At 62.6% G+C, this 47611-nt stretch carries 49 protein-coding genes and 1 pseudogene; 31 read left to right on the plus strand and 19 right to left on the minus strand.

Annotated features, from left to right (window positions below):
• Positions 1–54: 54 nt before the first annotated feature.
• Genes AC07YV_RS23915 through AC07YV_RS23945 form a run of 7 tightly spaced genes read right to left on the minus strand, consistent with a single transcriptional unit; the run spans position 55 to position 5779 of the window.
• On the minus strand, positions 55–795 hold the full coding sequence (locus AC07YV_RS23915; RefSeq protein ID WP_102701672.1) for an SDR family NAD(P)-dependent oxidoreductase: 741 nt from the start codon (positions 793–795) through the stop codon (positions 55–57).
• A gap of 10 nt (positions 796–805) precedes the next feature.
• Positions 806–1306 (minus strand): aromatic-ring-hydroxylating dioxygenase subunit beta, encoded by a 501-nt coding sequence (locus tag AC07YV_RS23920; RefSeq protein ID WP_102701673.1) that lies wholly within the window; start codon positions 1304–1306, stop codon positions 806–808.
• Positions 1303–2586 (minus strand): aromatic ring-hydroxylating oxygenase subunit alpha, encoded by a 1284-nt coding sequence (locus AC07YV_RS23925; protein WP_102701674.1) that lies wholly within the window; start codon positions 2584–2586, stop codon positions 1303–1305. The genes AC07YV_RS23920 and AC07YV_RS23925 overlap by 4 nt, the downstream gene beginning before the upstream one ends.
• A 23-nt stretch (positions 2587–2609) precedes the next feature.
• Positions 2610–3734: an amidase gene (locus AC07YV_RS23930; protein WP_102701675.1), complete on the minus strand. Its 1125-nt coding sequence runs from the start codon at positions 3732–3734 to the stop codon at positions 2610–2612.
• Positions 3731–4216: a nuclear transport factor 2 family protein gene (locus AC07YV_RS23935; RefSeq protein ID WP_102701676.1), complete on the minus strand. Its 486-nt coding sequence runs from the start codon at positions 4214–4216 to the stop codon at positions 3731–3733. Before AC07YV_RS23935 ends, AC07YV_RS23930 begins: the two co-directional genes overlap by 4 nt.
• A 3-nt stretch (positions 4217–4219) precedes the next feature.
• Positions 4220–4591, minus strand: coding sequence for a hypothetical protein (locus tag AC07YV_RS23940; protein WP_007978123.1), 372 nt, complete (start codon positions 4589–4591; stop codon positions 4220–4222).
• 30 nt (positions 4592–4621) lie between these two features.
• Positions 4622–5779, minus strand: a complete 1158-nt coding sequence (locus AC07YV_RS23945; RefSeq protein ID WP_102701677.1) for an acyl-CoA dehydrogenase family protein — start codon at positions 5777–5779, stop codon at positions 4622–4624.
• Positions 5780–5848: 69 nt separating this feature from the next.
• On the opposite strand from AC07YV_RS23945, the pseudogene AC07YV_RS23950 reads away from it, so the two are divergent.
• The 9 genes and pseudogenes from AC07YV_RS23950 to AC07YV_RS23990 all read left to right on the plus strand — a co-directional run.
• Positions 5849–5926: pseudogene (locus AC07YV_RS23950) on the plus strand (outer membrane lipoprotein carrier protein LolA); the annotation flags it as partial.
• Between the two features lie 187 nt (positions 5927–6113).
• A complete protein-coding gene (locus AC07YV_RS23955; RefSeq protein ID WP_102701678.1) occupies positions 6114–7586 on the plus strand; it encodes a sensor histidine kinase in 1473 nt (490 codons plus the stop codon).
• Between the two features lie 352 nt (positions 7587–7938).
• Positions 7939–9087, plus strand: a complete 1149-nt coding sequence (locus tag AC07YV_RS23960) for an amine dehydrogenase large subunit (protein ID WP_095968170.1) — start codon at positions 7939–7941, stop codon at positions 9085–9087.
• 11 nt (positions 9088–9098) lie between these two features.
• On the plus strand, positions 9099–9638 hold the full coding sequence (locus AC07YV_RS23965) for a MauE/DoxX family redox-associated membrane protein (protein WP_102701679.1): 540 nt from the start codon (positions 9099–9101) through the stop codon (positions 9636–9638).
• Between the two features lie 5 nt (positions 9639–9643).
• Entirely contained in the window at positions 9644–10264 is a 621-nt protein-coding gene (gene mauD, locus AC07YV_RS23970; RefSeq protein WP_085728207.1) for a methylamine dehydrogenase accessory protein MauD, read from the plus strand.
• 18 nt (positions 10265–10282) lie between these two features.
• Positions 10283–10804 (plus strand): methylamine dehydrogenase light chain, encoded by a 522-nt coding sequence (locus AC07YV_RS23975; protein ID WP_007978110.1) that lies wholly within the window; start codon positions 10283–10285, stop codon positions 10802–10804.
• A gap of 224 nt (positions 10805–11028) precedes the next feature.
• On the plus strand, positions 11029–11580 hold the full coding sequence (locus AC07YV_RS23980; RefSeq protein ID WP_102701680.1) for a cytochrome C: 552 nt from the start codon (positions 11029–11031) through the stop codon (positions 11578–11580).
• 51 nt (positions 11581–11631) lie between these two features.
• A complete protein-coding gene (locus tag AC07YV_RS23985; protein WP_008002604.1) occupies positions 11632–11844 on the plus strand; it encodes a DUF4287 domain-containing protein in 213 nt (70 codons plus the stop codon).
• A 14-nt stretch (positions 11845–11858) separates the two neighbouring features.
• Positions 11859–12530, plus strand: coding sequence for a class I SAM-dependent methyltransferase (locus AC07YV_RS23990; protein ID WP_102701681.1), 672 nt, complete (start codon positions 11859–11861; stop codon positions 12528–12530).
• A 497-nt stretch (positions 12531–13027) separates the two neighbouring features.
• Here AC07YV_RS23990 and metE read toward each other — a convergent pair whose 3' ends face one another.
• The 3 genes from metE to AC07YV_RS24005 all read right to left on the minus strand — a co-directional run bounded on the left by metE (position 13028) and on the right by AC07YV_RS24005 (position 18309).
• A complete protein-coding gene (gene metE, locus AC07YV_RS23995) occupies positions 13028–15316 on the minus strand; it encodes a 5-methyltetrahydropteroyltriglutamate--homocysteine S-methyltransferase (protein ID WP_102701682.1) in 2289 nt (762 codons plus the stop codon).
• A gap of 136 nt (positions 15317–15452) precedes the next feature.
• A complete protein-coding gene (locus AC07YV_RS24000; protein ID WP_102701683.1) occupies positions 15453–15824 on the minus strand; it encodes a nuclear transport factor 2 family protein in 372 nt (123 codons plus the stop codon).
• Positions 15825–16080: 256 nt separating this feature from the next.
• Entirely contained in the window at positions 16081–18309 is a 2229-nt protein-coding gene (locus AC07YV_RS24005) for a TonB-dependent hemoglobin/transferrin/lactoferrin family receptor (protein ID WP_102701685.1), read from the minus strand.
• Between the two features lie 244 nt (positions 18310–18553).
• On the opposite strand from AC07YV_RS24005, the gene AC07YV_RS24010 reads away from it, so the two are divergent.
• From AC07YV_RS24010 to AC07YV_RS24045, 8 genes are all read left to right on the plus strand, one after another.
• Positions 18554–19366 (plus strand): energy transducer TonB, encoded by an 813-nt coding sequence (locus AC07YV_RS24010; RefSeq protein WP_102701686.1) that lies wholly within the window; start codon positions 18554–18556, stop codon positions 19364–19366.
• 17 nt (positions 19367–19383) lie between these two features.
• Entirely contained in the window at positions 19384–20454 is a 1071-nt protein-coding gene (locus AC07YV_RS24015; protein WP_102701687.1) for a hemin-degrading factor, read from the plus strand.
• Between the two features lie 12 nt (positions 20455–20466).
• Entirely contained in the window at positions 20467–21351 is an 885-nt protein-coding gene (locus AC07YV_RS24020) for a heme/hemin ABC transporter substrate-binding protein (RefSeq protein WP_102701688.1), read from the plus strand.
• A 50-nt stretch (positions 21352–21401) separates the two neighbouring features.
• On the plus strand, positions 21402–22385 hold the full coding sequence (locus tag AC07YV_RS24025) for a FecCD family ABC transporter permease (RefSeq protein ID WP_173900848.1): 984 nt from the start codon (positions 21402–21404) through the stop codon (positions 22383–22385).
• Complete coding sequence (locus AC07YV_RS24030; protein ID WP_102701690.1) at positions 22385–23152, plus strand: heme ABC transporter ATP-binding protein; 768 nt, start codon at positions 22385–22387, stop codon at positions 23150–23152. Before AC07YV_RS24025 ends, AC07YV_RS24030 begins: the two co-directional genes overlap by 1 nt.
• A gap of 56 nt (positions 23153–23208) precedes the next feature.
• On the plus strand, positions 23209–24093 hold the full coding sequence (locus AC07YV_RS24035; protein ID WP_102701691.1) for a ChaN family lipoprotein: 885 nt from the start codon (positions 23209–23211) through the stop codon (positions 24091–24093).
• A gap of 316 nt (positions 24094–24409) precedes the next feature.
• Positions 24410–25015: an SCO family protein gene (locus AC07YV_RS24040; RefSeq protein WP_102701692.1), complete on the plus strand. Its 606-nt coding sequence runs from the start codon at positions 24410–24412 to the stop codon at positions 25013–25015.
• A gap of 1 nt (position 25016) precedes the next feature.
• Positions 25017–25526 carry a copper chaperone PCu(A)C gene (locus AC07YV_RS24045; RefSeq protein WP_102701693.1) on the plus strand — a complete coding sequence of 170 codons (510 nt, stop codon included), beginning with the start codon at positions 25017–25019 and terminating at the stop codon, positions 25524–25526.
• A 262-nt stretch (positions 25527–25788) separates the two neighbouring features.
• On the opposite strand, the gene AC07YV_RS24050 is transcribed toward AC07YV_RS24045, so the two are convergent.
• Complete coding sequence (locus AC07YV_RS24050; RefSeq protein ID WP_095968188.1) at positions 25789–26205, minus strand: organic hydroperoxide resistance protein; 417 nt, start codon at positions 26203–26205, stop codon at positions 25789–25791.
• A gap of 123 nt (positions 26206–26328) precedes the next feature.
• Positions 26329–26658, minus strand: a complete 330-nt coding sequence (locus AC07YV_RS24055; protein ID WP_102701694.1) for a hypothetical protein — start codon at positions 26656–26658, stop codon at positions 26329–26331.
• 183 nt (positions 26659–26841) lie between these two features.
• Between AC07YV_RS24055 and potE the strand changes: the two genes are divergently transcribed.
• The 7 genes from potE (at position 26842) to AC07YV_RS24090 (ending at position 35525) form a co-directional block, all read left to right on the plus strand.
• Positions 26842–28251: a putrescine-ornithine antiporter gene (potE, locus tag AC07YV_RS24060; RefSeq protein WP_102701695.1), complete on the plus strand. Its 1410-nt coding sequence runs from the start codon at positions 26842–26844 to the stop codon at positions 28249–28251.
• Entirely contained in the window at positions 28248–30533 is a 2286-nt protein-coding gene (locus AC07YV_RS24065) for an Orn/Lys/Arg family decarboxylase (RefSeq protein WP_102701696.1), read from the plus strand. Before potE ends, AC07YV_RS24065 begins: the two co-directional genes overlap by 4 nt.
• A gap of 182 nt (positions 30534–30715) precedes the next feature.
• Positions 30716–31117: a hypothetical protein gene (locus AC07YV_RS24070; protein WP_015094584.1), complete on the plus strand. Its 402-nt coding sequence runs from the start codon at positions 30716–30718 to the stop codon at positions 31115–31117.
• Positions 31117–31656 carry an HD domain-containing protein gene (locus AC07YV_RS24075; protein ID WP_102701697.1) on the plus strand — a complete coding sequence of 180 codons (540 nt, stop codon included), beginning with the start codon at positions 31117–31119 and terminating at the stop codon, positions 31654–31656. Before AC07YV_RS24070 ends, AC07YV_RS24075 begins: the two co-directional genes overlap by 1 nt.
• A gap of 192 nt (positions 31657–31848) precedes the next feature.
• Complete coding sequence (locus AC07YV_RS24080; RefSeq protein ID WP_102701698.1) at positions 31849–33462, plus strand: arylsulfatase; 1614 nt, start codon at positions 31849–31851, stop codon at positions 33460–33462.
• A 69-nt stretch (positions 33463–33531) separates the two neighbouring features.
• Complete coding sequence (locus tag AC07YV_RS24085) at positions 33532–34800, plus strand: OmpP1/FadL family transporter (protein WP_102701699.1); 1269 nt, start codon at positions 33532–33534, stop codon at positions 34798–34800.
• A 50-nt stretch (positions 34801–34850) separates the two neighbouring features.
• Positions 34851–35525, plus strand: a complete 675-nt coding sequence (locus AC07YV_RS24090) for a DUF3313 domain-containing protein (protein ID WP_102701700.1) — start codon at positions 34851–34853, stop codon at positions 35523–35525.
• 147 nt (positions 35526–35672) lie between these two features.
• Here the strand turns inward: AC07YV_RS24090 and ligD are convergent, their stop codons facing one another.
• Both ligD and AC07YV_RS24100 read right to left on the minus strand, forming a co-directional pair.
• Positions 35673–37685 (minus strand): DNA ligase D, encoded by a 2013-nt coding sequence (gene ligD / locus AC07YV_RS24095; protein WP_102701701.1) that lies wholly within the window; start codon positions 37683–37685, stop codon positions 35673–35675.
• 302 nt (positions 37686–37987) lie between these two features.
• Positions 37988–38716, minus strand: a complete 729-nt coding sequence (locus tag AC07YV_RS24100; RefSeq protein ID WP_102701705.1) for a tellurite resistance TerB family protein — start codon at positions 38714–38716, stop codon at positions 37988–37990.
• 258 nt (positions 38717–38974) lie between these two features.
• On the opposite strand from AC07YV_RS24100, the gene pcsA reads away from it, so the two are divergent.
• Entirely contained in the window at positions 38975–39697 is a 723-nt protein-coding gene (pcsA, locus tag AC07YV_RS24105) for a phosphatidylcholine synthase (protein ID WP_102701706.1), read from the plus strand.
• 2 nt (positions 39698–39699) lie between these two features.
• Positions 39700–40086 (plus strand): DUF488 domain-containing protein, encoded by a 387-nt coding sequence (locus tag AC07YV_RS24110; protein WP_102701707.1) that lies wholly within the window; start codon positions 39700–39702, stop codon positions 40084–40086.
• Positions 40087–40208: 122 nt separating this feature from the next.
• On the opposite strand, the gene AC07YV_RS24115 is transcribed toward AC07YV_RS24110, so the two are convergent.
• Together AC07YV_RS24115 and AC07YV_RS24120 are read right to left on the minus strand one after the other, a co-directional pair.
• Positions 40209–41021, minus strand: a complete 813-nt coding sequence (locus AC07YV_RS24115) for a class I SAM-dependent methyltransferase (protein WP_102701708.1) — start codon at positions 41019–41021, stop codon at positions 40209–40211.
• Between the two features lie 44 nt (positions 41022–41065).
• On the minus strand, positions 41066–41335 hold the full coding sequence (locus AC07YV_RS24120; RefSeq protein ID WP_102701709.1) for a DUF4242 domain-containing protein: 270 nt from the start codon (positions 41333–41335) through the stop codon (positions 41066–41068).
• A gap of 177 nt (positions 41336–41512) precedes the next feature.
• On the opposite strand from AC07YV_RS24120, the gene AC07YV_RS24125 reads away from it, so the two are divergent.
• Both AC07YV_RS24125 and AC07YV_RS24130 read left to right on the plus strand, forming a co-directional pair.
• Positions 41513–42490 carry an AraC family transcriptional regulator gene (locus tag AC07YV_RS24125; RefSeq protein WP_102701710.1) on the plus strand — a complete coding sequence of 326 codons (978 nt, stop codon included), beginning with the start codon at positions 41513–41515 and terminating at the stop codon, positions 42488–42490.
• A 76-nt stretch (positions 42491–42566) separates the two neighbouring features.
• The gene (locus AC07YV_RS24130; protein WP_102701711.1) at positions 42567–43028 is read left to right on the plus strand and encodes a GNAT family N-acetyltransferase; all 462 of its coding nucleotides are present in this window, start codon (positions 42567–42569) and stop codon (positions 43026–43028) included.
• A 17-nt stretch (positions 43029–43045) separates the two neighbouring features.
• Here AC07YV_RS24130 and AC07YV_RS24135 read toward each other — a convergent pair whose 3' ends face one another.
• From AC07YV_RS24135 to AC07YV_RS24145, 3 genes are all read right to left on the minus strand, one after another.
• The gene (locus AC07YV_RS24135) at positions 43046–44263 is read right to left on the minus strand and encodes a cytochrome c biogenesis protein DipZ (protein WP_102701712.1); all 1218 of its coding nucleotides are present in this window, start codon (positions 44261–44263) and stop codon (positions 43046–43048) included.
• A gap of 145 nt (positions 44264–44408) precedes the next feature.
• The gene (locus tag AC07YV_RS24140; RefSeq protein ID WP_095968207.1) at positions 44409–44663 is read right to left on the minus strand and encodes a hypothetical protein; all 255 of its coding nucleotides are present in this window, start codon (positions 44661–44663) and stop codon (positions 44409–44411) included.
• Between the two features lie 48 nt (positions 44664–44711).
• The gene (locus tag AC07YV_RS24145; protein ID WP_102701713.1) at positions 44712–44975 is read right to left on the minus strand and encodes a DUF2790 domain-containing protein; all 264 of its coding nucleotides are present in this window, start codon (positions 44973–44975) and stop codon (positions 44712–44714) included.
• Positions 44976–45281: 306 nt separating this feature from the next.
• Here AC07YV_RS24145 and AC07YV_RS24150 point away from each other — a divergent pair, with 306 nt between their 5' ends.
• From AC07YV_RS24150 to AC07YV_RS24160, 3 genes are all read left to right on the plus strand, one after another.
• Complete coding sequence (locus AC07YV_RS24150) at positions 45282–46022, plus strand: response regulator (protein ID WP_102701714.1); 741 nt, start codon at positions 45282–45284, stop codon at positions 46020–46022.
• Positions 46019–47329 carry an ATP-binding protein gene (locus AC07YV_RS24155; protein ID WP_102701715.1) on the plus strand — a complete coding sequence of 437 codons (1311 nt, stop codon included), beginning with the start codon at positions 46019–46021 and terminating at the stop codon, positions 47327–47329. Before AC07YV_RS24150 ends, AC07YV_RS24155 begins: the two co-directional genes overlap by 4 nt.
• Before the next feature lie 73 nt (positions 47330–47402).
• Positions 47403–47611: hypothetical protein (locus AC07YV_RS24160; protein WP_494990359.1), on the plus strand; the 209-nt coding region annotated here is incomplete at its 3' end.

Consider the following 47611-nt stretch of genomic DNA (forward strand, 5'->3'; position numbering starts at 1 on the left):
AATCAAGATCAAAAGATCGCAGCCTGCGGCAGCTCCTACAGGGGGGTGTGCTGTTTAGCGCATGAACAAGCCGCCGTTGATGTCCCAGCACGCGCCCGTTACGGAGGCGGCGTTGTCGGCGATCAGCAGCAACACGCTGTCGGCGATGAACGCTGGATCACCGAGGGTGCCGGCCGGGATCATTTTCAGGATCTGCTCCAGACGCTCCGGCGCCACGGTTTCGCGCACCACCGGCAAGTCCAGCGGACCCGGCGAAATACTGTTGACCGTCACCCCTTGCGACGCCAGTTCACGGGCGAAAACCTTGGTCAGGGTCGCCACGCCGCCCTTGGCCGCCGCGTAGTGCGCGCCGGTGGCAGTACCGCCGTTCTGCCCGGCCAGGGACGCGATGTTGACGATGCGCCCGAAGCCACGCTCGGCAAAGTGCGCGCCGAACACCTGGCAGGCCACGAAGGTGCCGCGCAGGTTGATCGCCATCGACTCGTCGAACTCTTCTGGCGTGATGTCCATCAGCGCCGCGACTTTCGACACACCGGCGTTGTTCACCAGAATGTCGGTGCCGCCCCACTGCCCGACGAGCAGGTCGCGGGCACGCTGGAAGTCGGCCTTGCTGCGCACATCCAGCTCGATGGCCATGGCGCTGGCGCCGCTGCCATCGAGTTGCAACGCCAGTTGCTGCACGCCATCGAGGCGCACATCCGCCAGGGCGACGCGATAACCTGCCGCATGCAGACGGCGGGCGATGCACTCGCCCAGCCCGCGCGAGGCACCCGTTACGAGGGCTACTCGACTCATGATGGTGCCCTCACAAAAGGAAGCCGAGCGCGCTCAGGCTGTCGGTTGAGTTGATCAGGCGCACCACCTTGCGTTCCAGGGTCGGTACGCCGTCGGTGAAGCGGATGCGGTGGTTCAGCTCGGCCACGAATGGCGTGTGCACGCCGCGCTTGTAGGCGTACAGCAGCTGCGCGGAATTCACTTCGACGATGTCACCGGCCGCTTCCACCAGACGGAAACGCGAGACGGTGCGAATGGTTTTCGCCGCGTCCACCGCCGACGGCGAGAAGCCGGCGCTCAGGCGTTCGATGCGCAGGGCACGCATGCGCGCATCGTCGTAGGCGTAGTTGAGGGTCGCTTCGAAATCCTCGGTGTCCGGGTCGATCGGCACGATGTACTTGCCGCTGTCGCTCCACAGGGTCGCCCATTCGGCATAGTGCTTGTGGTCGAGCAGTTCGGCTTCGCGCCAGATGAATTCGATGGCCTGGGCCAAGGGGCCGGAAAAACCATTCAGGGTGTCGTGATTGCTCATTGGCTCATCATCCTTTTCCACATGTCGTAGGCACCGCGCATGCCGCCTTCGTCGGTGGCGTGGCTGACCTTGTCGCCGTTTTCAGCGGTGATTTCGCGGTTCAGGCCGCGGTTGACCAGGATCGGCGCGTCGACGCCGGCATACGAGCCGCGCTGTACGCGGTCCCAGGCTTCGGCATCGTCAGGGCTGCCGAAACCGAACGGCCCCTGGAAGTGTTCGTGGATGCGCATGCGCTCGCGGTTGGCGATTTCCGGGCCGCCGTCCATGCCGAGGGCCACGTGACGGATCTCGGTTTCGGTGACCGACACCGGACGCAGCACGCGGAAGAACGACATCGACATCGCCACGTTGGGGAACAGGTTCAGGTTGAAACCGGCGCCGTGCAGCGAACGTACGATGCGACGGACCTGATCGGCCGGCAGGGTTTTCGACAGCTCTTCGGTGACGTGGGCGAAGCGCTCCTGCAACTGTTCGGTGCCGTCGTCGTGATCCAGGTCGACGTGCTCCGGCACCATCACCATCACGCTATGGCCGTTGCCCAGGGAGTGGGTCACGGCTTGTTCGTCGGTCATGAACGAGAGCATTTCCGAGGTTTCTTCGTCCACCGACGACATGAACGACTTGTGCACGATCGGGAAGTGATAACCGTCGGTGGTGTTTTCCAGCTGGATCTTCCAGTTGCCCTTGAAACTGAACTTGTGTTCGCCCTGGGTCTTGATCGGGTAGCCGGCGCCCTGCTTCATGAACAGGTCCATCCAGTGTCTGGCACCGCCGAGGAAGTCTTCCAGCGGTTCGATTTCGTCGTTGTAGCTGGCGAAGACCATGCCGGCGTAGCTTTCGACGCGCAGGCTGGTCAGCGGCAGCTCGGACTTCTCCAGAATGCCTTCGTAGCCGTCCGGATACGGCAGCGCCCGCAGCTTGCCGTCCAGGCCATAGGACCAGCTGTGGTACGGGCAGGTGAAACCGGTGGCGTTGCCCTTGTGCTTCTCGCACACGGTGGCGCCGCGGTGGCGGCAACGGTTTTCCAGCACGTTGATGGTGTTCTTCTTGTCGCGTACGACGATCACCGGGCGACGGCCGATGGTGGCGGTCTTGAAGTCGCCTGAGTTGCGCACCTCGCTTTCGTGGGCCACCCACACCCAGGTGCGGTAGAAGATCTTTTCCAGCTCGGCTTCGAACAGCGCCGGGTCGTTGTACAGCGAGACGTCGACGCGGTCGTGACTGACCAGGTCTTCGGGGCTTTTCGACGTTGCGATCAGCCGGTATTCATGAGTGCTCATGCGGTTCTCCTCATGGCTTCTTTTCAGATTTGGGTTGTAGAGGCTTGAAGTTGCGCACCAAAGGCGCAGACCAGTTCGTCCTGACCTTTGCGGCCGACGATTTGCAGGCCGACTTTCAATCCGCCGCAATCGAGCTCCACCGGCACCGTCAGCGCCGGGTGGCCGCTGAGGTTGAAAGGCCGCACCAGCGGGGTCATGCCAGCCACGGCCTTGCTGCCGGCGCGGGCTTCGCTGAGGGTTGGTGGCAAAGTCGGCAGCGTGGGCAACAGCAACACGGCAAAGTCTTCCAGCGCCGCATCCACCTGTTGCGTGAAGCGCGTGCGCACGGCTTCGGCCTGGGCCAGTTCTTCACGGGTGGTGCGGCTGGCCGCCAACAGACGTGTCTCGACATCGGCACCGATCAGGCCTTTGCCGGTGAGATGACCGAACGCGGCCCAGTTTTCAAAATTGATCACGGTCAGGCCGGCGGCGAACGCGGCTTCGAATTCGCTCAATTGCAGATGGCTGCGACGCCATCCGGCACGGTCGGACGCGGCACCGAGACTGGCTTGCAGATGCGCGTCACAGGCCACGTCGAGGAAGCCGACTTTCGCGCCGTCTGCGGGCAGTCCCTGCACGTCAAAGCCTGGGCAAATCACCTGCATGGCGGCGATCAGGTCGTCCATGCTTTTGGCGAACGGCCCGACGCAATCGAGGCTGGATTCCAGTGGATGGGCACCGATGCGGCTGACACGGCCATAGGTCGGCTTGAGCCCGGCGATACCGCAGCACGCCGCCGGCACCCGCACCGAACCTCCGGTGTCGGTGCCGAGGGCGATGTCTGCCAGGCCGGCGGCGACTGCCGAGGCCGAGCCGCTGGAGGAACCGCCCGGCACCCGGTCCGGCGCCTGCGGGTTCACCGGTGTGCCGGTCCAGTCGTTGATGCCGGTGACGCCGAAGGCCAGTTCATGCAGGTTGGTCTTGCCGACGATCTGCCAGCCGGCATCGAGGATCGCGTCGACCACTTCGGCGTTTTTCGTTGCAGCGGGTGCATCGGCGAAGGCACGGCTGCCCGAGCGGGTCGGGTGGCCGGCGATGTCGATGGAGTCCTTGATGGCCACGCGCTTGCCGTTGCCACCGAGGAGGAATTCGCTGATGAAAGTACTCATGTGCCCGCTCCCAAAGTGAAGAGCTCCGTGTTGAACAGCCGTTGCGTACGGAAATGCGCGATCAGCCAAGTGCCGTCGACGTAGCGGAAATCGATGTTCAGGCGCGTGCCGAACAGCTCGTTGCGGCCATCGGCGTAGGTGGAAATCTGCTGCATGATCCACTGCCCCTGCGCCCGATCACCGTCGACCACGATCGACTCGCTGGTGAGGTAATGCAGGTTCAGCTTGAAGTGGTCGGACGGCGGCAGGTAACCGCCGACAAACGCGGCCACGGCATCACGCCCACGGTGCTCACCGAAGGTCTGCGCGGTCTGGCTGCCGACGCCTTCCCAGACCGCGTCTTCGGTGAACAACCGGGCCAGATCGCTGACATGGGTGACAGCCCGCGGCACATCGCACAGGTCCATGTAGTGCGCCATCAGGCGGCGCACCGCGCTTTCCCCTTCGAGCGTCTGAAGACGCTGCAGCAAGGCCTCGTTCATGGCTTACACCCTGGCCGCGTCAGGGATGGTCAGCGGGCGACCGATGCGCGCTTCGACCTTGGCGTAGCGCCACAGGCTGTACTCGCCGACCGGCGTGGTGCGGAACAGGTTGCAGGCGTCGATCACCGACTGGTGGCAGTCGACGTCGGCCATGATGTACACGGTCCAGGGCGAGGTGGTGGACGGGCCGACCATCAAACGGTCGTCGTCCATGGCACCGAGCACGGTGATGCCGGGCATGGCGCCGAGGGAGCCCATCATCTGGCTGAAGCCTTTCCACACGCTCAGGCCTTCACCGGTGGGCAGGTCGAAAAAGTTCTGGGTGATGCCGATGCAGAAGACGACGCGCAACGGTTCCTGGGTAGCTTGGGACATGGTGTTGATCCTTGAAAAAGTAATGAAAAATCAGATGTAGCCCGGGAACGGCGGCACGCCGAGGAACACCGAGCCGGCGCCGTCGTACAGCCCTTCGCTGAGGAAGGCGTGCTGGGTCACCACCATCGAGTCACGCAGGTAGCGTTGCAGCGGATGACGCAGGTAAATCGCGGTGGTCCCGGCCAGGCTGTAGGCGCTCTGCACCACTTCGACACCCGCCTGGGAGACATGGATCGCCGACAGGCGCAGCAGGCTGGTCTGCTCCGGCGTGACCGGGTTGCCGGCCAGGATCGAGTTCCACACCTGTTCAGTGGCGTTGTAGAAGAACCCCCGTGCGGCCATCAGCTTGGCTTCGGCCTTGGCGATCTCGATGCGCACGTAAGCGCGGTCGGCCATTTTCGGCGCACCGGTAATGCCGCCGGCGCCGGCCATGCGACTGATTTCGTCCAGCGCTGCACGGGCCAGGCCGAGGTTGACCACCGCCAGCACTTGCGCGGCGTAGGCGATCGACGGGTAGCGAAACAGCGGTTCGTCGATGGTTGCAGCCCCGCCACGGATGAAGGTCCAGCGGTCCTCGACGAATTTGTCGGTGACACGCAGGTCATGGCTGCCGGTACCCTTGAGGCCGACCACATCCCAGTTCTCGACGATCTCGACCTGGCTGGCCGGGAACACCGCCGTGCGCGGTTTGCCACCCGCCCCACTGGCGCCGATGCCGACACCCAGCAGGTCCGCGCCTTTGCTGCCGCTGGCGAACTTCCAGGTGCCGTTGACCTGCCAGCCGCCTTCCACCGCCTCGGCTGGCTGCAACGGGAACAACCCGCCGGCGAACACCAGGTCCGGGCTCTCGGCGTAGATTTCAGCCAGGGTTTCCGGCGGCAAGGCCGCCAGGTAGACACCGGCGCTGCCGAAGCTGGCGACCCAGCCCGCCGAGCCGTCGGCTTCGGAGATGCGTTCGATCATGTGCAGGAACAACGCCGGTGCCAGGGCGTCGCCGCCGTAGCATTTCGGCGTGGCGGCGCGGTAGATGCCCACCTGCTTGAAGCGCTCGATCATGTCCCGAGGCACGTGGGAGCCGGCGTCGAATTCCTCGCGGCGTTGGCGAACCTCATCCAGCACCTGCTCAAATAGCTGACTCTCGACCATTGGCACGACCGGGCCGGACACAGGGTCTTGTTGCCGCAGCATGGGCTAGTTCTCCGTTTTGATTATTGTTAGAGGGCTCCACCGCTCCTTGTAGGAGCGAGCTTGCTCGCGATGGTCGTCAACGATGACGCTGGAAACCTGGCACCCCGTGGCGCTCTCAGGTTCATCGCGAGCAAGCTCGCTCCTACAAGGGTCGGGTCGTTGCCCTTGCATTGGAGTCCAGTGTAAAAACCGCATCCGCCCGCCACTATTGGTGCGTGCAGCCCCCTCGCTAAAGAAAACCCCTAGGTCCACGCCGGTTACCTCTGAGCGCATCGCGCTGTGCGAGCAGGTATAAAACGCCATACTGCAAATCTCTGCCGCCAGGGGCCGTGCGATGTACCTGCCAAAACCGAACGACTTTTTTGCCCTGATCGAAGCCATGCCGCTGTGCATCATTCTTCATGACGCGCACACCAAGGAGATTCTCTGGGCCAACGCCGCTGCCCTGGCGGCGCTGGGCTTTACCCTGGAGGAACTGACGCCGCTCAAGGCCCCGGACATGACCCGCGATGCGCCGAAGTACCGGCGTTCGGTCGGCTTGCGCTGGCTCGAAGGCGCCGCGCGCACCGGGCAGCGCGCCATCGAGTGGTGCTATCGCTCCAAGCAAGGGGTGGAGATTCTTTCCGAGGCGGTGGCGACCCTGGTGCACCTGGACGGTCGCGATGTGTTGATGGTGCAGTTCCGCGACATCTCCAAAGAGGACAAGGTCAAGCGCGACCTCAAACGTTTCGAAAGCCGGCTCAAGGCCTTCATGCAGGACCTGGCCGAAGGCGTGGCGGTGCTCGGCCCCGAGGGTGACATCCGTTTTATCAGCGACTCCGGCGCGCACCTGCTCAACAGCGAAGTGCACCAGCTGATGGGCAAGAACTTCCTGGCCTGGTGCGACGACGCATCCAGCCAGCGCCTGCTGCAACAATTTGCCCATGAAACGCCGGAACACGCGCCGTTCAACGTGCATTACAAGGTGCAGCGCCGGGATGGCGAGTGGCGCTGGCATGACGCGACCTGCCGCTACATCGAGATCGAGGATGATCTGGTCGGCCATCTGCTGCTGTTCCGCGACGTCACCGAGCAGGTCCAGGCCGAGGAGGCGCGGCGGGTCAGCGAGCAGAAGCTCGAGTACCTGGCGCGCTACAACGCCATGGGTGAAATGGCCGTGGCCATCGCCCACGAACTGAGCCAACCCTTGGCCGCCACCCGCAACTTCATCGAAGGCACGATGATTCGCCTGGGCAACGCCGGCGAAACCGATCAGGACGTCGCCTGGGGTTTGCAAAACGCGGTACGGCAAATCGAGCATGCCTCGGTGATCATCAAGAGCGTGCGCGATTACGTGGTCAAGCTGGAGCAATCGGAAGAGCGGGTCGACCTTAATGAGCTGCTGCGCGAAACCCGCTACTTCATCAGCCTGCGGGCCGATCCGAGCCGGGTGCGCGTGGAAATCATCGCCTCGCCCGAACCGCTGATGGTGAGTTGCGAGAAGGTGCTGATCGGCCAGGTGATCCTCAACCTGGCCTTCAACGCCATCGAAGAAATGGCCGACCTGCCCGCCGAACGCCGCGTGTTGCGTATCCAGGCCAGCCGCGACAACGAGGTGGCGCTGGTGCGCATCGAAGACTGCGGCCGTGGCATCCAGGCCCAGGCGCAGGAGAAGCTGTTCGACGGCTTTTTCTCCTCCAAGGTCAGCGGCAACGGCATTGGCCTGGCGCTGTGCAAGAACATCATCGGCCGCCACCGGGGCGATATCTGGGCGCAAAACCTGACGCCGTGCGGCGCGGTCTTCAGCTTTTCCCTTCCACTCGCCTGACCAGCACAACTCCTCTGGTCTGACATACACAAACCCTGTGGCCTTACACAAACCCTGTGGCGAGGGGGCTTGCCCCCGTTGGGTCGCGAAGCGGCCCCAGCATTTTCCAGTCACACCGTGCCAGCAGGTTTTGCGGCTGCTTCGCAACCGAACGGGGGCAAGCCCCCTCGCCACAATGATTTCACTGGCAATTTCAGCGCGCATGAAGAGGGTTTCACGACACTGGCACAGACACACAAACACTTGGCAGGCAGGGCAATTCTCCTGATCGCGGGGCACGGCAGAATCAAAGGGTAAAAATCTGCCAAAGCACCCGCGATCCGCGTTACCAACAATTCAGGAAGTTCCCCTTATGCGAACAAACAGGATCTCCGTACAGTCAGCGCTTGGCCTGAGCCTGCTTGTACTCGGTTTAAACAGTGCCCGCGCGGACCTGCCCGCCGGTACGATTGGCCAGACCGTTCTGGCGTTTCCACCCGAAGCTCACCGCGCGTTTGTCATCGACGTCGAGTTCGACAGTTTCGTCGCCGGCCGCGTGACCGTGGTCGACCCGGACCAGAAGCGCATCCTCGGCATGGTGCCGACCGGTTTTGCCGCGCCGTCGACCCTCAGCCATGACAAGAAGACCCTCTACAGTGCGGACATCTGGTATTCGCGCGGCACCCGCGGTACCCGTACCGATGTGCTGACCGCGTGGGACAGTTCGACCCTGTCGCCGGCCTGGGAAGTGCTGATCCCGAACAAGCGCGCCGAATCGCTGACCCAGCGTTATGCGCTCAAGCCGAGTGGCGACGACAAGTTCGTCTATGTCTACAACTTCACGCCGTCGACCTCGGTCACTGTGGTCGATACCCAGGCCAAGGCCGTTGCCACGGAAATCGCCATTCCCGGTTGCGTGCTCAACTACCCGATCGGCAACCGCCGCTTCGCCTCGCTGTGCGGCGACGGCAGCCTGCAAGTGGTGACCCTCAACGATCAGGGCCAGGAAACTGCGCGCAGCCGCACGCCGTTCTTTGATCCGAACGCGGAAAAACTGGTGGAGCGCGCGGTCAACGTCGGCGACACCTACTACTTCACCACCACGACCGGCACCGTGCGCCCGGTGGATTTCGCAGGTAGCGCGCCGAAGATCCTGCCGTCCTGGTCGCTGGTTACCGACGAAGAAAAGAAGGCCGGTTGGGCACCGGGTGGCTGGCAGTTGATGGCCGTGGCACCGAAGCTGGACCGCCTGTATGTGCTGATGCACGACGCCCACGAAGCCATGAAGTGGGAAGACCCGAGCCCGCTGATCTGGGCGTTCGACCTCAAGACCCACAAGAAAGTAGCGACCCTGGAAGCCCCGGTTCCGGTGTGGAGCATGCAGGCCACCGGTGACGACAAGCCGCTGTTGCTCGGCACCGATGTGGAAGGCGGTTTGCAGATTTTCGATCTGAAGACCAACAAGCTCACCGGCAGCATGCCGAAAGTCGCGAAGACCGCGACTCAGGTCCTGAGCTACTGAGAGGTTCGGCCATGCACACAGATCCGATCTTCATCATTGCCAGCGCCATCGCCATCGCGGTGTTGCTGGCCAGCGCCGCCACCCACAAGTTGCGCACGCCGGCCCGCTTCGCCCGGCAACTGGCGGACTACCAACTGCTGCCCCAGGCGCTGGTGCGCCCGACGGCACGGCTGGTGCCGCTGCTGGAACTGGCCATCGCCTTTGCCCTGCTGATGCCGGTCAGCCGAGGTTACGCCGCGGTGAGCGCCGCCAGCCTGTTGGCACTGTACGCCGCCGCCATCGGCATCAACCTGTGGCGCGGTCGCGCGGACATCGACTGCGGTTGCGCCGGTCCCGACCAGGCACAACCGCTGCGCCCGGTCCTGCTGGCGCGCAACAGCGCACTGGTGCTGCTTGCACTGGTGGCCAGCGTGGCGCCGGTGGCCCGCGACCTCAACCTGTTCGATGGCTTCGTGACCCTGGCCGCCGCCGCGGTCGCGTTGCTCATCTACGCCGCGGCCGATGGCTTGCTGGCGAACTCCCCTCTTCTGCTCAAATTGATTGGTAGGTAATCGAAATGGAAGGCTTGATTGTTTCCAACGTTCTGCTCTGGGTGCTGCTGGTGGCCGTGGCGTTTGTCGTCATGGGCCTGGTGCGGCAGATTGGCGTGCTGCACGGGCGTCTGGCCCCGGCCGGCGCGCTGATGGTCGACAAAGGCGTGGCGGTCAATGAACCCGCGCCGCAAATCACTGCCAGCGATCGTCACGGTCGCCCGGTGAACTTCGGTTATGCCGGTGAAAAATCGCAATTGCTGTTCTTCCTCTCGCCGACATGCCCGATCTGCAAGTCGCTGCTGCCGGCGATCAAATCCATCGCCAAGGAACAAGCGGGCAGCCTGGATGTGGTGTTCGTCAGCGATGGCGACATGGACGCCCAGCAAGCGCTGATCCGTGAACACAAACTCGAAGACGCCACCTACGTGGTCGGCCCGGAAGTGGGCATGACCTACCAGATCGGCAAGCTGCCGTACGCCGCGCTGATCGACAAGGCCGGCACCCTGCGCGCCAAGGGCCTGGTCAACTCCCGCGAGCACCTGGACAGCCTGTTCGAAGTCGAGCACCTCAAGCACGCCACGCTGCAGCAGTACCTCAATGCCCAACCCCACACTCACGACCACAGCCACGGCCATAGCCACTGATAAGGCAGGGAGACGTTTATGAAACTGCTGGATCTGTTGTTCGAGCGCTCGACCCGCCGTGTGGCCGACACCACCTCGCGCCGCAAATTGCTGTCGCGCATGGGCTCGCTGATGGTGGCCGGTGCCGCCCTGCCCTTGCTGCTGCCGCTGGACCGTACCAGCAAGGCCCTGGCCGCGGAGCCGGCGCAGGCTGGCGACCCGGGTGATCCAAACAGCTGCGACTACTGGCGCTACTGCTCCATCGACGGCTTTCTGTGCAGCTGCTGCGGCGGTTCGGTGACCTCCTGCCCGCCAGGCACCGAAGCCTCGCAAGTGACCTGGATCGGCACCTGCCGCAACCCGGCCGATGGCAAGGACTACATCATTTCCTACAACGACTGCTGCGGTAAGCAAAGCTGCGCCCAGTGCGCCTGTACCCGTAACGACAGTGAAGAACCGGCTTACCGCCCGTTCAACAACAACGATGTGAACTGGTGCCTGGCCGCCAAGTCGCACATCTACCACTGCACCGTTTCGGTGATCCGCGGCGTCGCCGTCTAAACGCGCACTTTCCGCCGGTTGCTCGCGCAATCGGCGGTTTTTTTCTGTGGCTGCTTTTCATTTTTTTACTGCTTTGTCTGTGTACCTGTAGGAGCGAGCCTGCTCGCGAAGACCGTCAACGATAACGCGGGCTATCTGGTTCAACGCGGCGCCCTTGAGTTCTTCGCGAGCAAGCTCGCTCCTACATGAAGGTGCCAAACCGGTCATCAGCGGAGGTCTGTTTTATGCGTAGGTTGATATTGCTCGGACTCGTCTGCGCCCTGAGCGCCCCGGTCGCGTTCGCCCGGGCTATTCCCGACCCGGCGCAGGGCCATGCGCCGGGCAACGAAGAGGTGCAAAAACCGATTGCCCAGGCCGGGTACGGCGTCGGCGTCAACTATCAGTTGCAATGCGCCGGTTGCCACCTGGGCGACGGCACGGGTTCCGCCGCCAATGACACGCCACGGATGAAAGGCTTTGTCGGCAACTTCCTGAAGGTACCGGGCGGCCGCGAATTCCTCGTGCGGGTGCCGGGCATGTCGCAGTCGGCGCTGAACAACGCGCAACTGGCGGACTTGCTCAACTGGCTGATGCGTAAAGACGGCATGGCGGGCGAAAGCCTGCCGGCCGACTATCAGCCTTACACCGCCGAAGAAGTCGCGGCGCTGCGCGCCCAGACCATGCTCAACCTGCCCGGCACCCGCAGCGAGTTGATCAAGGCCATGCGCGTCCGGGGCATCGCCATCGATGACGGGATGACTGCTGGAACGATGGACTCGCCGACGGCAAATCAGTAACGTAGCCGGTGCTGCTTTCGAATCCACAAAAGCGAAAAGGGAGTTTGCATCGTGACCGAAGAGACAAAACCCAAAGGACCGGCTTCGTACTTCCCGTCAATCGAGAAGAAGTATGGGCAGCCGATCAGCCATTGGCTGGACCTGCTTAAAACCCTCAGCGACAAGAAACACATGGAAATGGTGGCCTGGCTCAAGACCGAACACGGCATGGGGCATGGCCACGCCAACGCGTTGGTTGCCTATCATTTGGCAACGGCCACCTAGCGCCGGACAACGCCATGCCCGCCCCCGAATCCACCCTCCTCGACAGCTGGCACCACAATGCCCGGGCCTGGATCGACGCCATCCGCACGGGCACCATCGAAAGCCGTCTGAAGGTCACCGACCAGGCCATTCTGCTGGCGGTGCTGGGGCGCCAGCCCGAGCGGGTGCTCGACCTGGGTTGCGGCGAAGGCTGGCTGTTGCGTGCACTGACGGACCGGGCCATCGAGGCGGTCGGTGTGGATGGCGATGCGACGCTGGTGGAAGCGGCGCGGGCGGCGGGTGCTGCACCGGTGCATCTGGCGAGCTATGAACAGCTGGCAGCGGCAGCCGTCGACATCGGCCGCGACTACAACCTGATCTGCGCCAACTTCGCCCTGCTGCATCAGGACATCATCCCCCTGCTCGGCGCCATGAACAGCCTGCTCGCCCCTGGCGGCGCGCTGGTGATCCAGACGCTGCACCCGTGGGCCGTTGCGGCGGGCGACTATCAGGATGGCTGGCGGGAGGAGACCTTTGCCGGGTTCAAGGGCCAGTGGCAGCCCATGCCGTGGTACTTCCGCACCCTGTCCAGTTGGCTCAACGCGCTGGACATGGCGGGTTTTGTACTGGCCGGCTTGCAAGAACCGCAGCACCCGCAAAGCCCTGTGCCGCAGTCGTTGCTGTTGGTGGCCGAGCCGCGGTTGTAGGAGCAAAGAGGCCGGCACATTCGACATCAATGTTGCCTGACACTCCGTCATCGCGAGCAAGCTCGCTCCCACAGGTTAAGGGGCTGTACGCAAAATCTGCGAACTAACCAGGTCACTGTGGGAGCGAGCTTGCTCGCGATTGCGGTCTGGCAGTCACTACACCGGTGTCTGTCATGCCGCCTTCGCGAGCAGGCTCGCTCCCACAGGTTCAGCGGTTGAGCGCAAAATCTGCGAATTAACCAAATCATTGTGGGAGCGGGCTTGCCCGCGAAGAGGCCGGCACATTCGACATCGATGTCGCCTGACAGTCCGTCATCGCGAGCAAGCTCGCTCCCACAGGTTCAGCGGTTGAGCGCAAAATCTGCGAACTAACCAGGTCACTGTGGGAGCGAGCTTGCTCGCGATTGCGGTCTGGCAGTCACTACTCCGGTGTCTGTCATGCCGCCTTCGCGAGCAGGCTCGCTCCCACAGGGTTCAGTGGTAGATCCAGCAAAGCGTCAGGCCCATTCTTTACGCAACTGACGCGCAGCGTTGACCATGTGCACCAGCGCCGCTTCGGTTTCCGGCCAGCCGCGGGTTTTCAGGCCGCAGTCCGGGTTGACCCACAGGCGGTCGGCGGGAATGCGCCTGGCGGCCTTGCGCAGCAGGTTGGCCATTTCCGAGGCGTCCGGCACCCGTGGCGAGTGGATGTCGTACACGCCGGGGCCGATGTCGTTCGGGTAGGCGAAGGCTTCGAACGCGTCCAGCAACTCCATGTCCGAGCGTGAGGTTTCGATGGTGATCACGTCGGCATCCATGGCGGCGATGGACTCGATCACATCGTTGAACTCGCTGTAGCACATGTGGGTGTGGATCTGGGTTTCGTCACGCACACCCGAGGCGCACAGGCGGAACACTTCGGTCGCCCAGTCCAGGTAGTGCTGCCACTGCGCCTGGCGCAACGGCAAGCCTTCGCGGAACGCGGCTTCGTCGATCTGCACGATCCTGATCCCGGCGGCTTCCAGGTCCACCACTTCGTCGCGAATGGCCAGGGCCAGCTGACGAGCCTGTACTTCACGGGTCACGTCTTCACGGGGGAACGACCACATCAGCATGGTCACGGGACCGGTCAACATGCCCTTCATCACTTTGTCGGTGAGGCCTTGGGCGTAGCGGATCCACTCCACGGTCATGGCTTTCGGGCGGCTCAGGTCGCCGAAGATCACCGCCGGTTTCACGCAGCGCGAACCGTAGCTCTGCACCCAGCCAAAACGCGTGAACACATAGCCGTCGAGTTGCTCGGCGAAGTATTCGACCATGTCGTTGCGCTCGGCTTCACCGTGAACCAGCACATCCAGGCCCAGGCATTCCTGCACTTGCACGGCGTGGCGAATCTCGCTGTGCATGGCTTCGGTGTATTCGGCTTCGGTCAGCTTGCCTTGCTTGAACGACTGGCGCGCCAGACGGATCGACGCGGTTTGCGGGAACGAACCAATGGTGGTGGTCGGGAACAGTGGCAGGTTCAGGCCGGCGCGTTGCCTGGCAATACGCTGGGCAAACGGCGATTGACGCTGGCTGTCCCTGGCGCTGATCGCGGCCACACGGGCCTGAACAGCCGGTTTGTGGATGCGTGGCGATGCAGCACGGGCCGCCTGAACGGCGCGGCTTTGGCTCAGCGCATCGAGCACGTTCGGCGCCTCGGGCTCGTTGACCGCCTGAGCCAGCAGCGCGACTTCTTCACACTTCTGCACGGCAAACGCCAGCCAGCTTTTCAGCTCGGTATCGAGTTGCTCTTCGCGGCCCAGATCAACCGGGCTGTGCAACAGCGAGCAGGACGGCGCGACCCACAGGCGATCGCCCAGGCGTTCGTGAGCGTGCTGCAGGGTGGCCAGGGCGTTTTCCAGATCGCAGCGCCAGACGTTACGGCCGTTGACCACACCCAGCGACAGCACTTTATAGGCTGGCAGGCGGTCGAGAATGGTCGGGTACTGTTCAGGTGCACGCACCAGATCGATGTGCAGGCCATCCACCGGCAGGTTGGCGGCCAGGCCGAGGTTCTCTTCCAGGCCACCGAAGTAAGTGGCGACCAGCTTCTTCAGCGGATCGCGCTGGATCAGGTTGTAGGCGCGTTCGAAGGCGTTTTTCCAGTCCTGAGGCAGATCGAGGACCAGGATCGGCTCGTCGATTTGCACCCACTCAACGCCCTGTGCCGCCAGGCGCTGGAAGATCTGGCCGTACAGCGGCAGCAGGCGTTCGAGCAGTTCGAGCTTGTCGAACCCGGCACCCTTGGCCTTGCCCAGCCACAAGTAGGTCAGCGGGCCGATGATCACCGGCTTGACGTTGTGCCCCAGTGCGAGGGCTTCTTCGACTTCTTCGAACAGTTGATCCCAGCCAAGCTGGAACTGCTGGTCGGCGCTGAATTCCGGGACCAGGTAGTGATAGTTGGTGTCGAACCACTTGGTCATTTCCTGGGCGTGGGCACCGCCGCAACAGCTGTCGCTCACACCGCGCGCCATGCCGAACAGGGTCTGCAGGCTGGCCTTGCCATCGTGCGGGCGGAAACGCTCAGGGATCACACCGAACATCAGCGAGTGGGTCAGGACCTGGTCGTACCAGGCGAAGTCGCCGACTGGCAACAGCTCGATCCCGGCCTTTTTCTGCAAGTCCCAGTGGGTCTTGCGCAGGTCACGGCCAACGGCGCGCAGGCCGGCTTCGTCCAGCTCGCCCTTCCAGAACGCCTCTTGGGCCTTTTTCAGTTCACGGTCGCGGCCGATGCGCGGAAATCCAAGGGAATGGGCCAATGCCATGACAATAAAACTCCATGTGGTTGATGGCGTCATTGTCGGTAGTTGAGCCCTGGTGAGACAAACTCATTTAAATCGTGATGATCACGAGTTTATTTCATGAAGATAGACGCAGGCCTTTGCGTCGAAGCGCGACGCACTACGCCTGATAGTAATAAAGCTTGTTGATGATCACCCAGCGACCGTCCACCTTCAGCAACGACAGGTAATCGGTAAACCGTATCCCGGCGAAATCATCGATGACCTTGACCGCCGCGGCGTCGCCGGTGACATCGAGACTGATCACCTGCCAAAACGGCTGCGTACCGGCAGGCGCCGGGATTTCGGCCTTGATGGCGATGACAAACTCATCCAGGGAAGCCCATTCAAGCACCTTCTGGAAGTGACCGATGATGCGACAGTCTGGATGAAAGGCCTTGCGCAACAGCGCTTCATTGGCGAAGACCATGCCCTCCACGTAATGACGCACCACCAGGTGGATCTGTTCGGTATCTATCGATTGAGTGCTCATGATTGAACCTCTGGTTGTCTTGACCGACAGTCTCCCCCAGGCTGATCAAGCAGAAAGTCTAGGCAGCGCTCGTGCAGTTGCGCGGTTTTACGACCGGAGGCGCGGAGCCCACGCAAAAAAAAACAGTGGCGAGGGAGCTTGCTCCCGCTGGGTCGCGCAGCGGCCCCATAAAGGGGACTGCTGCGCAGTCCAGCGGGAGCAAGCTCCCTCGCCACAAGTCATGTATTTCTGCAGGAATAACACCAGGTCACACTGATCAAATCTCCCAGATCAGGTTGACCGCCGCATAACGCCCAGGCTGAGTCATACGATCAAGACCCGCTGCGTTTTCGTCGCGGCCCTGCACGTCACCCCAGTTCCAGTACTTCTTGTCGGTGACGTTGAACAGGCCGCCGTTGATCGACACTTCCTGCGTCACCTGCCACCAGGCCGTCAGGTCGAGGGTGCCATAGCCCGGGGTCTCGAACTGGCGGTTGATCAGCAAGTCGGCATCGCCGCTGTGGTCGACGCGGTCCTTGGACTGAACCAGGGTCCACATGACCTGGCCGCCATACACACCGCTCGGTGCATCGTAGGCCAGGCCCATGACAGCCTTGAGCGGGTCGACACTGTTGAGCGCCTCGCCGGTTTCCTCATTCTTGCCGCGTGCATAGGCAATCGAACCCAGGGCACGGGTACCTGCCGGCATGAAGGCGTCCAGCTTGATGTCACCCTTGGCTTCGGCACCACGGATGGTGACCTTGCTCACGTTTTGCGACTGGAAGGTCAGCGGGATGTCGCTGGTCGGATCGGTGAAGCTGACCGTTTCGATGAAGTCCTTGTATTTGTTGTAGAACAGCGCGATGCCGAAGCTGCCCAGGTCATAGCGACCGCGCAGGCCGGTCTCGAAGCTGTTGCTGGTTTCCGGCTTGAGGTTCGGGTTGCCGATTTGCTTGTAGCCAAATTGCGGGTTGCTGAACTCACCGTACATGTTGACCGGGTTCGGCGCGCGGAAGCCGGCAGCGTACTGGCCGTAGACGCTTTCGTGTTCGGTCAGCTGATAGGTCACGCCGAATTTCGGCGAAATGTGATCGTCGGAGAGGCGCGAGGGATCGGTGTCCGAGGGCAAACCGTTGAGGTATTCCTGCGTGACGTGCGGTGTCTGACGGTAGTAGTCGTAGCGCAGGCCTGGCAACAGGGTCCAGCGGCCGACCTCGATACTGTCCTGGACGAACAGGCCCAGGGATTCGCTGGTCGGATCCGGGAAGTCGCTGACCGGGAAGTTCTCCGTGGCCGGCACAATGGCGCCGGTGTCCAGGCGCACTTCTTGACCCGTACGCTTGTTGCTCGACTCGATGCGTTTGACCTCGGCACCGTAGATCAGGTGATGCCGGGTGTCGGCAATCGCGAATTCCTTGTCCAGCTGGGTGTTCAGGCTCCACAGGCGCTCATCGTAAGTCGACTGACGGGTGCGCACGCGATTGACCCGCGAGGTGGTCTGGCGCTGCTGATAAGTGTCCTGGTCGTTGCTGCTTTCCTGATAGTTCAACTGCCATTGCAGCTTGTCGGCCATCGCGCTGTCCAGGGCCAGGGTATGGGCCAGGCTGTAGCGGGTGCGGTCGATGCTGTCATCGGCCGTGGAGCCGAGAATCGCCGGGCTGGTGAGGGTGGCGCGGGTGACGATATCGCTCAGCAGGTTGCTGTTGGCGTCATCCTGGTAGCGCTCGTAGGTGAACTGCAGGCGGTCGCCCTCGCCGTAGTCCCAGCCCAGTTTGGCCAGCACGTTTTCGGTGGTGTAGTTCAGCGGGTTGGCTTCGGTGCGCGATGCGCCTACACCACCGACATTACCTGCGGTGTCGGTGGACTGACCGTCGCGGCGACCCAGGTGCAGCAGGCCGTCGACCGTGCCGGTACGCCCGGCGAACGTGGCGCTGCGCTGCCAGCTGTCATCGCTGCCGTCGTAGCCGGTCTTGAATCGCGCGTAGGTGTCGTCGCCGTCTTCGAGGTACTCGCCGGCATCCTTGGTCAGGTAGCTGACCGCACCGCCGATGGCGTCGCTGCCGTACAACGAGGACGCCGGGCCGCGGATGATTTCCACCTGCTTGATGGTGTCGAGGTCGACGTAGTTGCTGCGCACGTCCTGGAACGGGCTGAAAGCGTTGCTTTGCGGCACGCGCACGCCGTCGACCTGGGTCAGTACGCGATTGCCGTCGATGCCGCGGATGTTCGCCCCGGACAGGCCGAAACGGCTGCCGGTGCCGCTGACCGAAACGCCCGGCTCGTAACGCACCACATCCTTGAGGTCCTTGTCGTTTTGCTGATCGATTTCACGCTCGCTGTGCACCGACACGGTACTCGGCACTTGCAGCAGGGTCTGCTCGGTGCGGGTGGCGGTCACGCTGACGGTATCGAACTGGGTAACGGGTTCAGCGGCAAAGGCCAGCGAAGGCGAGAGCAACAGCAAGCAGAGCCAGGGACGCATGGCGAATGGCGGGCGGATCGACATCTAACTTTTACTCCTGGGATCTGACAGGGGTCACTTGCATGCAGGGTGTTGAAGGGGGTCTGCATGGGCGACGGACACTGTCCGGCGTGTGTTTGATTTTTTTATGGACAAAGCGTTTGGCCCCGTTCTGCTGATGGGATGTATACAAAAACGCTCGTCGGCAGCGGCGGCGAAGATAACCAGCTTGACTTGTAAATGCAAATTATTACCATATGCATTCCGCTTAAAACTGGAACGAGTGTGCATGAAGCACTTCTGGGGTTGTCTGGGGTTATCGATTGCGCTGCATCTGAGCGCCGGATGGCTCGTTCGCGAGATTCAGGCCGCGCCCGAACCCCTGGCCTTTCAGCCGCCGATGGCGATTCAGTTGGTGACGCTGGCACCGATTGCCGTGCCCGCACCCACTCCGCCGCAGCCCGTGCGCGCACCTGCCCCGATGCCGGCATCAGCACCTGCGCCTGTACCTGCGCCTGTACCTACGAAACAACCTGAAACGGCGAAAGCCGAGACCGCACCGACACCGGTCAAGCCGCTGCCGGTCAGCACCCAGCCGTCCTTGGTCAAGGCGCCAGGCAAGCCACAACCGCCTGCCGAACCTCGTGGCGAAACCAGACCGGAACCCCGTCGTGCCGACCCCGTGGAGCTTCCGGCCACCATGGCGCAGACCCCGACTCGACCGGCACCGGCAGCGACGCCCGCCGCCGCGCCCGCACAGAACGCCAACCCGACCCTCCCCGTCGCTGCCGCTCCGACGCCCATGCTCACCCCGGTGGTCAGCCTGCGCCCGTCTTTCGTCACCCCTCCCCCGGCGCCCCGTTATCCCAACACTGCCCGCCGTCGCAACCAGCAGGGTGTGGTGCGGATCGAGGTGCGCCTCGACGAGCGCGGCCAGCAACTCAAGCTGACGCTGGTGCGTTCCTCGGGGGTTGAAAGCCTTGACCAGGCTGCTCTCGAAGCAGTGACCACCTGGCGTTTCCGCCCCGAAATTGTCGACGGCCGGGCTGTGCCCAGCCGTGTAGAGATACCAATAGAATTCGCCCTCACGGCGAACCGTTGATCCTGAAGGAGCATCACATGACCGCCAATACTTCCGCCCTGCCAGTCGCCCCGGCCCTGTACCAGAGCTGGCAACAACTGCGCGCCGAACAACCCGGCCTGCGCGCCCGCGATGCCGCGGCCAAACTGGGTGTCAGCGAAGCTGAACTGACCGCCAGCCGCCTGGGCACCGATACCGTGCGCCTGCGTCCGGAATGGAAGGAACTGCTGCCGGCGCTGGGTGAACTGGGCACCATCATGGCCCTGACCCGCAACGAGCATTGCGTGCACGAGCGCAAAGGTGTGTACAGCGAAGTGACCGTGATGGGCAGCGGCCAGATGGGCATGGTGCTGTCGCCGGACATCGACCTGCGCCTGTTCCTCAGCGGCTGGGCCAGCGTATTCGCCGTCGATGAAAACACCCCGCGCGGTCCGCAGCGCAGCCTCCAGGTGTTCGACCGCCAGGGCCTGGCCGTGCACAAGGTCTACCTGACCGCCACCAGCTTCGATGCCGCCTGGGCACCGCTGGTCGAGCGTTTCCGTGCCGAACAACAGACGGCCGAACTGGACCTGCAACCGCTGCCACAGGCCAAGGCGCCACGCGTCGACAGCGAAGTGGACGTCGACACCCTGCGCAGCGAATGGTCGCAGCTCAAGGACACCCACGACTTCTTCATGCTGCTCAAGCGCAACGACGTGGCGCGCACCCAGGCCCTGCGCCTGGCCGGTCACGAGTGGGCCGAACCCTTGGCCACCGTCGAGCTGACCCGGGTCATCGAAGAAGCCGGCAAGCGCGAAGTGCCGATCATGGTGTTCGTCGGCAACAAGCACTGCATTCAGATTCACTCAGGGCCGGTCAGCAACCTGCGCTGGATGGACACCTGGTTCAACGTGCTCGACCCGATGTTCAACCTGCACCTGAAGACGACCGGCGTGACCGAGTTGTGGCGTGTGCGCAAGCCGAGCGTCGATGGCATCATCACCAGCTACGAAGGTTTCGATGCCGAAGGCGAACTGGTGATCCAGTTGTTCGGTGTGCGCAAGCCGGGCATTCCTGAGCGTGACGACTGGCGTGCCCTGGCTGAAACCGCCACCCCTCTGATCGGCTAAGGAAGAGTCCCGATGCGTATCAAAACACTGCTGGCCTGTGCCGGCGTGCTCGTCAGCCAGATGGCCGTCGCCGACGCCCTGCCCCAGCGCTGGGTCAGCGCCGGCGGCGCATTCAGCGAATGGGTGGTCGCCCTGGGCGGCGAAAGCAAGCTGGTGGGTATCGACAGCACCAGCCAGTACCCGCCATCGCTGCACAGCCTGCCGGGCGTCGGCTACCAGCGTGCACTGGCGGCCGAAGGCATCCTGGCCCTGAAGCCGGACATTCTGGTGGGCAGCAACGAAATGGGGCCGCCACCGGTGTTGGAGCAACTCAAGGCCGCCGGCGTGCGCATTGAATTGCTGTCGGCCAAGGCCGACGTGCCGGCCCTGCAACACAACCTGACCGAACTCGGCCAACTGCTGGGCAAGGAAACCGAGGCCCAGGCGCAGATGGCGGGCTACCTCAAGCGTCTGCAAACCCAGGCCGATCGGGTCAGGCTGGCGCAGCAACAGCAACCGGCGCCCCGGGTGCTGATGCTGCTCAGCCACTCCGGTGGCAACCTGCAAGTGGCGGGCAAGGACACCCTGGCGGCCTGGATGATCCAGCAGGCCGGCGGCAAGAGCCTGGGCGAGCACAACGGCTACAAACCGGTCTCCAGCGAAGCCATGCTGAGTCTGGACCCGCAGGTGATCATCTTCGCCGGTGGCAAACTGCAAGGCGATGCGGCCCGCAAAGCCCTGCTGGAACAGAACCCGATCCTGGCGCAAACCCAGGCCGGGCGTGATGGCCGGGTGCTGGTGATCGACCCGACGCTGCTGGTCGGTGGCCTTGGCCCGCGAGTGCCGGACGCCTTGACGCGTCTGTCCACGGCGTTCTATCCGGATGTCAAGGCGCAGACTGCCGAGACCCACCCATGACGGCCATTTTCCGGCCGCGTCCGACCTTGATCTGTTTACTGCTGTTGCTGGTGCTGGTGTTCTGGCTGTCCCTGGCCCTCGGGCCGGTGAGCCTGCCGCTGGGCGATACCTTGCTGGCCGGGATGCGCCTGCTGGGGTTGCCGCTTGACGGGGGTGACACGCAGCAGGCGGAGCTGATCCTCGGTCAGATCCGTCTGCCGCGCAGTCTGCTCGGCATCGCCGTGGGCTCGGTACTGGCGTTGTCCGGCGTGGCGATGCAGGGGTTGTTCCGCAACCCCTTGGCGGACCCGGGCCTGGTCGGCGTCTCCGGCGGTGCCGCGCTGGGTGCCGCCCTCGCCATCGTCGGCGGCAGTTTGCTGGGTGGCGTGCCACCGGCCATCGAACCTTACCTGCTGTCGGTCAGCGCCTTCGCCGGTGGCTTGATCGTCACGGCGGTGGTGTATCGCTTCGGCCGCCGCAACGGGCAAACCGACGTTGCCACCATGCTGTTGGCGGGGGTGGCGATGACGGCCATGGCCGGTGCCGGCGTGGGTCTGTTCACCTACCTGGCCGATGACGCGACCCTGCGCACCCTGACGTTCTGGAACCTGGGCAGCCTCAACGGCGCCAGCTATCCGCGCCTGTGGCCATTGCTGATCGTCACTGTGGGCGTGGCGCTGTGGTTGCCACGTCGCGCGGCGGCACTCAACGCCATGCTGCTGGGCGAGTCGGAGGCCCGTCACCTGGGCTTCGACATCGAGCGCATCAAGCTTGAGCTGGTGTTGTGCACGGCGCTCGGCGTCGGCGCGGCCGTCGCGGCGGCCGGCCTGATCGGTTTCATCGGCCTGGTGGTGCCGCACCTGATGCGCCTGCTGGTCGGCCCGGATCACCGGGTGTTGCTGCCCGCGTCGTTGCTCGCCGGTGCGAGCCTGCTGTTGCTGGCCGACCTAGCCGCGCGCCTGCTGTTGGCGCCGGCCGAATTGCCGATCGGCATCGTGACCGCACTGATCGGCGCGCCGTTCTTTCTTTATCTGCTGGTACGAGGGCGTTCCTGATGCTGCGGGCAAACAACTTGCTGGTACGTCGTGGCAACCGCACGGTACTGGCGAACATCGATATCCAATTGCGCCCCGGCGAAGTGCTCGGTGTGCTGGGACCGAACGGCGCCGGCAAAAGCACCCTGCTCGCCGCCTTGTGCGGCGAACTGCCGACCAGCGAAGGCACGGTCAGCCTCGACGAGCGTCCACTCGCCGACTGGCCGGGCCAGGAACGGGCCAGGCGCCTGGCCGTGCTGCCGCAGAGTTCGAGCCTGAACTTTGCGTTCTCGGTCAATGAAGTCGTGGGCATGGGGCGCCTGCCTCACGCCAGCGGCCGCGTGCGCGATGGCGAAATCGTCGCCGAGGCGCTGTCAGCGGCCGATGCGCTTCATCTTGCCGGACGCAGTTACCTGGCGCTGTCCGGCGGTGAACGCCAGCGCGTGCATCTGGCGCGGGTGCTCGCTCAACTCTGGCCGGGGGCCGAAGGGCAAACCCTGCTGCTCGATGAACCGACGTCGATGCTCGATCCGCTGCACCAGCACACCATTTTGCAAGCCGTGCGCGACTTTGCCGAGCGCGGTGCAGCGGTGCTGGTGATTCTGCACGACCTCAATCTGGCGGCGCGTTACTGCGATCAACTGCTGTTGTTGCAACAGGGCCTGCCCCACGCCTACGGTCCACCGGCACAGGTGCTGACCGCCGAGGCGCTGGCGGCGGTGTATGGCCTGGAGGTGCTGATTCACCAACACCCGGAACGCGGCCACCCGTTGATCATCGCGCGCTGATACCGTCCCCCCTCCTTCGTTGATCGAGGGGGCTTATGTCTATTCAAGGAAAACCGATGCGCTTTCTGCTGCTGTGTGCGTTCAGCCTGTTGGCTGCCTGCCAAACCCATTCTGTAACGCCGCCCCCGGCGCCGATTGCCCCGCAAGGGCGCGATCACGCCGATCTCGGCGTCATCCGCGAACTCGCCAGCGGTCGCACGCTGACACCGCAGGAACTGGTCGAACGCCTGGCCGTCGCGCCGCGGGTTCTGGTCGGTGAACAGCACGACAACCCGGACCACCACGCCCTGCAATTGTGGTTGCTGCGCGAGCTGGCGGCACAGCGTGCCCAGGGCAGCCTGCTGATGGAGATGCTCAATCCCGATCAACAGGCCAAAGTCGATGCCGCGCAAGCCGCGACCCGCGCTGGCCAGCCGCCGGCCGATGCGTTCAAGGCGCTGGCCTGGCAGGCCAATTGGGACTGGAGTGTCTACGGTGCCCTCGTCACCTACGCGCTGCGCCAACCCTATCCGCTGCTGGCGGCGAATCTGGACCGCGCACAGATCATGCAGATCTATCGACAGCGCCCTGAGTTGAAAGGCGAAGCGTCCACCACCCGACAGGTGCAGGCGACCTTGCTGGACGACATCCGCCAATCCCATTGCGGTCTGCTGCCCGAATCACAAATGCCGGCCATGCTCGCCGTGCAGCAACAACGCGACCGTCGCATGGCCGAACGCCTGATGGCCTCGCCGACGCCGGCGTTGCTGCTGGCCGGGGCCTTTCACGTGCGCAAGGATCTCGGGGTGCCGCTGCACTTGAAAGACCTCGGTGCCGGTGAAGGCAACGCCGTGCTGATCCTCGCCGAAGCGGGCAAGACCGTGACCGCCGAGAGCGCGGATTACGTGTGGTACACGGCCGCACAGCCGGAACAGGATCATTGCGCGAAGTTGCGTCGTTAAACGCGACCGAAACATTGGCGAGGGGGCTTGCCTGTGGCGAGGGAGCTTGCTCCCGCTGGGTTGCGTAGCGACCCCAAAAAAAAGAGGGCCTGCTGCGCAGTCCAGCGGGAGCAAGCTCCCTCGCCACAGGCAAGCCCCCTCGCCACAAGAGCTCTCTCGCCCTGACGGCGCGACACTATGTCACGCCTCTGCGCCGGTCCAATGGTCGTATCCACCCCGCCGCTACCGGCACAGTTTGTTAAGATCCCCCCGATTTTTTCGTCTGTACAGTCACTACGCTGTCAGTTTCAGCCTGTTCAACAGGATGCTTTTTTCCATGAGTACTTTGTATACCCGCCGAACTGTCCTGCAAGGCATGGGCCTGTTGAGCCTGGGCCTGCTCGCCGGTTGCGACGACAGCAGCAAGTTGTCGTTCAAGTACGGCAAAGATCTCAGCGACAAGATCATGGGGCGTAACTTCAAGCTCACGAACACCGAGGGCGAAACCAGGATGCTGGGCAGCTTTCGCGGCCTGATGCCGTTGGTGTTCTTCGGCTTCACCCAGTGCCCGGCCGTGTGCCCCACCACGCTGGCCCGTGCCGCCCAGGCCAAAAAGCTGATGGGCCGCGATGGCGAAAGGCTGCAGGTGATCTTCATCACCCTGGACCCTGAGCGCGATACGCCAGAGCTGCTCGACAAGTACGTCAAGGCCTTCGACCCGAGTTTCGAAGCGCTGTACGGCACCCTGGAAGAAACCGCCGCCACCGCCAAGGAATTCGGCGTGTTCTTTGAAAAAGTCCCGAGCGGCGATACCTATACCCTCTCCCATACCGCGACCAGTTATGTCTTCGACTCCCGGGGCAATCTGCGCCTGGGGCTGTCCGCGTCCCTGACGGCCAAAGAGTGCGCAGAGGACCTGCTCACCGTGATGGAGGTTTGCTGATATGAATGCCCCGCAGGCTAAGAACCGTTTCGCACAGCGTTGCAAGCAACTGGCACTGGGCCTGTCCCTGGTCGGCCTGGCCTTTCAGGTGTCGGCACAAACCCGGGTCGACGACGCCTGGGTCCGCGCCACCGTAGCCGGCCAGCCGTCGAGCGGCGCCTTCATGACCGTCACCGCGAGCAGCGACAGCAAACTGTTGAGCGTGCAAACGCCGGTGGCAGCTCTGGTGCAGATTCATGCAATGAGCATGAAAGACGACGTGATGAAAATGCAGCAGGTGGACGCCGTGGCACTGCCGGCCGGTAAAGCGGTGAGCCTGGATCCCAATGGCTACCACATCATGCTCATGAACCTGACGGGCCAGATCAAGGAAGGCGACAAGGTACCGCTGACCCTGACCGTCGTAGACGCCAAGGGCGAGAAAGAGTCGATCCAGGTTGAAGCCGTTGCCAAGGCGATTGGCACCATGGATCACGGCAACATGGCGCATGATCACAGCAAGATGAATTGATTTTCCCGTAGCGCCGCAACGTCAAAAAGATCGCACGTTGCGGGTCAGGTAAAACACAGTACCTGTGGGAGCGAGCTTGCTCGCGATTTACGGCGGGTCAGTCAACATTGATGTTGAATGGTACGCCGCCATCGCGAGCAAGCTCGCTCCCACAGGAGTTGCCCAAAAAACATCCCGTGGAAATCCACCGTCACCGACAATTTCAATGCCCTCGGCTCACCCTGGGTCAGGTCATTGTTGGCGCCGAGCTTTTCACGTCAACTCAAACGAGCTTGAGCACGACGTTGATGTTGTTGCGCGTGGCTTTCGAGTACGGGCAGTACTGGTGCCCGGTGTCGACGATTTTCTGTGCGGTCTCACGGTCCAGCCCCGGCAGGCTGACATTGAGCCGGGCCTGGAGCAGGTAGCCGCCTTCATTGGTGCCCAGGTCGACTTCCGCATCGACCGCCACATCCTTGGGCAATGCCACTTTCATTTCCCTGGCTGCCACTTGCATGGCGCCGATAAAGCAGGCTGACCACCCGGCAGCGAACAATTGCTCGGGGTTGGTACCGCCACCGCCCGCACCTGGCGAAGACAGCTTCACATCGAGGATTCCGTCGGAGCTGCGGGAGGCGCCGTCGCGCCCGCCGGTGGTGTGGGTCTGGGCGGTGTACAACACTTTATCGATCTGGTTCATGCTGACCTCCTGATTGAGTTGTAGGAAACCGGTTTTAACACCCATCCAGTCGCCGGGATGGTCAATCAATATAGACGTCACCGGCCCGCGCCGCGGTCGATCCGACCAGCGCCCGCTTCTTCCTTATTTACGCGCCAACTTGTACCTGACGCAGTCCTCATAAAAGCTTTGCCGTACGGCAGTCGGTTTCAATCGCGACGAACTGTCATAAGTTTGCTCTGTAATACCAAGTGCCATCATGCGCATCCATGTTTTGGCGAACTTGTAGGCCTGGATTTTCTGCCGCGCGGCGTATAGAGAAACGCCTGAAAGCTTGAGCTCCTGTGCCCTTGCAGCAGTGCCCGCGCCCCAACTGCACATGTATTGATCCTGGGTGGCCAGTTCTTTGGCTTGCGTTGAGTTGCTGATACCCGCAACAACTAGCGGAATTAACGCGATCCATATCTTGCGCATCTTGACCTATCTAACTAGTTGAAAATGAACTAATTTTGCGGGGGATTTTTTAACTTGGGGGCCAGCATCGTGCCTTTTTTGCCAATGAGTGCAAAAAACGAGATGGCTGAGGCCATTTCTTGCGAGTTTTCAATCCTTTGCTATAGCTAAGACTCTCAATCGCCAACTAAGTGAGGCAACGGAATGTCAGTCGCAAAAAAAATGAGTGTAGGGCAACTGACAATGTTGACCGCAGTCAACATGTTGGGCTCAGGCATTGTGCTACTACCGACGAAACTAGCCGAAGTCGGTGCAATTTCGATTCTTTCCTGGCTGGTGACGGCCACCGGCTCCCTGGCTCTGGCCTACGCCTTTGCGCGATGCGGGATGCTCAGCCGCAAGACCGGCGGCATGGGCGGCTATGCCGAATACACGTTCGGTAAAGCCGGTAACTACATCACCAACTACACCTACGGCCTCTCACTGTTGATTGCCAACGTGGCGATCAGTATTACCGCGGTTGGCTATATACAGACGCTGTTCGGAATCAAACTTGATTCACTGCAAGTCGGTCTCGCGACCATTGCCTTGTTGTGGATCACCACCTTCGCCAACTTTGGCGGCGCGAGCATTACCGGCCGGATCGGCGCGATCACCGTCTGGGGTGTGATTGCACCGGTGGTGCTGGTGTCCACGGTGGGTTGGTTCTATTTCGACAGCAGCGTCTACGCCGCTGGCTGGAACCCTCATGACAAGGGCTGGTTCGAAGCGGCGGGCGCCTCGGTGGCGATCACCCTGTGGGCCTTCCTTGGCCTGGAATCGGCTTGCGCCAACACCGACGCGGTGGAAAACCCCGAGCGCAACGTACCGATTGCCGTGCTGGGCGGTACCCTGGGTGCGGCGGTGATCTACATCGTCTCCACCAACGTCATCTTCGGCATCGTCGGCAACGAAGAACTGGTCGCGTCCACCGCGCCGTTCGGCCTGGTGTTCGCCAAGATGTTCACCCCGATGGTCGGTGACATCGTGATGGCGGCCATGGTGCTCGCCTGCATCGGTTCGCTGCTGGGTTGGCAGTTCACGATTGCACAGGTGTACAAAAGCTCGGCCGACACCGGTTATTTCCTGTCGATCTTCGCCAAGGCCAACAAGGCGGGTACCCCGATTGTCGGCATGCTGGTGCTGCTCGCCGCACAGACCGCACTGGCCCTGCTCACCATCAGTCCCGACCTGAGCAAGCAGTTCGACACCCTGGTCAACCTCGCGGTGGTGACCAACCTGGTGCCGTACATCCTGTCCATGGCCGCGCTGATGACCATGCAGAAAGTCTCCAACGTGCCGGAAGGCAAGGCGCTGGCCACCAACGTCATTGCGCTGATCGCGGCGGCCTACAGCTACCTGGCGCTGTACAGCTCCGGTGAGCAGGCCCTGATGCTCGGTGGCGTCGCCACGATCTTCGGCTACACCCTGTTCGGCTTCGTCAACAACCGCCTGATCCGCCTCGAAGCACTCAACAACAGCGTACCGACGCAAACCGTCAGCGCGCAGCACCTCACTGCCGAGCCAGTGCCGGTGAACAATCTGAATAAAGCCACTCTGGAGATTCAAGCATGACGGACTATAAACACTCGCTGGGCATGCTGGCGCTACTGGTCAGCAGTCCACCGGACAAACGAACCGTGTTTGGCCGCGCCCTGGATCATCTGGTCCACGATGTAGAGGGACGTGGCGTCAGTGTCCTGGCTTCGGAAAGCCTCTCGGATGCTGCATCGATCCTGCGTTCGGACCCTGCCGTCCAGTGCGTACTCATCCGCTGGGAAATGGACACCAGCGACGGCCACGCCGACTGCATCAAGCTGCTGGTCAAACTGCGCGAGCGCAACACCCGGGTGCCGGTGTTCCTGATCAGCGACCGTACCACCGCGTCGAGCATTCCGTTGCTGGTCATGCAACACGCCGACGACTTCATCTGGCTGCCCGAAGACACCACCGGCTTCCTCAGCGGGCGCATCCTGGCTGCCATCGAACGCTATCGTCAGGCGGCCCTGCCACCGATGTTCGGCGCGCTGGTGAAGTTTGCCCGCACCTATGAATACTCCTGGCACACCCCGGGCCATGCCGGCGGCACCGCCTTTCTCAAGAGCACTGCCGGGCGCGCCTTCTACGAGTTCTTCGGTGAAAACCTGCTGCGTTCCGACTTGTCGATCTCGGTCGGCGAACTGGGCTCCCTGCTTGATCACAGCGGCCCCATCGGCCAGGGCGAACGTTATGCCGCCAAGGTCTTCGGTGCGCACCGCACGTACTACGTGACCAACGGTTCGTCGATGTCCAACCGCGTCATTCTCATGGCCAGCGTCACGCGCAACCAGATCGCCCTGTGCGACCGCAATTGCCACAAGTCCGCCGAGCATGCGATGACCCTGTCCGGGGCGATTCCGACCTACCTGGTGCCGACCCGCAACCGCTACGGCATCATCGGCCCGATCCTGCCGCAGACCCTGAGCGCCGAAGGCGTGAAAGCCGCCATCGCCAACAACCCGCTGGTCAAGAAAGGCATCGACCCGACGCCGGTGCACGCGATTGTCACCAACTCGACCTACGACGGCCTGACCTACAACGTCACCCGCGTCGAAGAGTTGCTGGGCGAAAGCGTCGACCGCCTGCACTTCGACGAAGCCTGGTACGGTTATGCGCGCTTCAACCCGCTGTACAGCGGACGCCATGCCATGCACGGCAACCCGGCCGACCACGACAAGTCCAAGCCGACCGTGTTCGCCACCCAGTCGACCCACAAGTTGCTGGCCGCGCTGTCCCAGGCCTCGATGATCCACGTGCGCGACGGCCGTAACCCGATTGAACATGCGCGCTTCAACGAGTCGTACATGATGCACGCCTCGACCTCGCCGAACTACGCGATCATGGCGTCCTGCGACGTCAGCTCGGCGATGATGGAAGCGCCGAGCGGACAGATCCTCACCAGCGAGTCGATCGAAGAAGCCATCAGCTTCCGCCAGGTTCTCTCGCGCATGCACAACGAGATGCTGAGCAAGGACGACTGGTTCTTCACCTGCTGGCAGCCGCCGACCGTACAGGTGGGCGCCGCGACCGTGCCGTTCCATGAGGTCGACCCGGCTACCCTTAAAACCGACCCGAACTGCTGGGTCCTGCACCCGAATGCGGTATGGCACGGTTTCGGTGACATCGAAGACGGCTACTGCATGCTCGACCCGATCAAGGTGTCGGTACTTGCCCCGGGCATGGGCGACGACGGCAACCTGCTCGCCTCCGGTATCCCGGCCTGTGTGATCACGGCGTATCTGGGCCGCCAGGGTATCGTGGTCGAGAAAACCACCGACTTCACCATCCTGTTCCTGTTCTCCATCGGTATCACCAAAGGCAAGTGGGGCACGCTGCTCAACGCCCTGCTCGACTTCAAGCGCGACTACGACGACAACGCCGAGCTGGAGCTGTGCCTGCCCGACCTGTACAACGCCAACCAGCGACGCTATGCCGGCATGGGCCTCAAGGATCTGGCCGACGAAATCTTCGCCGCCATGAAGAAACACAAGACCACCGCCAACATGTCCCAGGCCTTCGGCACCTTGCCAAAAGCCGAATTCAGCCCGGTGGAGGCCTACGAGAAACTGGTGCGCAACGACATCGAACTGGTCACCCTCGAGCAAGCCGCCGGACGCCTTGCCGCCACCGGTATCGTGCCCTACCCGCCAGGCATCCCGTTGCTCATGCCAGGTGAGAACGCAGGCCCCGCGGACGGTCCGCTGCTGGCGTACCTCAAGGCACTGGAAGCCTTCGACAAATCCTTCCCCGGCTTCACCCATGACACCCACGGGATCGAAGTCGAAGACGGCGTTTATCGGATGCTGGTCTTGAAGTGAGGTAAGCGAGACTCACCGTAAAACCTGTGGGAGCGAGCCTGCTCGCGAAGACGGCCTGACAGTCACCCAAGATGGTGACTGACACTCCGCTTTCGCGAGCAGGCTCGCTCCCACATTGCTTTGCATACTCTCCCAAAATCCCTATGGGCAAACTCAATCACCGCGCTCTATGATTGATCCCCATGACCACCACCGCTCCAATTCGCTCACCCTGCCCGCCCGGCGCCTGCGACTGCGGGCGTGACCCGCTGCTGGAAACACCGGGGGCGGACCTGCGCATTCTGTTTCTGACCCGCAACGAAGAAAAACGCCTGATCGAACGCCTGGAAAATCTGCAGAGCCTGAGCGATCTGGAGCACCTGCAACGGCGTATGCTCGAACAGTTGGGCATCCGCGTGGACATCGCCCCCGGCTTCAATGAGGTGCGCACCATGCGTGGCATCGGCATCCAGATCGGCGAACTGCCGGGGCTGTGCCGCAAGACCCGCGCCAACATCCCGGCCGCCATTCGCCGAGCCATGGAAAAGCGCCCGGAGATTGCCTACGAGCTGCTCAATGCCAACGACCTGTTGCGTGACGCCTGATGAAGCCCATTCTCGAATTCCCCCTCACCGACGAGATCCTCACCTCGTTCGCCCTGGCCATCGGCGCCGACCTGCAGGGCTACCGCAACCACATTTACCGGGTGCTGAATTTCCATGCCGCCCTCAGCGGTACCGAAGGCTTGCCCTCGGATGCCGTGCAGATCGCAGCGGCGTTTCATGACCTGGGTATCTGGACCGATGACACCCTTGACTACCTGCCGCCGTCCATTGCACTGGCCACTGAATATCTCGACAGCCGACAACGCCCGCAACTCAAAGATGAAGTCAGTGCGTTGATACTCGAGCACCACAAACTACGCCGGTATCGCGGCGCTTGTGCCGACAGCGTCGAACCCTTCCGCCGGGCCGATCTGGTGGATGTGTCCCTGGGCCTGGTCCGCTTCGGCCTGCCCCGAAGCTTCATCAAGACCGTGCAGTCGACCTTTCCCGATCACGGTTTTCACTCGATGCTGATGAAGCTTTCAGCCCGCCAACTGCTCCACTCGCCGCTACGACCGCTGCCCATGTTTCGCTGGTGAAACAGACGTCTGTCAGCCCAGCGCTTTTGCGAACGGTCATTTCTGGGCAAACGCCCTGGAACACTCACTTTCTGACTATCCAGAACTGGATATTTTGCAATTCAAACCTACGCTCTTGGCGGGGGAATACTAATTTCAATGACGGTTGGGGGCTCGTCTCGAAGTACTCACGCAAGTACGCAGGAGCTCTACATGAACCGGACAACCTTATCCTCGATGTTTGCGGTACCGCTGTTGCTGTCTGCAATGGCGATTCCCGGCCTGACCCTGGCCGCCGACAAAGCCCCCAACATCCTGGTGATCATGGGCGACGACATTGGCTGGTCGAATATCGGTGTCTACAACCAGGGCATGATGGCTGGCAGAACACCCAACCTCGACCAACTCGCCGCTGAAGGCATGCGCTTTACCGACTATTACGCCGAGGCCAGTTGCACGGCCGGGCGCGCCAATTTCATAACCGGCGAACTGCCGATTCGCACAGGCATGACCACCGTCGGCCAGGCCGGCTCGCCCGTGGGTATTCCCGCCGAAGCCGTGACCATCGCGACTGCGCTCAAGGCCATGGGGTATGCCACCGGCCAGTTCGGCAAGAATCACTTGGGTGACTTGAACGAGTTCCTGCCCACCGTGCACGGCTTCGACGAATTCTTCGGCTACCTCTATCACCTCGACGCCATGGAAGACCCGGCGCACCCCAACTATCCGCAAGAACTGCTCGCCACCGTGGGCCCGCGCAACATGGTCCACAGCTGGGCCACCACCACCGATGACACGACCGTGATGCCGCGCTGGGGCAAGGTCGGCAAGCAGAAAATCGAAGATGCCGGCACGCTCTATCCGGAGCGGATGAAAACCGTCGACGACGAGATTCGCGATAAGGCCTTCTCGTTCATCGACAAGGCCAAGCAGGACAACAAACCGTTCTTCGTCTGGCTCAACCCGACCCGCATGCACATCGTCACGCACCTGTCCGACAAGTACGAAGCCATGCGCAACTCGCAAAATGGCTGGTCGGAACAGGAAGCCGGCATGGCGCAGCTCGATGACGTCGTGGGCGATGTCCTGGCGAAGCTGAAAAAAGACGGCATGGACGACAACACCATCGTCATTTTCACCACCGACAATGGTGCGGAAAACTTCACCTGGCCGGACGGCGGCACCACCCCGTTCGCCATGGGCAAAGGCACGGTGATGGAAGGCGGCTTCCGGGCACCGGCGATCATTCGCTGGCCGGGCAAGGTACCGGCCAACCAGGTCGCCAACGGCATCATGTCCGGCCTGGACTGGTTCCCGACCCTGGTCGCAGCGGCGGGTAACCCGAACATCACGGCAGAGCTGCTCAAAGGCAAACAATTGGGCGACACCACCTACAAAGTTCACCTGGACGGCTATGATCAAACACCAATGATCACCGGAAAAGGCCCGTCGAACCGGCATGAAATCTTCTACTTTGGAGAGAGCACCCTGGGTGCGATCCGCATCGATGACTTCAAGTACCGCTTCATCGATCAGCCCGGGGGCTGGCTGGGAGCCAAGGTCACGCTGGACATGCCGATCCTGACTAACCTGCGCCTCGATCCGTTCGAACGTGCCGGATGGCCGGAGAATATGGCGGCCAATGGTTCGCTGGAGTATTTCGAGTGGTTCAAATTCCAGTTCTGGCGTTATGTGTTTGTGCAGCAACAAGTGGTCAAACTGGCCGAAACAGCCGTGGAGTTTCCGCCGATGCAGAAAGGCGCGAGCTTCAATCTTGAAGCGGTCAAGGCCAAGATCGAAGCGGCCCGGGCAGCCATGGCCAAGTAAACAGCCGAAACCATGGGTGGCCGGCACAGGCCACCCACATTCGAAATGGACATTTGATGAGGTAGTTACATGCGCACAAGCACACTGGCCCTACCCGCCTGTACGCTACTCGCCCTGTGCTGCCAGCCAGCCTGGGCCGGCGGCATCATACTTTACGAAATCGGCACCGATAACGCTGGCCTGGCCAACGCCGGTGCCGCCGCCCGCGCCCAAGGCCCCTCGACCATCGCCAGCAACCCGGCGGGCATGAGCTACCTGCCCGGCACACAAATCACCGCCGGCTTGCAGGTGCTGTACGGCGATTTGAGCTTCGACCGCGACGCCGGCACCAACACCCCGGGCAGCGGCAGTGGCAACGCCCTCGACCCGATTCCCGGCGGCAGCTTCTTCATCAGCCATGAACTGGACGAGCACTGGAGCGTCGGCTTCGGCCAGTACGGCGACTTCGGGTTGGCGGTCAACTACGACAACGACTGGTCCGGTCGTTACTTCGCACAGAACTCCAGTCTGCTCGGCCTGTCGTTGGTACCGAGCGTGGCTTATCGCTTCAACGAGCAGTGGTCGGTCGGCCTCGGCGTCAAGGCCATGTACGGCATGTTGCAGGCGCAAACAGCCATCGACCGCTCCCCCTTCGGATTCACCGACCGCACCGACGGCCAGTACAAATACAAGGACGGCACCTGGGGCTTTGGCGCCAACGTTGGGGTGATCTATGCCCCGCAAACCGGCACGCGGATTGGCCTGACCTACACCAGCCAGGTCGATCTGGACTTCGAGGACCGGCTGGACGTGAATGGCGATGGCCGACTGCTCGAGCGCGTCAACAACACCAAGACCGAACTCGACATGAAGGTGCCGCAAACCGTCACCCTGAGCCTGTTCCAGCAACTGGACCGGCAATGGGCCTTGCTCGCCTCGGTCAACTGGCAGGACTGGTCGGAATTCGGTGACATCGGCGTGCAGGTCGACACCACCGCGGTGGGTTCGCAATCGACAACGGTCGACGCCGGCTTCAAGGACACCTGGCACCTGTCCCTGGGTGCGCAATACCAGGCCACCGAGCAGTGGCTGTGGAACGTCGGTGTGGCGTACGACAGCAGTGCCGTGTCGGACGGCAACCGCAGCGTGATCGTGCCGATGAACGAATCCTGGCGCATTGCCACAGGAGCCACCTATGCTCTGAACAAGGACACCGATATCAACGTCAGTTGGGCCATGGTCTGGCTCGGCGACATGCCGGTTGACCAGACCAAATCCGTATCCGGCAATCAGATTTCCGGTGAGTTCGACAATGCCTGGATTCAAGCCCTGAGCGGGAACATGACCTGGCGATTTTGATGTCTTGTAAACGAAAGAACGACGATTTTATCCAAGGAGTAGACACCACTATGAATCTGTCCCGAAAACTGCTGGTCGGCGCTGCGCTGGCAAGTCTGTTGCTAGGCGGTTGCACCTCGAAAGTGACTGAGAAGGAACAGTACTCAGGCTTCCTGTCCAACTACAACAACCTGCAGGAAGTCGAAACGCCGAGCGGCGGCACCGCGATGCGCTGGGTCAGCCCTTCGTGGAACCCGAATGCGTATGACACCGTGGTGTTCAACAAGCTGGAACTGTACCCGGCGCCCAAACCCGATGAGCGGGTCAACCAGCAGACGCTGACCGACATTCAGAACTACATGACCAGCAAGGCCAAGGCCACGCTGGGTCAGCGGTACCGCGTAGTGTCGAACTCCTCAGCGGCTCCGGCGGGTTCCCGGCCCCTGATCATGCGCGCGGCGATTACCGGGGTGAACGCCGAGAACGAAGGCATGAAGTGGTATGAAGTGGTCCCCATCGCGGCCGTCGTCGGGGCCACCCAGGCAGCCACCGGTCACCGTGACCAGGACACCACCCTGTTCATCGAAGCCGAGTTCATCGACGCCAAGAGCAATCAGACCGTGGCCAAAGTGGTGCGCAAGGTGTTTGGCACTACCCTGGAAAATGAAAGCCAGAAGATTACCGCCAAGGACTTCAAGGCGGCGATCGACAAACTGGGTACCGACTTCCAGGCCTTCCTCAAGTAACACCCCACCCTTGTGGCGAGCGAGCTTGCTCGCGCCGGGCTGCGCAGCGGCCCCATGACTGTCGGCAACGACGTGTTGTGCGACTGCTGCGCAGTCGAGCGGGAGCAAGCTCCCTCGCCACATGAGGTCCCTTCCTGATCCTTCCGGTCACTTCTTCATCCCCACCCGCCGGCGCATTTCGGCAGTAATCGCCTGCCGGGTCTTGCGCATGTCCGCCCAGGGTTCATCGCCGACTTCAGCCAGGCGTTCAAGCGCGTTGTGCAGGTTCCACTGATTGCCGCCCTTGAGTTCGGCAACCTCTTGGCGAAAGATCGGCATCGACACCGGCAGGCCCTCACGGGTCCGGACGGCGTAGGCGCAGATGGTGGTCGCGCCCAGGCCATTGCGCAGGTAATCGATGAAGATCCGCCCGACCCGGTTCTTCGGTCCCGACACCGCCGAAAAACGCTCGGGCAACAGCCTGGCCATGTGACTGACAATGGCATGGCTGAAGTCCTTGACCTCATCCCAGCCGAGCTTGCGGGTCAGCGGCACCACCACATGGATGCCCTTGCCGCCGCTGGTTTTCAGAAACGCCTTGAGCCCCAGTTCATCCAGCACCGACAGCGTCAACTCAGTGGCCTCGATCATGCGTTTCCATGGCAGCGCCGGGTCCGGGTCAAGGTCGAGGATAAAACGGTCCGGCTTGTCGAAGTTGGCCGACGTGGCGTTCCAGGTGTGCAACTCCACGGTACTCATCTGCACCGCGCCAATCAGCGCCTCGGCATTGTTGATCAGCATCATCGGCTGACCGGTGAGCTGCTTGTCCAGCGTGGCGATGCCGGGGATCGCCAGGTGCTCGGCATTCTTCTGGAAAAACAGCTCGCCGGCGATACCGTCCGGCGCACGCACCAGCGCCACCGGGCGATCCTTGAGCTCGGGCAGGATCCACTCGGCGACACTCGCATAGTACTGCGCCAGTTGCAGTTTGGTGGTGCCGCTACCGGGGTCGATCACCCGGTCCGGGTGAGTGATGCGCACCTGGCCCTCGTCCAGGCCGATTTGCGAAGGTGCGGGGTCGGGCTTCTTCTGTGTGGCAGCGGTTTTTTTCGCAGTGGAGGTTTTCACGGTTTTCGCGCGCTCCTCGGTGATGTCGTGTGCCGGTTTGTCATTGCGCAGGCCATGGAACACGGCGTGGCGCACCGAACCGTCCCGGGTCATTTCAGCGAAAGCCACTTCTGCCAGCAGCTTGGGTTTGAGCCAGTGCACATCCCTGACCTCGGCACCGCCCGGTGGATTGACCACCGGCGGTTTTTTCACCTGCAACGGCTTGAGCTGCTCATGGAGGCTGCGCAGCGTCGCCTCGTTGAACCCGGTGCCGACTTTGCCGGCATAGCGCAACTCGCCACTGTCGCGGTCATGCAGCCCCAGCAGCAGCGCGCCGAAGGCATGGCGCGAGCCTTTCGGCTCGGTGAATCCGACGATAACGAACTCCTGCCGATGCTGGCATTTGAGCTTGATCCAGTCGCTGCTGCGCCGGGAGACATAGGGCGACCCAAGACGCTTGCCGATCAAGCCTTCCATGCGCATCCGGCAAGCGCTGTCGAACAAGGCTTGCGGCTCCTCGCCAAACGATTCGGAGAAGCGCAGCAGCGGCTGGTCATTGGCCTTGAGCACAGTCGCCAGCGCGGCCCGACGTTCTTCGACCGGCACTTCGCGCAAGTCCACGCCATTGAGGTACGGCAGGTCGAACAGGTAGTAGAGAATGCCGTCGCTGCGCTGCGCCTCGAAGGCATTTTGCAGCGCCTGAAAGTCCGGCACACCCTGGTCGTCGGCCACCACCATTTCGCCATCGAGCCACGCCGATTCCAGGCCAAGCGCGACCAGGGCCTGGGCCTGTCCTGGCAGTTTGTGGGTCCAGTCGTGGCCATTGCGGGTGATCAGCCTGACGTCACAGTGGTCGATGCGGGCCATGATCCGGTAGCCGTCGAACTTGATTTCGTAGCTCCACGCGCCGTCCGGGACCCTGTCCACCAGCGTCGCCAATTGCGGCTTGAGCAGGTCCGGCAACCTGGCTTTGCGTGCGCCGGTCAGTGGCGATGGTTTTTCCTTGCTTGAGCGCTTGGCGGCTGGCTCGCCAGTCGCCGAAAAATCGCGCCTGTCATCGAGGTTGCGGGGCATGGCTCACCTGCTTCGCGCCAGGACGTCGGATGCAAACGTCTCTTAACCAAGCAGAGCCGGCGAGCGGCACAATAATTCAATCGGCGTTGAAAAGGCCCGGACGGACGGGCTTGTGGCGCGGGGGGCGGCGCGGATCAACCTGTGGGAGCGAGCTTGCTCGCGATGGCGGTGGGTCAGGCGCCAAGGATGTTGACTGTGACGACCGCTTCGCGAGCAGGCTCGCTCCCACAGTGATTTTCAGCGCACGCAGAATCTGCGTTCGGCGGGGATCAACCTGTGGGAGCGAGCCTGCTCGCGAAGCTTTAGGCAGTACCCTTGGCCTGCTGCTCCAGACGCAATTGCAACTCTGGCTCGATCTGCAATGCCGCGGCCAGTTCATCCAGATAGTTGCGCTCGGCGTCCTGCTGGTCGTCCACCAGCATCACGCTGGCCAGGTACATCTCCGAGGCCATGCCGGGGTCGGTGGCCGACTGCGCCACTTCATTGGGGTCCAGCGGCTTGGCGACTTCATCGTCCAGCCATTGCTGCAATTGCGGATCGTCGGTGTGACGGCCGATTTCAGTGCTGATCATCTGTTTTTCGGACTCATCGATCCGGCCATCGGCCTTGGCCGCCGCAATCAATGCCCGCAGGATCGCATGGCTGTGTTCCTCGGCTTCCGGACCGGCGAGCAAGTCCACGGTGCGCGGCGCTTCCTGCGGCGCCGACGCCTGGCTGCGCTGCCAGGCCTGGTATGCCTGGAACGCCATCATGCCCAGGGACGCCAGCGCCGCATAATTGGTGCCGCCACCGGAGCGGCTTTGCGGTGCGCCGCCCATTGGCGAACCGCCGCCCAGCAATCCACCGAGCAAACCGCCCAACCCTGCGCCACCGCCGCCCGCACCCGCACCGGCGCCACCGCCCAACAACCCGCCGAGCAATCCGCCCAGGTCGCCGAGCCCGCCCTGGGCCGACGCGCCACCGCCGCCCCGTTGCGCCATCGAGCCCTGGCCGGCGCGCAATAACTGTTCGAGCAGATCGCTGGTGTTCATGACGCTTGTCCTCTTGGGAAGGGTTCTGTCCAGACAGGCAACGATAGACCTCGCAGACGAATGTGCCAGCGCCGTTGGGCTGACGCACCCGCGTCACGGCGGATTGTCCGGGGTATTTTTTTTCAGCGCGGCTAAGATTCATAGGTGGTGAACCTTATCCGCGGATACCCGGTCGATACCTGCAACCCGACCCGGTTTGCCAGCGCCCTCTTACGCGGGGCGTCAACTGGCTTGCTTCATTCACTGGAGAACGCCCCTGTGATTTCAACCCTGTACATCGCCAGACTCAAAGCATGGGGCGCCCATGGTTTTACGGCCACCGGCGTGGTCACCGCTTTCCTCGCCACCCTGTCCCTGCTGGATAACCAGCCGACCCATTGCCTGCTGTGGCTGGGCGTCGCCCTGATCGTCGACGGACTGGACGGCGCACTGGCGCGCAAGGTCAACGTGCAGTCGGTGTTGCCGAGCTTCGATGGCTCGATCCTCGACCTGGTGATCGATTACCTGACGTATGTGTTTATCCCGGCGCTGTTCATCTATCGCTACATCCCGTTGCCGGACTACACCCTGCTGCTGAGCGTTTCGCTGATTCTGGTGTCGTCGCTGTTCTGCTTCTGCAACGTCAACATGAAGAGCAAGGACAACTACTTCCAGGGCTTCCCCGCCGCCTGGAACGTGGTTGCCCTGTGCCTGTACATCATCGCCCCGTCGCCGTGGATCACCTTCCTGACCGTGATTGGCCTGGCTCTGCTGACGGTGACCCGGATGAAATTCCTGCACCCTTTCCGCGTGCGTCGGTTCATGCCGATCAACATTGCAGTGACGGCCATCTGGTTGCTGTGCAGCTTGTCGCTGGTGCTCAACCATCCGGTGATCAACCCGATGGTGATGGGGTTGTGGCTGCTGATGTCGGCGTATTTTCTCGGTATCTGCTTCTGGCGCACGGCGCTGGAGTGGTTCGACGAATCGCGGCTCAAGTAGCCATGGCGGTCCATATCGTTCAACTGGGTTCGCCGCGTCACCCCGACGAAGGCTTGCGCCTGGGCACGGTACGCCGCCCTCCCCGTGGCGTACCGAAAGCCGATTTCGCCAGCCGGGATTTCTATGATGTCTGGCAGCCCTTGCTGGCACCCAGCGCGGAACTGGTGGCCGAGGCCAAGTCTGCGCAGAATGCCAAGGCCTGGGAGGTGTTCCGGCGCAAGTTCAAGGCCGAGATGAACCAGCCCGCCGCCAGCCAGATGCTGGACCTGCTGGCCGCGCTGTCCCACCGGACGTCCCTGGCCGTGGGGTGTTATTGCGAGGATGAAGCGCATTGTCATCGGTCGGTGTTGCGCGAGTTGCTGGAGGCGCGGGGGGCGAAGGTTGTTTAGTCTGCACCACCATCCAATGTGGGAGCGGGCTTGCTCGCGAAAGCGGTGTATCAGTCACAATAGCTGCGACTGGAAGACCGTCTTCGCGAGCAAGCCCGCTCCCACATGGGACTTGTGGTCACTCAACGCCGCGTGATCACCACCTCCAGGTATTCACTCGGCACCACCAGCGACTTGTCGCCCGCCCGGTTCATCCGGTTGATCAGCTCGGTCAGGTCCGCTTCCAGGGCCTTGGCGCCATCCTCAGGCAGTGCGGCAAAGGCTTTGTGCACCGGCCCGTACCACTGGCGGAAGGTGTCGATGAAATGCGCCGCCGAGCGATAGCGGAAATTGAACGTGCGGCGCGTCACCTGCAGCAGGAATTCCCGCTCGTCGAAATGCTCGTGCAGCCAGGCTTCGGTGCCCCAGCGCGAGGGCGGATTCGCTCCCGGCGGTGGCGGCAGGTGCTGGCCCAGGGTCTTGAACATCTGGCCGACGAAGCCTTCCGGCGTCCAGTTGGCCAGGCCGATCCGCCCGCCCGGGCGGCAGACTCGTGCCAGCTCCGCGGCGGCCTTGGGCTGGTCCGGCGTGAACATCACACCGAAAGTGGAAAGCACGGCGTCGAAGCTGCCGTCGGCGAAGGGCAAGGCTTCGGCATCGGCGACCTGGAAAGAGACGTTCAGGCGTTCTGCCCGGGCCCGCTCTTCGCCGCGTTCGAGCAAGGCGGCGACATAGTCGGTGGACGTCACCTTGCAGCCTCGGCGCGCGGCCGCGAGGGTCGCGTTGCCGTTGCCGGCGGCGACGTCGAGCACGCGCTCATCGCACAACAGGTCGCAGGCTTCGGCCAGTTGCTCGCCGACGATTTGCAGGGTGGTGCCGATCACGGCGTAGTCGCCGCTGGCCCAGGAGGCCATTTGACGGTTTTTCAAGGCAGTCAGATCAATGGGTGTACTCATGGAGGCAGTCTCTGGGTTGAAACACGAATCGGGCCTGATCGCGGTTACTCCGCTGTCGTCGGGTCGATGATGTTCATGACCCGGGAAATGCGGTTGGCGGGAAAACCACTGATCCTGGCGTGTTCCTGGATCTGCGCTTCGCTCGGCGAGATGTACACGCAATAGAGCTTGTCACCGGTGACATAGCTCTGCAGCCACTGTACCTCTGGCAACTCACGCAAGGCCTGGCAGGACTTTAGCGAAGCGGCTTTCAAATCCCTTTCCGACAGAGCTCCGGCGCCCTGGATCTCACGTTCAATGACGAACTTAGGCATGGCAACCTCTCTTTATTGTTCTGGATGGCAGGGCGCGTTCACCCTGTGATCAAACTATCGTCCTGACCGGCGCTGGCGTCCTGCCCGATCGTCGCCCAAGCCTGCCCGATCGTCCGGAGATTCCACACGGCGCACCGACGCGTTCACAATCAGGAATCCTGTCACGGGGAAATCCCTATGGACGCTCTGTCACAGACCCTGCGGGTGGTGCACCTGGTCGGCGCGATCTTCATCAACGCCCGGTTCACCGCGCCCTGGTGCTACCAGTCGCCCAGCGCCGACACGGCCGCGCCGTTCCTGGAGCCCGATGCGGAACGGGTGGTGATCTTTCACCTGATCACCGAGGGCGAGTGCTACGTCGAGTTGGGCGATGACCCTCCGCTGCTGCTGAGCGCTGGCGACGTGGTGATCTTCCCTCAGGGCGATGCCCATCGCATGTGCTCCCGACCGGGATTGCCCCCGGCCACGGGTGCACGACTGGATGCGGTACTGGCACGCCGGCCCCGCCAGCTGAGCTATGGCGGCGGTGGTGCGGTCACCCGCCTGGTCTGCGGCTACCTGGCGTGCGACACGCGCCTGGCGGGCATGTTGCTCAAGGGTTTGCCGCCCGTGGTGCGGGTCAACGTGCGCGGTTCGAGTGCCGGTATCTGGCTGGAATCCTCCGTGCGCTACGCCCTCGCCGAAGCCCGTTCGCCCCGCCCCGGCGGCGAAGGGGTCCTGGCCAAACTCGCCGAAGTGCTGTTCATCGAAGTGCTGCGCCTGTACATGAACGAACAGGGCGAAGGCCGCACCGGCTGGCTGGCCGGTGTACGCGACCGCATCGTCGGCGCCGCCCTCAACGCCTTGCACAAAAAACCCTGCCACGCCTGGACGCTGGACGAACTGGCGCGCACCGCCAGCACTTCAAGATCGGTATTGGCCGAGCGCTTCCAGCAACTGGTGGGGGTGTCGCCGATGCAGTACCTGACGCAATGGCGTATGTTGCTCGCCGCCAACCTGTTGCGCAGCAGCAACAACTCATTGACGCGCATCGCCGAAGAAGTGGGTTACCAGACCGATACCGCCTTCAGCCGCGCCTTTCGGCGCGAGTTCGGTGCACCGCCGGCGGCGTGGCGGCGTGGTCAGGCGGCCTCGAATCACTTGAGCGGTCGCTGAACCGGCAGGGGCGACAGCACCGCCCAGGCCCGCTACTCTCGCTACCCAGCGACTGAACTCGGAAAGGACTCATCACATGACACCCCGCCTGGACTGGCTTGCTCGACATATGCAGTACAGCAACACATTCGCTTCGTGGATCCACCGGCAGTTCCACTACGAATACGCCGGACAGCCCCTGCCCGACTGGCAACGGGAATTCGCCAAAGGCCAGGACAATGGCGACTGGAAGTGCCTGATCGCCCTCGACCACGACGAACTGTTGGGCGGTGCGGCGCTGGCCAGGGCTGACCTGACCCATCGCCCGGATCTGGGGCCCTGGCTCGCTTGTGTGTTCATCACTCCCGAGGCACGCGGCAAGGGCCTGGCGGAGCGTTTGATCGAAGGGATTTGCGCGCAAGCCAAAGCCAACGGCGAGAAGAGGATCTACCTGCACACCCAGGACCAGAGCGCTTATTACGCCAGACGTGGCTGGGTTGTGCAGGAGCGTTTTCAGGCATGGGAAAAAGATCAATGGCTCATGGCGCGAGACCTATGAGCCATTGATCGAATGGTTCAAGCCGCTGGCGCGCTGGCCTTGGCCTCCTCCAGCAACTGCTGGATCACTTTCTCCTGCGTGTCGTAGCTGCCTTCGCCGAAGTGGGTGTAACGCACCTGCCCCTTGGCATCGATGATGTAGTGCGCCGGCCAGTACTGGTTGTCGAAGTTGCGCCAGATCGCGTAGTTGTTGTCGATCGCCACTGGGTAGGTGATGCCGTATTCCTTCACCTTGTCCCTGACGTTGTCGATGATGCGTTCAAAGCCGTATTCAGGCGTGTGCACGCCGATCACCACCAGTCCGTCCTTTTCATATTTCTTCGCCCAGTCTTTCACGTACGGCAGGGTGTGCTTGCAGTTGATGCAGTCGAAGGTCCAGAAGTCCACCAGCACCACCTTGCCTTTGAGGGCTTCGTTGGTCAGTGCCGGTGAGTTGATCCAGTCCACCGCGCCGGACAGCGACGGCATCGCGCCCTGGGCGTCGCCCATGGTGCTGTCGGCCTTGACCTTGCTGACCAGGTAATCGACGACTTTCGGCACGGTCTCCAGCACGTTTTTCTCGACACGGCTGACACCTTGCGATGAGGTGTTGGCCAGCAACAGGTCATTGGCCCCCGTTGCGATCACTGCCGCACCGGCCAGCACCGCAACCCCGGCGCCCCGGCGCAGCCAGCCGGTGACCGGAATCGACGGTTTCAAGCGATTGACCAGGCCGCGACCGGCAAAGATCAGGACGCCCAGGGACAGCGCACTGCCCGCGCCATAGGCCACCAACAACAGGCTGGTACCGGCGTTCGCGCCCTGCAGCATGGCGCTGGTCAGAATCACCCCGAGGATCGGCCCGGCGCAGGGTGCCCAGAGCAGCCCGGTGGCGACACCGATCATGATCGACGCCAGCGGCCCGGACATCTTGCGCGAATCCGGGTCGATGCGATTGCCCAGCAGCACGAAGGGGCGCGCCAGCCAGTCACCGACCCGGGCGGAAATCAGCGACAGGGCGAACAGCACCATGACGAACAGGGCGACGTGGCGCCCGGTGTTGCTGGCCTGTATCACCCACTCGGTGCTGACCACGGCCAGGCTGGAGACCAGGGCGAAGGTCAGGACCATGCCGCCGAGGGTCAGCAGGATCGAGGCGCGTGTGCGGTCGGCCCCGGCGAACAGGAAGGGCACGACCGGCAGGATGCACGGGCTGAGGACGGTCAATATGCCGCCCAGGAAAGCGATGAGTAACATGGGATCACCTAATACAATTCAGAGGACGACATAGAGCCAATGTGGGAGCGAGCCTGCTCGCGATGGCGTCGGGTCAGGCGACACATCGTTGACCGGACAATCGCTTTCGCGAGCAGGCTCGCTCCCACAGTGGGTTGAGGTGTTTTCAAGCTGTCTGTTCATCCAGCAACTGCCCCTGAGGCGTGCGGCTGGCACCGTTCTCGGCGAGCATCTGGCCTTGCGGCGTGCGGCTGGAACCGTCTTGCGCAAGGAAGCCCTGGGTGCCCTTCTCTGCCACGGGCGTCAGCTGGAAGCAGGTGTTGCTGCCGCAGGCGCTTTGCTCGACAGAGGCGTTGGCATGGGCTGCCGCACCGGCGACGGAAAAGGCGATGGCGGTAAGAAAGCGGGATACGTTGTTCATGATGTCCTTCCTGATTCAATGGGATTAGGCGGTCGTTGATCGCAGCACTCAGTTTTCCGAGTTGCAGTGGTCGGCGAATTTGCTGTAATCCAGCACCTGGGTTTTCGACTGGGAGTCGAGGTACGTCAGCCGTGCATTGACCACACCGCAGGAAGGCGTAGCGTCCTCGGTCAGCGAAACCACTTTGCTGATGTCAAGATGGGTGCCGTAGGTGTAGGTTTTTGGCGCAACATCGGCTTCGGCGCGGGCCGACAGGGTGCAGATGTTCAGGGCGGCAAACAGGCAGGCGGCGTAGACAGCTTTGGTGTTCATGGCGAGTTCCTCAAGGTTTCAACAGGTCGTTGGTTCGTTGGGCCGAGGCGCTCTGGTTTGCCTCGATGGAACCCATTAAAAGCCTGCGAGGTATCTCGTCTGTGTCGGGAATCGGCGTGAATCAATCGGTACGTATCAGAACCGCGTGCAGATACAGAGCAATACAAAACCCCCGGAAATCGGCTTTTTTGCCTTCGTGTGTATCCCCAGGCAGGCCGGATACACTGCAATACAAAGGGCGGCAGGCGACCCCGCCCGGGCTCGATAGACTGTGTGGCAATCCCCATTCATCAGAGGTTTGGCCCAATGGATCACGTTGATCACATCCTCATCGTTGACGATGACCGCGAAATCCGCGAGCTGGTAGGCAACTACCTGAAGAAGAACGGCCTGCGCACCACCGTCGTGGCGGATGGGCGGCAGATGCGCGCGTTTCTGGAAACCACCCCGGTGGACCTGATCGTGCTGGACATCATGATGCCCGGGGACGATGGCCTGCTGCTCTGCCGCGAATTGCGCGCCGGCAAACACAAGACCACGCCGGTGCTGATGCTCACTGCGCGCAACGATGAAACCGACCGCATCCTCGGCCTGGAAATGGGCGCCGACGACTACCTGGTCAAACCCTTCGCTGCCCGTGAACTGCTGGCGCGGATCAACGCGGTGCTGCGACGCACCCGCATGCTGCCGCCGAACCTGGTGGTGACCGAAGCCAGTCGCCTGCTGGCCTTTGGGCGCTGGCGCCTGGACACCTCGGCCCGCCACCTGCTCGATCAGGACGGCACCATGGTCGCCCTGAGCGGCGCCGAATATCGATTGCTGCGGGTGTTTCTCGACCATCCGCAACGGGTGCTCAACCGCGATCAACTGCTCAACCTGACCCAGGGCCGCGACGCCGACCTGTTCGACCGTTCCATCGATCTGCTGGTCAGTCGCCTGCGCCAGCGCCTGCTCGACGACGCCCGCGAACCGGCCTACATCAAGACCGTGCGCAGCGAAGGCTATGTGTTTTCCCTGCCGGTGGAAATCCTGGGCGATCAATCATGACGCGGGCGCTGCATTGGCCGCGGACCCTGGCCTCGCGGCTGTCGCTGATTTTCCTGATCGGCCTGATCCTCGCCCAGGCATTGTCCTTCGGCGCGCAGTACTACGAACGCTACGAATCCTCGAAAAACACCATGCTGGGCAACCTGGAAACCGATGTTTCCACCTCCATTGCCATCCTCGACCGCCTGCCCGCCGATGAACGATCCGCCTGGCTCAAACAACTGGAACGGCGCAACTACAGTTACCTGCTCAACGAGGGTTCGCCGGGCACGCCCATCCGCACCGACATGCCCGATGCGCCCATTGCCATCGCCTCGATCAAGGACGCCATCGGCCACGATTACCCGATGACCTTTACCGACATCCCCGGGCCGAAAAAACACTTTCAAGTGCACCTGAACCTGGCGGATGGCAGCCCGCTGACCATCGACCTCCGCCCGGCGATGGTGCCGTTGTCGCCCTGGCTGCCCTTCGTGTTGCTCGGGCAACTGGCGCTGATGCTCACCTGTTCCTGGTTGGCGGTCAGAATCGCCATCCGCCCCCTCACCCGCCTCGCCGACGCCGTCGAAACCCTGGACCCCAACGCCCACCCCGTGCTCCTGGACGAAAAAGGCCCGACCGAAGTCGCCCACGCCGCCAAGGCCTTCAACGCGATGCAGGCACGCATCGCGGCGTACCTGAAGGAACGCATGCAACTGCTCGCAGCGATCTCCCACGACCTGCAAACCCCGATCACCCGCATGAAACTGCGCGCCGAGTTCATGGACGACTCCAGCGAAAAAGACAAACTGTGGAACGACCTGGGCGAGATGGAACACCTGGTGCGCGAAGGCGTCGCCTACGCCCGCAGCATCCACGGCGCCACCGAAGAAAGCCGCCGCACCGACCTCGACTCGTTCCTCGACAGCCTGGTGTTCGACTACCAGGACATGGGCAAGGACGTTCAGCTCACAGGCAAGAGCACCACCGTCATCGACACCCGCCCTCACGCCTTGCGCCGGGTGCTGGTCAACCTGACGGACAACGCATTGAAATTTGCCGGGGCCGCCGAGTTGCACGTGGAAAAACAGGCCGACGGCAAGCTGTCGATCAAGATCCTCGACCGCGGCCCGGGAATCGCCGAGGAAGAACTCAAGCAAGTGATGGAGCCGTTCTACCGCGTGGAAAACTCCCGCAACCGCAGCACCGGCGGCACCGGGTTGGGGTTGGCGATTGCCCAACAATTGGCGATCGCCATTGGAGGGTCGTTGACCTTGAGCAATCGTGAAGGTGGGGGGTTGTGTGCGGAGCTGAGATTGCCGGGGTAGGAAGGATTGGCTGGAAGGCCGCCTTCGCGGGCAAGCCCGCTCCCACAGGTGCCTACCGGCCGACCTGGTACTGATGTGTTTCCCTGTAGGAGCTGCCGAAGGCTGCGATCTTTTGATTTTGATTTTTGACAATGTCGAAAGAGCGGAAGATCAAGATCAAAAGATCGCAGCCTGCGGCAGCTCCTACAGGGGAGTGCGTTTAGCCGAAGAGCAGGTTCGCCCAAACAAATGGATATGTCCTCAATCAACAACCCCCAAAACCCCCTCCCCATGCATCTGCCG

Source organism: Pseudomonas sp. GW456-E7 (assembly GCF_059424105.1).

What these genes read in the sequence shown, in the direction of transcription:
- AC07YV_RS24045 (WP_102701693.1), top strand. Translation starts at nt 25,017, where the DNA reads ATGAATGCCCCGCAGGCTAAGAACCGTTTCGCACAGCGTTGCAAGCAA.
- AC07YV_RS24005 (WP_102701685.1), bottom strand. Translation starts at nt 18,309, where the DNA reads ATGTCGATCCGCCCGCCATTCGCCATGCGTCCCTGGCTCTGCTTGCTG.
- AC07YV_RS24155 (WP_102701715.1), top strand. Translation starts at nt 46,019, where the DNA reads ATGACGCGGGCGCTGCATTGGCCGCGGACCCTGGCCTCGCGGCTGTCG.
- AC07YV_RS24080 (WP_102701698.1), top strand. Translation starts at nt 31,849, where the DNA reads ATGAACCGGACAACCTTATCCTCGATGTTTGCGGTACCGCTGTTGCTG.
- AC07YV_RS24075 (WP_102701697.1), top strand. Translation starts at nt 31,117, where the DNA reads ATGAAGCCCATTCTCGAATTCCCCCTCACCGACGAGATCCTCACCTCG.
- AC07YV_RS24135 (WP_102701712.1), bottom strand. Translation starts at nt 44,263, where the DNA reads ATGTTACTCATCGCTTTCCTGGGCGGCATATTGACCGTCCTCAGCCCG.
- AC07YV_RS23945 (WP_102701677.1), bottom strand. Translation starts at nt 5,779, where the DNA reads ATGCTGCGGCAACAAGACCCTGTGTCCGGCCCGGTCGTGCCAATGGTC.
- mauD (WP_085728207.1), top strand. Translation starts at nt 9,644, where the DNA reads ATGGAAGGCTTGATTGTTTCCAACGTTCTGCTCTGGGTGCTGCTGGTG.
- AC07YV_RS24030 (WP_102701690.1), top strand. Translation starts at nt 22,385, where the DNA reads ATGCTGCGGGCAAACAACTTGCTGGTACGTCGTGGCAACCGCACGGTA.
- AC07YV_RS24050 (WP_095968188.1), bottom strand. Translation starts at nt 26,205, where the DNA reads ATGAACCAGATCGATAAAGTGTTGTACACCGCCCAGACCCACACCACC.
- AC07YV_RS23955 (WP_102701678.1), top strand. Translation starts at nt 6,114, where the DNA reads ATGTACCTGCCAAAACCGAACGACTTTTTTGCCCTGATCGAAGCCATG.
- potE (WP_102701695.1), top strand. Translation starts at nt 26,842, where the DNA reads ATGTCAGTCGCAAAAAAAATGAGTGTAGGGCAACTGACAATGTTGACC.
- AC07YV_RS23990 (WP_102701681.1), top strand. Translation starts at nt 11,859, where the DNA reads ATGCCCGCCCCCGAATCCACCCTCCTCGACAGCTGGCACCACAATGCC.
- AC07YV_RS24150 (WP_102701714.1), top strand. Translation starts at nt 45,282, where the DNA reads ATGGATCACGTTGATCACATCCTCATCGTTGACGATGACCGCGAAATC.
- AC07YV_RS24115 (WP_102701708.1), bottom strand. Translation starts at nt 41,021, where the DNA reads ATGAGTACACCCATTGATCTGACTGCCTTGAAAAACCGTCAAATGGCC.
- AC07YV_RS24120 (WP_102701709.1), bottom strand. Translation starts at nt 41,335, where the DNA reads ATGCCTAAGTTCGTCATTGAACGTGAGATCCAGGGCGCCGGAGCTCTG.
- AC07YV_RS24125 (WP_102701710.1), top strand. Translation starts at nt 41,513, where the DNA reads ATGGACGCTCTGTCACAGACCCTGCGGGTGGTGCACCTGGTCGGCGCG.
- AC07YV_RS24055 (WP_102701694.1), bottom strand. Translation starts at nt 26,658, where the DNA reads ATGCGCAAGATATGGATCGCGTTAATTCCGCTAGTTGTTGCGGGTATC.
- AC07YV_RS24035 (WP_102701691.1), top strand. Translation starts at nt 23,209, where the DNA reads ATGCGCTTTCTGCTGCTGTGTGCGTTCAGCCTGTTGGCTGCCTGCCAA.
- ligD (WP_102701701.1), bottom strand. Translation starts at nt 37,685, where the DNA reads ATGCCCCGCAACCTCGATGACAGGCGCGATTTTTCGGCGACTGGCGAG.
- AC07YV_RS23925 (WP_102701674.1), bottom strand. Translation starts at nt 2,586, where the DNA reads ATGAGCACTCATGAATACCGGCTGATCGCAACGTCGAAAAGCCCCGAA.
- AC07YV_RS24020 (WP_102701688.1), top strand. Translation starts at nt 20,467, where the DNA reads ATGCGTATCAAAACACTGCTGGCCTGTGCCGGCGTGCTCGTCAGCCAG.
- AC07YV_RS23965 (WP_102701679.1), top strand. Translation starts at nt 9,099, where the DNA reads ATGCACACAGATCCGATCTTCATCATTGCCAGCGCCATCGCCATCGCG.
- AC07YV_RS24000 (WP_102701683.1), bottom strand. Translation starts at nt 15,824, where the DNA reads ATGAGCACTCAATCGATAGATACCGAACAGATCCACCTGGTGGTGCGT.
- AC07YV_RS24015 (WP_102701687.1), top strand. Translation starts at nt 19,384, where the DNA reads ATGACCGCCAATACTTCCGCCCTGCCAGTCGCCCCGGCCCTGTACCAG.
- AC07YV_RS23930 (WP_102701675.1), bottom strand. Translation starts at nt 3,734, where the DNA reads ATGAGTACTTTCATCAGCGAATTCCTCCTCGGTGGCAACGGCAAGCGC.
- AC07YV_RS24100 (WP_102701705.1), bottom strand. Translation starts at nt 38,716, where the DNA reads ATGAACACCAGCGATCTGCTCGAACAGTTATTGCGCGCCGGCCAGGGC.
- AC07YV_RS23935 (WP_102701676.1), bottom strand. Translation starts at nt 4,216, where the DNA reads ATGAACGAGGCCTTGCTGCAGCGTCTTCAGACGCTCGAAGGGGAAAGC.
- AC07YV_RS24010 (WP_102701686.1), top strand. Translation starts at nt 18,554, where the DNA reads ATGAAGCACTTCTGGGGTTGTCTGGGGTTATCGATTGCGCTGCATCTG.
- AC07YV_RS23940 (WP_007978123.1), bottom strand. Translation starts at nt 4,591, where the DNA reads ATGTCCCAAGCTACCCAGGAACCGTTGCGCGTCGTCTTCTGCATCGGC.
- AC07YV_RS24070 (WP_015094584.1), top strand. Translation starts at nt 30,716, where the DNA reads ATGACCACCACCGCTCCAATTCGCTCACCCTGCCCGCCCGGCGCCTGC.
- AC07YV_RS23980 (WP_102701680.1), top strand. Translation starts at nt 11,029, where the DNA reads ATGCGTAGGTTGATATTGCTCGGACTCGTCTGCGCCCTGAGCGCCCCG.
- AC07YV_RS24090 (WP_102701700.1), top strand. Translation starts at nt 34,851, where the DNA reads ATGAATCTGTCCCGAAAACTGCTGGTCGGCGCTGCGCTGGCAAGTCTG.
- AC07YV_RS24110 (WP_102701707.1), top strand. Translation starts at nt 39,700, where the DNA reads ATGGCGGTCCATATCGTTCAACTGGGTTCGCCGCGTCACCCCGACGAA.
- metE (WP_102701682.1), bottom strand. Translation starts at nt 15,316, where the DNA reads ATGGCATTGGCCCATTCCCTTGGATTTCCGCGCATCGGCCGCGACCGT.
- AC07YV_RS24130 (WP_102701711.1), top strand. Translation starts at nt 42,567, where the DNA reads ATGACACCCCGCCTGGACTGGCTTGCTCGACATATGCAGTACAGCAAC.
- AC07YV_RS23915 (WP_102701672.1), bottom strand. Translation starts at nt 795, where the DNA reads ATGAGTCGAGTAGCCCTCGTAACGGGTGCCTCGCGCGGGCTGGGCGAG.
- AC07YV_RS24065 (WP_102701696.1), top strand. Translation starts at nt 28,248, where the DNA reads ATGACGGACTATAAACACTCGCTGGGCATGCTGGCGCTACTGGTCAGC.
- AC07YV_RS24140 (WP_095968207.1), bottom strand. Translation starts at nt 44,663, where the DNA reads ATGAACAACGTATCCCGCTTTCTTACCGCCATCGCCTTTTCCGTCGCC.
- AC07YV_RS24085 (WP_102701699.1), top strand. Translation starts at nt 33,532, where the DNA reads ATGCGCACAAGCACACTGGCCCTACCCGCCTGTACGCTACTCGCCCTG.
- AC07YV_RS24145 (WP_102701713.1), bottom strand. Translation starts at nt 44,975, where the DNA reads ATGAACACCAAAGCTGTCTACGCCGCCTGCCTGTTTGCCGCCCTGAAC.
- AC07YV_RS23960 (WP_095968170.1), top strand. Translation starts at nt 7,939, where the DNA reads ATGCGAACAAACAGGATCTCCGTACAGTCAGCGCTTGGCCTGAGCCTG.
- AC07YV_RS23975 (WP_007978110.1), top strand. Translation starts at nt 10,283, where the DNA reads ATGAAACTGCTGGATCTGTTGTTCGAGCGCTCGACCCGCCGTGTGGCC.
- AC07YV_RS24040 (WP_102701692.1), top strand. Translation starts at nt 24,410, where the DNA reads ATGAGTACTTTGTATACCCGCCGAACTGTCCTGCAAGGCATGGGCCTG.
- AC07YV_RS23920 (WP_102701673.1), bottom strand. Translation starts at nt 1,306, where the DNA reads ATGAGCAATCACGACACCCTGAATGGTTTTTCCGGCCCCTTGGCCCAG.